The sequence below is a fragment of the Bacillus cereus genome (assembly GCF_002564555.1).
Taxonomy (GTDB): domain Bacteria; phylum Bacillota; class Bacilli; order Bacillales; family Bacillaceae_G; genus Bacillus_A; species Bacillus_A cereus_K.
In genome coordinates, this window is sequence record NZ_NUVD01000020.1 from 115,344 (window position 1) to 173,014 (window position 57,671).

The window sequence follows — 57,671 nt, forward strand, 5'->3', positions numbered from 1 at the left end:
TGTTGACCCAGAAGTGTTATCATTAATTTATCAAACAAAAATGCTTCCGGTATTAGGGATGCGCCCGTACTTTGATACATGTGCGATTTGTCATCAAGCAACAGATTTTGTCGCCTTCTCTGTCAGGGAAGGCGGTTTTCTGTGCTCGCGTGATGCGGAGCAAGATCCGTATCGTATACCGGTAGGAGAAGCTGTTCATAAATTGTTACGTCTTTTCTTCCACTTCGATTTACATAGACTTGGCAATGTATCGGTGAAGGATAACACAAAAAAACAAATGCGTTTAGTATTGAACACATATTATGATGAATATTGCGGGATTTATTTGAAATCAAGACGTTTTCTAGAACAACTTGATAAGTTTCAAATATAATTAGGGCCGTATACGGTCCATTTTTACATACTTTCTTTTTCAAATAGCGTATTTAGTATATAATATTTAAGAGATAGTATAACTTTTTTCGTTGTGCATTAAAGGTGGTGATTATCATAGAGCTGAATAAACGGCAAGAACATATCATTCAGATTGTAAAAGATCACGGTCCTATTACAGGGGAGTCAATTGCGGCGCAATTGGGTTTAACACGTGCAACGCTAAGACCAGACTTAGCAATTTTAACTATGGCTGGTTATCTAGAAGCGCGTCCACGCGTAGGTTATTTTTATACGGGTAAAACTGGGGGACAGCTATTATCTGAAGCTGTTAAGAAAATTAAAGTACAAGATTATCAATCTAGACCGGCTGTAATTGATAAAAATGTATCAGTATACGACGCGATTTGTACTATGTTTTTAGAGGACGTTGGTACATTGTTTATTGTAGATCAATCTACTTTATTAGTTGGTGTTGTGTCTCGTAAAGATTTATTAAGAGCTAGCTTAGGGAAGCAGGATTTAACCTCTCTTCCGGTTAATATTATCATGACAAGGATGCCAAACATTGCGATGTGTCGTAGAGAAGATTCTTTATATGATATTGCGATGGAATTAATAGAAAGACAGATTGATGCGATGCCGGTTGTAAAAGATACGAAGCAAGGTCTAGAAGTGATTGGACGAATTACAAAAACAAATATTACACGTGCGTTTGTAAATTTAGTAAATAATGAATAAGTGTAATTTGTTTAAAGTGAGGTAATGTAATGGATAATAAAATCGTATATGTCGTATCTGACTCTGTAGGAGAAACAGCTGATTTGGTTGTTCGAGCAGCAATGGGACAATTCCCATTTGCTCCTGATATTAGACGTGTACCGTATGTAGAAGATACAGGGACATTAAAAGAAGTGATTTCGATTGCTAAGAGTAATCAAGCACTTATTTGTTTTACGTTAGTAAAGCCTGATATGCGCCAGTATTTAGTGGAAGAGGCTGCAAAAGAAGGAGTAGAGGCATACGATATTATCGGACCTCTTATCGATCAAATTGAAACAATTACAGGGCAAGTGCCGAGATATGAACCTGGTGTTGTTCGTAGATTAGATGAAGAATACTTTAAAAAGATTGAAGCAATTGAGTTTGCTGTAAAGTATGATGATGGTAGAGATGCGCGCGGTATTTTAAAAGCTGATATCGTGTTGATTGGAATTTCGCGTACGTCGAAAACACCACTTTCACAATATTTAGCGCATAACAAACGTTTGAAAGTTGCCAATGTACCACTTGTACCAGAAGTGGATCCACCTGAGGAATTATATCAAGTGGCAAAAGAAAAATGCTTTGGTTTGAAAATTACGCCAGAGAAGTTGAATCATATTCGAAAAGAGCGATTGAAGTCACTTGGATTAAGTGATGGAGCAACATATGCAAACATTAATCGTATTAAAGAAGAAATTGATCACTTTGAGAATGTAGTTAGCAAAATAAATTGCCAAGTAATTGATGTATCGAATAAAGCAATTGAAGAAACAGCAAATATTATTGTGAATGCAGTGCAAAACCAAAAAATGTTTTAGCACATTTACCAAAGGTGAATGTGCTTTTTTAGCTCGTGAGAAACGCGATACTTGTTAGCCTCGTAATAGATTATAGCGGAGTGGTTATACTTATACTCTCTTCTGATTTTTATTATGTCAAAGATAGGGTTTCGTTATCCTGAGATATCAGATGAAAAAATAAAGGGATATGTAGCGTAGTTGAAGAAAATATATTATAATAAAAAATTGTGATAAAAACCTATATTTTACGTTTAGACTTTAATTTTTCAGAATAAACTAGGGATAGGATTTACGACAAAGACATGTAATTACGTTAAATCGACAAAATCTATACAAGAAAACGCACATTATGGAAGGATTCACAGAAGGGATGTAGAATACAGAAATATGCAAAACATCAATCAAGATGTTGGTTGATGCAGATGCATGTCCCGTGAAGGCTGAAATTGTGCAAGTTGGAACAAAATTTCATGTCGGAATTTTGTTTGTTACATCGTATGCTCATCGTTTAAGAAAACAGCAAGGCAATTTGATCTATGTAGATTCTGGACAAGATGAAGTTGATTTTTATATGTATCAACATGTAAAGGTAACAGATCTCGTGATCACGCAGGATATAGGGCTTGCTAGTCTTCTTGTGAAAAAAGGTGTATATGTGTTGTCTTTAGGATGTACATTTGTGACAGATGAGCATATGAATACAATTTTATATAGTAGTGTGTATCTGCGAAGTTACGCAGACAGAGGACCTATATGAAAGGTCCAAAGTCGTTTACACAACGTGATCGACAACACTTTCTAACAAGTTTAGAAAAAATATTGTCGAATTATAAAGGAATTTTTTAATTTATATCGAATACAAAATACGACACGGAGATGGAGTTATGGGGAACAGAATTCCCGAAGAAGTTGTTGAACAGATTCGGACATCATCCGATATTGTAGAAGTAATTGGTGAATACGTTCAACTTAGAAAGCAGGGGCGTAACTATTTCGGCCTTTGTCCATTTCATGGTGAGAATTCTCCTTCATTCTCTGTTTCATCTGATAAGCAAATTTTTCATTGCTTCGGATGTGGAGAAGGCGGAAATGTATTTTCCTTTCTAATGAAAATGGAAGGACTTGCTTTTACCGAGGCTGTTCAAAAGCTAGGTGAAAGAAATGGCATTGCAGTTGCAGAGTATACATCAGGGCAAGGACAACAAGAAGACATATCTGATGACACCGTCATCATGCAACAGGCTCATGAACTTTTGAAAAAATATTATCATCATTTGTTAGTAAACACGGAAGAAGGAAATGAAGCACTTTCGTATTTATTAAACCGTGGTATTACGAAAGAAATGATTGAGAAGTTTGAAATTGGTTATGCATCACTTACTTGGGATGCAGCAACGAAAATTTTACAAAAAAGAGGTTTATCACTGTCTAGTATGGAACAAGCTGGTCTTCTAATAAGAAGTGAGAAGGATGGCAGTCATTATGATCGCTTCCGTGGAAGAGTTATGTTTCCAATCCATACGTTACAAGGTAAGGTGATAGCGTTTAGTGGAAGGGCGTTAGGAGATGACACTCCGAAATATTTAAATAGCCCTGAAACGCCGATTTTTCACAAAAGTAAACTGTTGTATAACTTTCATCAAGCAAGGCCGTTTATTAGAAAGCGTGGGCAAGTGGTCCTTTTTGAAGGTTATGCCGATGTACTAGCTGCGGTAAAAAGTGGTGTGGAAGAAGCTGTTGCGACAATGGGAACAGCTTTAACTGAAGAACAAGCAAAACTTCTGCGACGTAACGTTGAAACTGTTGTTCTTTGCTATGATGGTGATAAAGCAGGGCGAGAAGCGACGATGAAAGCAGGGCAATTATTGCTAAAAGTTGGTTGCCAAGTGAAAGTCACATCCTTGCCAGATAAGCTTGATCCTGATGAATATGTGCAACAATATGGGACTACCGCTTTTGAAAATCTTGTGAAATCAAGTATAAGTTTTGTTGGTTTTAAAATAAATTATTTGCGTTTAGGGAAAAATTTGCAAGATGAGTCTGGCAAAGAAGAATATGTGAAAAGTGTTTTAAAAGAGTTATCGTTGTTACAAGATGCGATGCAGGCGGAATCATATTTGAAGTCATTATCGCAAGAATTTTCGTATTCAATGGAAACACTTTTGAATCAATTGCACCAATATCGCAAAGAACAAAAGGTACAGCAAAAACAAATAAAGCAGGTTTCTAAGCCGTCTCAAGTTGTTCAAACAAAACCGAAGTTAACAGGTTTTGAAAGGGCAGAAAGAGAAATTATTTACCATATGTTGCAAAGTGCAGAAGTAGCCGTTCGTATGGAATCCCATATAGAAGATTTTCATACAGAAGAACATAAAGGGATTTTATATGAACTATACGCATATTATGAAAAGGGAAATGAACCTTCAGTTGGAACATTTTTAAGTTGGCTCTCTGATGAAAATTTGAAAAACATTATCACTGATATTTCTACGGATGAATTTATTAATCCAGAATACACAGAAGAAGTGTTACAAGGCCATTTAGAGACGCTTAGACGTCATAAGGAAAAACTTGAAAAGATGGACATTATCTTTAAAGTAAAACAAATGGAAAAAACAGATCCTGTAGAGGCTGCTAAATATTATGTAGCATATTTACAAAATCAGAAAGCGAGAAAATAGCTTTTTTGATAAGTTTTTAGTATAATGAATGTTTGTATCTCGCGTAAGGAGGGGAACAGATGGCTGACAAACCAGCTCGTTCTAAACAAATTGAAACTGAAATGACCCTTGAGCAAGTGAAAGAACAACTCACTGAGCTCGGAAAAAAACGTGGCGTTCTTACATATGAAGAGATTGCAGAACGCATGAATGGATTTGAAATTGAATCCGATCAAATGGATGAATACTATGAATATTTAGGTGAACAAGGGATTGACTTAGTTGGCGATAATGACAACGACGAAGGCCCTAATAATCGCCAAATAGCAAAATCGGAAGAGGAATTCGACCTCAATGATTTAAGTGTACCACCTGGGGTTAAAATCAACGATCCTGTTCGTATGTACTTAAAAGAAATTGGTCGCGTAGACTTACTATCTGCAGAAGAAGAAATTCGACTTGCAACGCGTATTGAAGAAGGCGATGAAGAAGCGAAACGTCGTCTGGCAGAAGCAAACTTACGTCTTGTAGTAAGTATTGCAAAGCGCTACGTGGGCCGTGGTATGCTTTTCTTAGACTTAATCCAAGAAGGAAATATGGGTCTAATTAAAGCGGTTGAAAAGTTCGACTATCGTAAAGGTTTCAAATTTAGTACGTATGCAACTTGGTGGATTCGCCAAGCGATTACACGTGCGATTGCAGACCAAGCGCGAACAATTCGTATTCCAGTTCATATGGTTGAAACAATTAATAAGCTAATTCGTGTACAACGTCAATTATTACAAGATTTAGGACGCGAACCATCTCCTGAAGAGATTGGTGAAGAAATGGATCTTGCACCAGAAAAAGTACGTGAAATCTTAAAAATTGCACAGGAGCCAGTTTCTCTTGAAACACCAATTGGTGAAGAAGACGACTCCCATTTAGGTGACTTTATTGAAGACCAAGAAGCAACATCGCCTGCGGACCATGCAGCGTATGAGTTGCTAAAAGAACAATTAGAAGATGTGTTAGATACACTAACAGATCGTGAAGAAAATGTTCTACGTCTTCGTTTCGGTTTAGATGATGGACGAACTCGTACGCTTGAAGAAGTTGGGAAAGTATTCGGCGTAACGAGAGAACGTATCCGTCAGATTGAAGCAAAAGCACTTCGTAAATTAAGACATCCAAGCCGTAGTAAGCGTCTTAAGGATTTCTTAGAATAGGTTCTTTTTAAGTTTACTTCACCTTTGTGAAGTAAACTTTTTTATTTTGTTAATTTTTGTTAAAATTTAGCTATCGGCAACGATTACAATTTCTTGTAATTTATTTTACAGAATTGTCTTTTGATTTGCAAATGCTCATTTTTCGATTTTTCGATTAATTTTGTTTATTCTATACAAAAAAATATGTAGAAAAGCGAAAAATATGATGAGAAACGTTAATAATTATCGAAATAATAAGCGATATAGCAATAAAAAACAATAAACTGAATTTATGGAATATTTTTAACAAGTGCTAGTTTGCTCTTTTCTGATAGAGTGTTTTCAAGTACAATATAAATGACTGAATCATCTAACTATTTAGGGGTATAGAGGGGGGAGAAGAGATATGAAACGTAATCCGCTGATTCCGTTCGCTCTTATTGCAGCATTAGGTATTATCGTTATGTTTGTATTTTCATTTCAGGGGCTAAATAAATCTAAAGAGTTAGCTGATGCAAAAAATGGTGGGAAGCCAGCACAAACAGCATCAAAGCCAGAGGATATTGTGAAGCAAAGCTGTACGAGCTGTCATGGTGATCAGTTACAAGGGGCGGTAGGACCTAACTTACAAAAAATTGGTGGAAAACTTTCAAAGGATGAAATTAAAGAAATCCTTTCGAAAGGAAAAGGAAATATGCCACCGAATATAGTGCCAGCTGATCAAGCAGCTAAAGTGGCTGATTGGCTATCTAAGAAAAAATAAAGTTTCGTATGACAAGCTCTTTGCTTTTGCAAAGGGCTTGTTTTTCTATATTTTCTAAAATACGATGAGTAATAGAGAATTGAATTGTTGTTATAGGCTTGCAACAACTACTATAAATTCATTATCATGGAGACAGACTGACAAGAGAAGGAGTAATGGAAATACATGAATGAGGTAAAGCTTTCAAAACGATTAGAAGAAGTTGTGCGCGAGATTCCAGTAGGATCTACAATCGCTGATATTGGATCGGATCATGCGTATTTACCGTGTTATACAATTATAAATAATATTGCTACGAAAGCAGTTGCAGGAGAAGTTGTAGAGGGACCATTTCGCTCTGCGCAAGCAACTGTAGCTGAAAGTGGCTTACAAGATAAAGTAGATGTGCGTAAAGGGAATGGATTAGCTGTTATCACACCAGGAGAAGTAGATGTAATTACGGTTGCTGGAATGGGCGGAGCGTTAATTCGTGACATTTTAGAAAGTGGTAAAGAAAAATTAGAAGGTGTAACGCGTTTAATTTTACAGCCGAATATTGCAGCGCATCATATTCGGGAATGGTTTATTGAAAATGGATGGGAGCTTATCCATGAAAAAATCGTAAAAGAAGATGGGAAAATTTACGAGATTTTAGTAGGGGAGCGAGGAAACATCGCAGCGCCTTACTCTGAAAGTAAACAAGCGGAATTATTTATGGGACCATTTTTAATGAAAGAAAAAAGTGAAGCTTTTGTTGAAAAGTGGGAAGGGGAATTAAAAAACTTCCAAAATATCCTAAAACAATTAGAGCGTGCAGCTGATTCTGAAGAGACGAAAACGAAACGTGCAGAAATAGAAGTGAAAATGAAAATGATAGGAGAGGTTTTATCATGAGTAAAATTCCAAATGGTCATGAAATTATTTCTTTATTTGAAAGTATGTATCCAAAGCATTTGGCGATGGAAGGAGATAAGATTGGCTTGCAGATTGGAGCGCTTAATAAACCCGTGCAACATGTATTGATTGCTTTAGATGTAACGAAAGAAGTTGTGGACGAAGCGATTCAATTAGGAGCGAATGTTATTATTGCGCATCACCCTTTAATTTTTAATCCGTTAAAAGTCATTCATACAGATAAGGCGTACGGAAGAATTATTGAAACGTGTATTAAAAATGATATTGCAGTTTATGCAGCTCATACAAATGTGGATGTTGCGAAAGGTGGAGTAAACGATTTACTTGCTGAGGCGTTAGGGTTGCAAAATACAGAAGTTCTAGCACCAACATATGCAGAAGAAATGAAAAAGATTGTTGTATTTGTACCTGAAACTCATGCAGAAGAGGTGCGTAAAGCATTAGGAGACGCAGGTGCTGGTCATATCGGTAATTACAGCCACTGTACGTTCAGTAGTGAGGGAGCAGGCACGTTTGTACCTCAAGAAGGAACAAACCCTTATATCGGGGAAACTGGGCAGTTAGAACGTGTGGCAGAGATACGTATCGAAACGATAATTCCAGCTTCACTACAGCGGAACGTGATTAAAGCAATGTTAACGGCACATCCATATGAAGAAGTAGCGTACGATGTATATCCGCTTGATCATAAAGGTGAAACGTTAGGTCTAGGGAAAATAGGATATTTACAAGAAGAAATGACGCTTGGGCAGTTTGCTGAACATGTGAAACAATCATTAGACGTGAAGGGCGCAAGAGTTGTCGGCAAGTTAGATGATAAAGTGCGTAAAGTCGCTGTACTTGGTGGTGATGGTAATAAATACATCAATCAAGCTAAATTTAAAGGAGCAGATGTGTATGTAACAGGTGACATGTATTACCATGTTGCTCATGATGCGATGATGCTAGGTTTAAATATAGTTGACCCAGGACATAACGTTGAAAAAGTAATGAAGCAAGGTGTGCAAAAGCAACTACAAGAAAAAGTGGATGCAAAGAAATTCAATGTACAAATTCATGCTTCGCAGTTACATACAGATCCTTTTACATTTGTGTAAGAAAAGTAAAAACCGTTGCTCATATAGGCAACGGTTTTTATTATTGTTTTTTTTTCACTTTTACACGAGGTAAAATCTTTTGAAGTGGTACTTTTCGAATTCTCTCCCATGTTGTTGGGTTTGTTGGGTCATATTGTTCTAAGAAAGCGATAACCTCTTTTGTAATTGGTGTTGGAGTAGAAGCACCTGCTGTAACAGCAACGTTTTCTACACCTTGTAGCCACTCTAATTGAATTTCGCTGACATCTGCAACACGATACGCTGTCGTACCAGCAATCTCTTGTGATACTTGCGCTAAGCGATTTGAATTGTTACTTTTTGGATCACCAACAACGATTGTTAAATCTGCCACATCAGCTTGTTTAGCTACAGCTTCTTGGCGAACTTGAGTTGCTAAACAAATTTCCTTATGGAATTCTGCTGTTGGGAATTTTTTCTGAATGTCCTCCATTAAATGTTGAACATCCCATTGACTCATTGTTGTTTGGTTCGTAACTAAAATTTTATCCGTTGGAATTTCTAATGTTTCTAAATCATCAGCTCTTTCGATAAGATGAACGATATCAGGTGCAATACCAACCGCGCCTTCTGGTTCTGGATGGTTTTTTTTGCCGATATAAATGACATGGTACCCCTCAGCTTTCTTTGCTTCAATAAGGTCATGTGTTTTTGTAACATCTGGACAAGTTGCATCGATTGTCGTTAAGCCTTTTTCTTTTGCACGTTGTTTAACTTCAGGAGAAACACCGTGAGCAGTAAAAATAACAGTACCAGAATCGATTTGATCTAAAATATCTAAGCGACTTGGTCCGTCTAACGTAATGATTCCATCTTCTTCAAAAGCGTCTGTAACATGTTTATTGTGAACAATCATACCTAAAATATAAATAGGTCTCGGTAATGATTTATCTAATGCAGCGTTACGTGCAATTACCATTGCATCGACAACACCGTAGCAATAACCACGAGGGGAAATTTTAACAATTTTCATATGAGTAATCCTCTCCTTCTAAACAAGGGATACTTTTGTGCATAGTCTTTTACATTATAAAGGAGGAGTGGATAGAAAACAAAGGATTGTTACACATATAGTTTTGGTTTTGTTGCTGTTTGTTGAACAGGTTCCTCTGGTAATTCTTTTTCTATGACTGGCTCAATCACTATTTTTTTTCTTTTTCGTTTTCTTTTTGGTGGTGGAGGAGGGGTTGCTACCTCAATCTTTTCTGCTAGGTCTTCAGTTTGATCTTCGGTTTGATCTTCTTCCGTACTTTTTCCAGAGGTGAGGATTTTAACAATACTTGGTAGGTTACGCATAATGGGACCGTACTGTTCGACGACAGGGCTTACAGATTGAACGACTTGGGATACTTTTTCGATATTGTTTATCATATTAGTTGGATTCGAAATTAAATTCGAAAAAAAACTACCGATGCCGCTACTTGATGCCGCTGTAGTTGTTGCACTGCCGCGCGTTTCATTTGATTCATACATTTGAGGGGGAATCATTTGCTCAGGATGCTGCTGCATGTATGGTTGATATTGCTGTGAGTATTGCTGCGGGTATTGTTGTTGGTATTGCTGCTGGTATTGTTGTTGATATTGCTGTCGATATTGTGGCGGGGGTTGCTGCTGATGCATCATCGGCGGCCCTTCCATTTGTCGATAGGGCGGAACCATTTGCATGAAAGGTTCGGTCGGATCGTGTTTTTTAAAGAGTTTAGCAAGGAAACCTTTCTTCTTTTGTGCCATCGGTGGTAGTTGTGGAATCGGATATGGTGTGTAAGGTTGCTGTCCTTGATTCGGATACATTTGTCTTATAGGGGATTTCGGAAACATGTGAGAAATCCTCCTTTCTTCAGTTAGGTATATACACATACAATATGCAATGAAAGGGAAGAAGGTTAGTTTTTGAAGGAAAAACCTAAACTAAAGATGGATTTTACTTGTAGATTTCGATATAATGTAGACTTGACTGATTTGTGCGCGCAGTAGAAATTTAGAAAGAAGGTGTAACTTATGACACAACAAACTTTTACACAGTATGATTTTAAACCATTTTTAATAGATGCAGTTCGTGAACTACGCTTTACAGAGCCGACAGGAATTCAAAAGAAAATTTTCCCAGTCGTGAAAAAAGGTGTAAGTGTAATTGGACAATCTCAAACAGGTTCAGGGAAAACACATGCATATTTACTTCCTACACTGAACAGAATTGATGCAAGTCGCGAAGAAGTACAGCTTGTTATTACAGCGCCTACTCGTGAGTTAGCACAACAAATTTACGAAGAAATCGTGAAATTAACAAAGTTTTGTGCAGAAGATCAAATGATTACAGCACGTTGTTTAATTGGTGGAACTGATAAACAACGATCAATTGAAAAGTTGAAAAAACAACCTCATATTGTGGTTGGAACACCAGGACGTATTAAAGACTTAGTAGAAGAAAAGGCGCTATTTGTTTATAAAGCGAATACTATTATTGTCGATGAAGCTGATTTAATGCTTGATATGGGATTCATTCAAGATGTAGATAAAATTGCAGGACGTATGCCTAAAAACTTGCAAATGCTAGTTTTCTCTGCAACAATTCCTCAAAAATTAAAACCATTTTTGAAGAAATATATGGAGAATCCAGAACATATTCATATTAATCCGAAACAAGTTGCAGCAGGAAATATTGAGCATTATCTTGTGCCTTCAAGACACCGTAATAAAATTGAATTAGTGAAAAATATGCTACTTCAATTTAAACCGTATTTAGCAATTGTGTTTACAAACACAAAGAAGAAGGCTGACGAAGTAGCCGATGGATTAGCAGAACGTGGGTTAAAAGTAGGACGTATACACGGTGATTTATCACCACGTGATCGTAAAAAAATGATGAAACAAGTGCGTGATTTAGAGTTCCAATACATTGTTGCAACTGATTTAGCAGCACGTGGTATTGATATTGAAGGAATTAGTCATGTTATTAACTACGAACTTCCATCAGATTTAGATTTCTTCGTTCACCGCGTTGGAAGAACAGCACGTGCAGGTCATTCAGGTATTGCAGTGACGATTTATGATCCAGCGAACGAAGAAGCGTTAGATAGCTTAGAAAAACAACGTCATATCGAGTTCAAACATGTAGATTTACGCGGAGATGAGTGGGCGGATTTAGGTGACCGTCGTCGTCGTAAGAGTCGTAAAAAACCAAATGACGGACTAGATGTTATGGCAACGAAAGTTGTTAAAAAGCCGAAAAAAGTAAAACCAAACTATAAACGCAAACTTGCAACAGAACGTGAAAAAGTGAAGAGAAAATATAGTGATAAAAAAAGATAAGGGGCTTCCCTTATCTTTTTTTTAGCTATTTGTGGGAGTCGTAATCAATATGGATAGAAAAATAGTGATTAAAGTTTCACTTAATCCAGTTAATTTAAATGAAGAATATAGTCTGTTTAAATAGTCATATAAATTTGTGTAGTGCGTTTTTTGTGAACAAACAATTCACTACATATTTCTACAAATTATGCTATCATTATATCTATTGCATATTGAAGAGGTGATTGTATGTTAAAGATTGGATCTCATGTTTCAATGAGTGGTAAGAAGATGTTATTAGCAGCAAGTGAAGAGGCTGTTTCATACGGTGCAACAACGTTTATGATTTATACAGGTGCACCGCAAAATACACGAAGAAAACCAATTGAAGAATTAAATATAGAAGCAGGAAGAAAACATATGGAATTGAACGGTATTGAGGAAATTATCGTCCATGCTCCGTATATTATCAATGTTGGGAATACGACGAAACCAGAGACGTTCCAATTAGGTGTTGATTTCCTTCGTATGGAAATTGAAAGAACATCTGCGTTAGGTGTAGCGAAACAAATTGTTCTTCACCCAGGAGCTCACGTTGGTGCAGGAGCAGATGCTGGTATTCAACAAATTATTAAAGGGCTTAATGAAGTAATAACGCCAGAACAAACGGTTAATATTGCGCTAGAAACGATGGCAGGAAAAGGAACAGAATGCGGTCGTAGCTTTGAAGAAATTGCGAAAATTATTGATGGCGTAAAATATAATGAAAAGCTATCTGTATGTTTTGATACGTGTCATACGCACGATGCAGGTTATGACATTGTAAATGATTTTGACGGTGTGTTAAATGAATTTGATAAGATCGTTGGAATTGATCGTCTACAAGTACTTCATATTAATGATAGTAAAAATGTGTGCGGAGCAGGAAAAGACCGTCATGAAAACATCGGTTTCGGTCATATCGGTTATAAAGCATTGCATCATATTGTACATCATCCGCAGTTAATGAACGTGCCGAAAATTCTTGAAACGCCGTATGTAGGGGAAGATAAAAAAGATAAGAAGCCACCATATAAATTTGAAATCGAAATGCTGAAAAATGGCACTTTTGATGAGGGAATTCTTGAAAAAATTAAAGCGCAATAATAAGGAGGGGGATTTTTCCCCCTCCTTATTTTAGTAGTTGTTGAAATAAAGTATTTACTTGTTGGGCGGTAGCAGGAGAGGTTACTTTTGCGATTTGTTTTAAGAGCTCTAGTCGCTCGTTATTATCGTAAATGTTAATATTCTTGCCTTTCATAAGTGAAACGATTTGATCAGCTTGTGAGGTTGTAATGGGAACTTCATATTCTTTACTATATTTTAATAACTCTTTTGTAGAAATATGATTTAATTTTTTATTTACAATTTGTTTAATGAGGTTCATCGTGTTATCCTCCTTCACACGTTCTTCTATCGAAATATATGAGTACATAGCTTGTACATATTCGTATAGAGTTTCTTTTTTTTATGAGGAAAAGAAGCGTATGTTATAATATAGGGACAAAACTACAGAGAAAGAGTATAAGGAGGACTTATGGAGAAAAAGCAACATCGAAAAGAAAGTGTTATTCATCTCATCTATCGTTTAGTTATGATTGTTTTTGGGGCAGCATGTGCGGCGGTAGCAATTGAACTATTTTTAATGCCAAATAAAATTATTGATGGTGGAATTATTGGTATTTCTCTTATATTAGATTATCTTACTCCGAATATTTGGTGGTTAAGTTTCTCTACTTTGGTTGTTGTTCTCAATATTCCGTTTATGTACTCAGGTTATAAGCAAATCGGAAAAACATTTATGTTATCTTCGGCATTCGGTATTGTAGCTTTAGCATTTATTGAATCAACGCTACATGCTGTTCCGCCATTTACAACAGAGCCAATTTTAGCAACGGTGTTTGGTGGTCTTATTTTAGGTCTTGGTGTAGGGCTTGTTATTCGTCATGGTGGATCAATGGACGGAACAGAAATTATGGGGATTTTATTAACGAAGAAATTACCGTTTTCTGTTGGTGAATTCGTAATGTTTGTGAACTTATTTATTTTTGCATGGGCGGCATTTGTATTTGGCGTTGAACAAGCAATGTATTCTGTTATGACGTACTATATCGCATTCAAAACAATTGATACAGTAATTCAAGGATTAGATGAAACGAAAGCAGTTTTAATTGTATCAGACCAATATGAAGAAGTATCAAATGCGATTTTACATCGTCTTGGTCGTGGAACGACAAAGCTTGTAGCAAAAGGTGGTTACACAGATAAAGAAAAAGAAGTTATTTATGCAGTTGTAACCCGTCTGGAAGTGACGAAGTTAAAATCAATTGTGCATGAAATTGATGAAAATGCGTTTGTTACTATTATGAGTACGCAAGAGACAAATGGTGGTAAGTTTAAATCAGCTATTCACTAAAAAGTTAATCCAAATCGGTGTGGGCTAATAATCAGTGCGGGGTGGGACCACCCTGATTAAAGTTTCATTTTATAGGAATATTTTTTTGGTAGCAGAGAATTTTTCTCTGCTTTTTGTTATAATTGTAAGGTTTCTTGAAAAAATAGATATATTTTAGGCAGATTGGTTTACAACTATAATAAGCTGTACTATAATTCAAATAGATATAAATCGGAATCATTCTGAATTAAAATAGGTGAGATGCTATGAATAATATATTGGAAATAGAAGGATTAACGTTTCGATACGAAGATCGGAATGTGTTAGAGGATATTAATTTGCAAGTTCCGCAGGGAGCTTTTTTAGGTTTAGTCGGGCCGAATGGTTCAGGGAAATCAACTTTGCTTAAATGTTTATTAGGCGTTTTAAAGCCAAAACAAGGAAGCATTCGTTTGTTTGGTGTTGATAGTAAGAAGTTTAAAGAATGGAACAAAGTTGGCTATGTATCCCAAAAGGCAAATAGCTTCAACTCTGGTTTTCCAGCAACAGTTTTTGAAGTTGTGTCAATGGGACTTGTTTCGAAAAAAGGGCTTTTTCGTTTTTTCACAAAAGATGATAAGAAAAAGGTAGAAAAAGCGATTGCTGATGTAGGGATGAGTGAGTTTCAAGGCCGTAATATTGGAGAACTTTCTGGTGGACAACAACAGCGTGTATTTATTGCTCGCGCGCTCGTTAGTGATCCACAATTGCTTATTTTGGACGAGCCTACTGTTGGGATCGATGTAAAAAATGTAGAAAGCTTCTATGAAATATTAGAGGATTTAAACAAAAGGCTCGGGATCACATTAATTCTTGTTACTCATGATATGGGAGCTGTTACGGAAAAAGTAACACATGTTGCATGCCTAAACCAACATCTACATTTCCATGGAAATGTAGAGAAGTTCCGAGAGTTAGAAGATGCAGAAATGTCCGTCTTATATGGACATCATGTTCACCGCTTAGAACACGAGCATGAGCATCACGGGAGGATATAATGATACAAGATTTTTTACAATATGACTTTTTACGTAATTCTTTATACGCTGGTATTTTAATAGGACTTGTTGCACCGCTTATCGGTGTGTTCGTTGTAATTCGCCGCATGTCGCTTATTGCAGATGCATTAAGTCATGTGACGTTATCAGGTATTGCTGCAAGTTTATTACTTGAAAAAACAATTTTCACAGGGGGATTTTTAAATCCTCTATATATGGGGATGATTTTCTCGATAGGTGGAGCGCTACTAATTGAAAAATTACGAACTGTATATAAGCATTATCAAGAATTAGCAATTCCAATTATTCTTTCAGCGGGAATGGGTATCGGTGTTATTTTCATTTCGCTTGCAAATGGATTTAACACAGATTTATTTAGTTATTTATTTGGTAGTGTAAGTGCTGTTACAAGTGGGGATTTAGTTATTATTGGTATTGTAGCAATTGTTGTACTTGCAACGATTGGTTTACTATACAAAGAGTTGTTTTTACTATCATTTGATGAGGAATACGCTGTATCAACCGGTTTGAGTGCAAAGTGGATTCACTTTATTTTTATTATTTTAGTTGCGCTTGTTATTGCAGTATCCATGCGCGTTGTAGGTGTTCTTCTCGTATCATCTTTAATGACGTTACCAGTTGCCGCAAGTATTCGTATTGCTAAAGGATTTAAACAAACAATTTTCTTTTCCATTATATTTGGTGAAATTGCAGTAATTGGTGGAATGTTTGCTTCGTATCAACTTGATCTAGCACCAGGTGGTACAATTGTTGTGATAGCAGTTCTTATTTTGATCGGTGCAATTTTATGGAAGAAGAAAAAAACTGCATAAAGTAGGGATAGGTATGAATCTAACAGAAGCTTTACGCCTAATGAAAGACAAAGGATACAAACATACTGGAAAAAGGGAAGAAATGCTCAGATTATTTGCAGCGCATAATCGCTATTTAACTGCGAAAGACGTTTTAGAGCATATGAAGGATGATTATCCAGGGCTTAGTTTTGATACGATTTATCGTAACTTAACAGTTTTTGCTGAGATTGGTGTTTTAGAACAAACGGAATTAAATGGTGAAAAACATTTTCGTTTTACTTGTTCTATTATGGAACATCATCATCATTTTATTTGTTTAGATTGCGGGGGGACGAAAGAAATTACTTCCTGCCCAATGGATTTTATGAATAAAGATTTTAACGGTTATGAAGTAACAGGTCATAAGTTTGAAATATATGGTCGTTGTCCAAAATGTGCAAAATAAAAGCTCGTCGGTTATATAACTGACGAGCTTTTTTACGTAGAAAAGAAGGTTGCTCACAAATATTGTGGGCAACCTTCTTTTTATTGTTCTTGTGTTTCTTTTTCTTTTTCTCGTTCAGCAGCCATTTCAGCAGCAATTACATCGATTTCTTTTTTCAGTTCTTCTACCATTGTTTCTTCTGGTACTTTACGAACGACTTGCCCTTTACGGAATAATAGTCCTTCTCCGCGTGCACCGGCAATACCGATATCAGCTTCACGAGCTTCACCAGGACCGTTTACAGCGCAGCCAAGTACTGCAACTTTAATTGGTACTTGTAGTGTAGAGATGTATTCTTCCACTTCGTTAGCGATACTAATTAAATCAATTTCAATACGACCGCAAGTTGGACAAGAGATAAGTGTTGCTGCATTAGATGCAAGACCGAATGATTTTAATAGTTCACGCGCAACTTTTACTTCTTCAACTGGATCAGCACTTAAGGAAATACGTAGTGTATTTCCAATGCCTTTACTTAAGATTGCTCCAAGACCCGCGGCACTTTTTACAGTTCCAGCGAACAATGTTCCTGATTCTGTAATACCTAAATGTAATGGGTAATCAAAAGCACGAGCAGCTTTTTCATATGCTTCAATTGCTAAGTTAACATCAGAGGCTTTCATAGATACGATAATATCGTGGAAATCTAAGTCCTCTAAAATTTTAATGTGGTGTAGTGCACTCTCAACCATACCATCTGCAGTTGGGTATCCGTACTTTTCTAAAATGTGACGCTCTAATGAACCAGCGTTTACACCGATACGGATTGGAATACCACGCTCTTTTGCTGCATTTACAACAGCTTCTACTTTATGGCGACGACCAATGTTACCTGGGTTGATACGTACTTTATCGATGCCACCTTCAATTGCTTTTAAAGCAAGACGATAATCAAAATGAATATCAGCAACAAGTGGAATGTTGATTTGTTTTTTAATATCAGCAATAGCATCTGCTGCACGTTCATCTGGAACAGCAACACGAACGACTTGACAGCCAGCTTCTTCTAAACGTTTAATTTCAGCGACTGTTGCTTCAACATCATGTGTTTTTGTTGTTGTCATACTTTGTATAATTAATTCATTATTACCGCCAATTGTTAAATTACCGACTTTAACTGGACGTGTTTTTGTACGATGAGTCATTTCATTCACGAATAGATCGCTCTCCTTATAAAAGAAGTTTCTTTTTTTAGTCCCTTACATCAATGATAGTATGTGTGAGAAAGGGCTATAGAAACCGAAGTACTCGGTTTCACTTTTACTATTGTATCAGCGCCTTTATGTAATTGACAAGGATTAAGTGATTGCTCATGGATATAACGGGAATTTATAAGATTTCCCAATTTGTATTTTTGTAGCAGATGTATTTTTATTTAATTGTTTAAAATCATCAATTACTTTTTCGATAGAAGGGATTTTTTTCTTGTTAATCGCTTCTGTAATAGAAAGGACAGTATCACCAGTTTTTACTTCTATTGCTTTATAAGCTGTATCTGTTTCTTTATCTATCTCTTTATTTTGCTTTGTATCTGTATTTTCCTTTTTTATCGTTTGAGCCGCTGTTGTTTTTTTGTATGAACTCAACATCGGTAAAGTACCGATTTTTATGTCGTAATAAAATATATAACCGAGGACAAGCACGAATAAGAGTACACCTAATCTCTTCATATTCTTCACTCCTTTGCTAGGAATATATGCTTGTCCAAAAAAAAAATGCCTGCTTAGGCATTTTTTTGTTCTTATTTTTCTTTCGGTTTTGGAACTTCTTTAATCGTTAAGTATAGAACAATTAAAACAACTGCGATATAAATGAATGTTGCACCAGGTACGACGATTTTAAATAAATCCATAATCATAAAGAAGATTGTTGGAATTGTATAGCTGTACGCAGTTAGTGTCCAAACTTGTTTATAGGATAATTTACGTTGACCGCTCATAGCAGAACCGATGAACGCAAGTAAAGTCACACCTAAAAATGTGATGAATAATTGGAATAGGTACACTAAAAATCCGATAACAAATAATAAAATTGGATAAATATTATCGAATAAAGAAATAAATTCTTGCAAATCTTTTTTCTCAAGAGATGCACCCAATAAATCATTATAGGAATACGTTTGCGTTTGACCATTTCCCATAGAGACTACTTTATCTTTTAAAACAAATAAACCTGTTTTATTTTGATATTTTTCTAAATCTGTTGAATTTGGATCAAATACGAAAAGAGCATTTCCCTCTTCTTTTTCGATAGGCTGATCAATATCAGCTTTTAGTTCGCCATTTTCAATTTTAAAATCAGGTAAATCTTTATCGATGACTTGATTTACCATGCTCACACCATCTTGGATAAAGCTACCGTACAAGACCGTTCTTGGAATAGTAGTAATTAAGCAAAGGAGCATAATATACAAAATGGTTTTACCGATTTTTTGAAAACGGAATAACGCCATATCTTTAGGCGAGTATACACTTTTTGCGAATTGGGTAAATATGGACATAGATTCACTTCCTTTATGTATGTATAAAATCATTGTAACGTACGAATCTAGGGAATCACAAGTTATATTATATTTATATATAGTGGAGAGAACTGAATTTCTTTTTTATTAATTTTCTACTTTTAAAAGAGAAAAATACAATTGACACTTTTCTTTTTTATATGGTAAATTTATCTTACATTTCTTAAAGGATATATCCGATAGGAATTCAGTTATTTGATATGGTATTGTATACATAATTCTGGACCCTTAGCTCAGCTGGTTAGAGCAGACGGCTCATAACCGTCCGGTCGTAGGTTCGAGTCCTACAGGGTCCATATCCATTTCACAAGTTTATTACGTCAGCAGGAAGCTTCCTTGTAGAAGGGAGCTTTTTTTACGGAATATATGAGCATTTTAATTGAAAAGAAGTGGGAATTTTGCTACTTTAATGGTAGCAAGACAATGTGATTTATTTGTTTGCACCCTGTGGCAATTAGGGTAGAATGAAGTTGTATGTCACATATGAGTGGCAATACATAAACTGGGAGGAATATAACAATGGCAAAACACGAATTACCAAATTTACCTTATGCGTATGATGCATTAGAACCTCACTTTGACAAAGAAACAATGAACATCCATCATACAAAACATCACAACACATATATTACAAACTTAAACGCTGCTTTAGAAGGTCATGCAGAATTAGCTGACAAAAGCGTTGAAGAATTAATTGCAAACTTAAATGAAGTACCAGAAGCAATCCGTACAGCAGTACGTAACAATGGTGGCGGACATGCAAACCATACATTCTTCTGGACAATCCTATCTCCAAACGGTGGCGGACAACCAGTAGGCGAACTTGCAACTGCGATTGAAGCGAAATTCGGTAGCTTCGATGCATTCAAAGCAGAATTTGCAAAAGCTGGCGCAACTCGCTTCGGTTCTGGTTGGGCTTGGTTAGTAGTAAACAATGGTGAGTTAGAAGTAACAAGCACTCCAAACCAAGATTCTCCTTTAACTGAAGGTAAAACGCCAGTTATCGGTTTAGATGTTTGGGAGCATGCTTACTACTTAAATTACCAAAACCGTCGTCCTGACTACATCGGTGCATTCTGGAACGTTGTAGATTGGAACGTTGCTGAAAAACTTTATCAAGAAGCAAAATAATTGTATTAATTATAGAAAAAAGCTAGGGGAATGCTCCTAGCTTTTTTTCTATGCTTTCCTTTTACATAATTGGGCTTGTCTTTGGAAGACTAGAACATGAAGTAAAGGAGAGTTGTGTATGAAGTGGAAACATATAATTGGTGACGTTGAAGTGAATCGGGATTTAGTGTTATTGCTCCTCATTGGAGGTTTATACACGCTCGCAATTTCTTTATCGAATACGTTTGTTAACATTTACTTATGGAAACAAACACAAAATTATGTGAATCTTGGCTTATATAATTTGGCCAGCGTTGTATTACAGCCTCTCACATTTCTTGTAGGGGGGAAATTAGCGAAACGTATTGATCGCTCAATCTTGTTACGAATAGGTGTAGGCACGTTAGCTATTTTTTTTATCGTTGTTTTAGTAGCGGGAAAAAATGCTTCTCACTATATTTTATTAATGGGGGCTCTCTTAGGAGTCGGATATGGTTTTTACTGGCTTGCGTTTAATTTATTGACATTTGAGATTACAGAACCAGAAACAAGAGATTTCTTTAATGGATTTCTTGGACTTCTTACATCTTTCTCTGGAATGATTGGACCAATAGCAGCAGGATACACCATTTCACGTATGGAAAAATGGAGTGGTTATACGGTCATATTCTTTCTTTCATTAGTGCTATTCGCAATTGCTGTCGTCTTAAGCTTTTTTTTATCTAAGAGAGAATGTGAAGGTCGTTATGAAATCGTGCAAGTATTGAAAGAGAGACGGATTGATAAGAATTGGGGAAGAATTACACTTGCACATTTTTTTCAGGGATTGAGAGAAGGAACATTTATCTTTGTTATTTCAGTATATGTTTATTTAGCAACTGATAGTGAGCTCGCATTAGGGAAATATAGCTTAGTAAATTCGGCTGTATCATTCATATGTTATTACTTAGTCGCTCGTATGTTAAAGAAAGAGTGGCGAAAAAAAGCAATTTTACTTGGAGGCATTATTTTATATGCGGTCGTATTTTTAGTTATATTTAATGTTACATACGCAAAGTTACTTATTTATGCAGCATGTATCGCGATTGCATATCCTATTTTACTCGTTCCGTACGGGTCAATGACATATGACGTAATTGGTAGGGCGAAAAATGCGAGAGAATGGCGTGTAGAGTATATAGTTGTTCGGGAATTATGGTTAAATGCCGGAAGAATTTGTTCCATTTTAAGTTTTTTGTGTGCTGTGCTCTTCTTTCAGCCTGAAAAGAGTTTACCTTTCTTACTATGTATTTTAGGTGCTGGACATTTTCTTATATATTTTGCAGTTAAAAATGTCAAATATGATGAGGGAAATGTGGGTAAAACAAGTGTTGTAGCGCAAGGAAACACGCAAAATCAAACCGAACCAGAAGGTTAACTTCTCGTTTGTTTTATGCTAGAATAGAAAAAGATGTAAGACAGCAGTGAGGACACCTGTATGAAGGTGTCCCTTTCACATTACATAGCTGTTGGTAGAGGGGGTTTGTATGAGCAAGAAGCAGAAGCAAGCAAAGAAAAAGACCCACGTTCCTTTTCGATTAAACGTGTTGTTTTTTTGCGTATTTATAATGTTCTCCGCGGTTATTGTAAGGCTCGGATATGTACAAATTGTTCGCGGTGAGGAATATAAGAATGAAGTCGAGAAGAAAGAAAATTCAACGATAAGCAATCCTGTACCACGTGGGAAAATATTTGACCGTTATGGGCGACCGGTAGTGGATAATGCAGCTGTTCGTACCATTACATTTACGAAAATGAAAGGGTCGACTGCGGAAGATCGCCAAAAAACAGCGACAAAGTTAGCAGATTTGATTGAGGTACCAATAGATAAATTAACAGATCGTGATAAAAAGGACTATTGGCTTGCTCTGCATAAAGAGGAAGCTAAAGAAAAAATTACGAATAAAGATCGTCAAGAATTGAAAAATAACAAAATTGACGATAAAGAATTAGACGAGCGTCAACGAAGTCGTGTGACGGAAGAAGAGATTAATCAATTATCCGCAAAAGATTTAGAAATACTAGCGATTAGAAGTAAGATGGACGGCGGATATGCAATGACACCTCAAGTTATTAAAAAAGATGCTACAGAAGAAGAATATGCGATTATTAGTGAAAATCTAGCGACATTACCAGGTGTAGATACGAATGTTGATTGGGAACGAAAATATACGTATGATGATTTATTCCGAAGTGTACTTGGCGGGGTGTCAACGTCTGATGAAGGTTTACCGAGAGAAAGACTAGATTACTATCTTGTTCGTGATTATAACCGAAATGATAGAGTAGGAAAAAGTTATCTTGAACAGCAGTATGAAGATAGCCTGCACGGTACGAAAGCAGAAGTGAAAAATATTACAGATAAAAACGGTAATATTTTAGAAACGATTAATGTATCAGAAGGGCAACGAGGCAATGATCTGAACTTAACAATTGATATGGAATTACAAAAGCGTGTGGAAGATATTCTTGCGAAAAATTTAATGAGATTTAAAGGAGCGGAACCGCTTTTAGATCGCGCTTTCGTTGTTATGACGAATCCCAAAAACGGTGAAGTGTTATCGATGGCAGGGAAACAATTAGTGAATGAAAATGGCGAAACGAAAGTACAAGATTTCGCATTAGGTACGATGACAAGCTCGTATCCTGTAGGTTCAACAGTAAAGGGTGCAACGATACTGACAGGATATCAAACCGGTGCGATTCAACCGGGATCGGTACAGTTAGATGAACCGATTAAATTAAAAGGTACGCCAACGAAGTCATCTTGGAAGACAATGGGTTATATTAATGATCTTACAGCGTTAAAAATGTCTTCTAACGTTTATATGTTTAAAACAGCGATGAATATCGCTGGTGTTCAATATGTTAGAGGTGGTACGTTAGATATACCACAAAAAGCATTTGATACGATGCGTTATTATTTCGGGCAGTTTGGACTTGGTGTGAAAACAGGAATTGATTTACCAAATGAATCTGCTGGTCAGATGGGTAAAACAGACAATATCCCAGGTTTCTTACTTGATTATTCAATCGGTCAATATGATACGTATACACCACTTCAATTAGCTCAGTATATTTCAACAATTGCCAATGGTGGATATCGGATGCAGCCACAAGTTGTTAAAGAAATTATTCAACCGGCAGAGAAACCGGATGAAGTTGGGAAAGTTGTTCATTCGATGGAACCGAACGTGCTAAATCGTGTTGATATGCCTGAATCACAAATTAAACGTGTTCAAGAAGGATTTAGACAAGTATTTAACGAATCAGGCGGTACAGCTACGAAATACTTCGCAGGCGCACCATATAAAGCTGCTGGTAAAACGGGTACAGCTCAAACTGTGTATGGCGGAGATAAAGATATTGGTAAAAAGGCGAACGGTGAGCGTGTTCAAGTTTATAATTTAACAATGGTAGGTTACGCGCCACTTGAAGATCCGGAAGTAGCGTTCTCTGTTGTTGTTCCATGGGTACATGATGATAAAACTGGTATTAATGGATATATTAGCCGTGAAATTATGGACGCTTATTTTGATTTGAAAAAGCAAGAAAATGGTGAAGCTCCAAAAGATGAAAAAGACAATAAAAATGTAGAGCAAGATAATGAATAAAAAAGTTGTAAAAAAAGCACACTATCTAAAAAGATAGTGTGCTTTTTTTTATGGTTCATGCATACGTTTTAATAAATGTGGACAAGCATATCATGTGGAAAACACGCAGTTTCATAGCGGTGAGCTGTATATTTTTAGCTGTATTTTGCGTGATAGGAGGACAACCGTTTTATGGATTAAAATATAAAATGAAAAGAGAATGTGTAGTTATATTGTTTTTTGTGGAACTTTACAAAACTTTTACAAACAATTAAAACCGAATTAATAGTTTAGCAGTATTCTTATATCTGTAATCCTGTTATTTCCGGTGACTTCTAGGAGGAAGAACACGTGAAAAGGATGAGTACATCGATTAAAGTTTTAGTGTTATCGACATGTTTCCTTTGTTCTGGTATGTCTACTGTGTTTGCTACAAGTGAAATGGGAGAAGTGAGAGTTGATGGATCCTCAACGGTTTTTCCTATTATAGAAGCAGTGGCGGAGGAATATACAAAGGTGCATCCGAGCGTGAAAATTTCCATCAGTGTTTCTGGAACAGGAGGAGGGTTTAATCGTTTCAGTAAAGGCGAGGTAGATATAAATAATGCTTCGAGAGTAATGAAACAAGTGGAAGAAAATGAAATGAAGAAAAACTCCGTTCAGTTTACACCGTTTGAGGTCGCTTACGATGGTCTTACAATTGTTGTGAATCGTCAAAATACGTGGGTAGACAATATGACAGTAGACGAATTGCGTCTGTTATGGAGTGAAGATGGAAGAGAGAAGCGATGGTCACAAATTCATTCATCATGGCCACGTGCACAAGTGAAGTTTTATGCACCAGGTGTAGACTCTGGTACTTATGATTATTTTCAAAATGTCATCTTACAAAAAAGTCTCCTTGTAAAAAAAGTCTCTTTATCTGAAGATGATCAAGTTATTATGCAAGGGGTAATGAATGATAAACATGCCATTGCTTTTGTAGGATATGCTTATTATATGGCCAATCGAGATAAGGTGAAAGCGATAAAAGTAAATGGTGTATTTCCGACGAAAGAGACCATTCAATCAGGTGAGTATAAACCGTTATCTAGATCGCTCTTTACTTATGTGAATGATGCATCGATCCGAAAGAAAATGAATGTAGCAAATTATGTTGAGTTTATGATTAAGCATGTTGGAAACCTCGCTGAAGAGGTCGGATATGTAAAATTACCGAAAGAAAAATATAATGAACAGCTGCGGATGTTAACAGAAATAAAAAGGTAATGTCAGGGTGGAAAGGGGTTTTCATCTTTGGCTCATAATGACAAAAGTCAAATTACATTTTCTGTACAACATTTGATTGAAAGAAATACAAAACAAAGAAAAAAAACGCAGCGAATCAATCGAATAGTTCCGTTATTACTAAAAATAATTGCTAGCGTTTCTATTGTGACGACACTTGGAATTATTTTTACGCTAGCCAATGAAACAATCGTGTTTTTTCAAAAAATATCATTATACTCCTTTTTGACGGAGAAAGAATGGTTACCTTTTTTTGAAAATCCTAAATTCGGTATATTACCACTTATATGTGGAACAGTTCTTGTAACGGCGATTGCTATGTTCGTAGCAATTCCTATCGGTTTAGCTTGTGCCGTATTTTTAAGCGAATATGCTTCAAACGGTGCACGGAAAATATTAAAGCCGATGTTAGAACTATTAGCAGGCATTCCGACAATTGTATATGGTTTTTTTGCGCTAACAGTTGTCACGCCACTTTTACAACGAATTATACCAGATTTACAATTTTTTAATGCGATTAGCCCAGGCATTGTTATTGGATTGATGATGATACCTACAATTGCATCTTTGTCTGAAGACGCGATGAGAGCTGTAACAAAAGGCACGAAAGAAGCTTCGTTAGCACTTGGAGCAACTCGATTTGAGATGGTAAAACAAGTAGTGTTTCCCTCAGCTTTCACAGGGATTATGGCAGCAATTATATTAGCAGCTTCCAGGGCGATTGGGGAGACGATGATAGTTGTAATTGCAGCGGGATCCACACCGAATGTATCGCTCAATCCGACACACTCGATTCAAACGTTAACAGCTTATATTGTGCAAGTAAGTTTAGGTGATGCTCCGCATGGAACAATTACGTATTATAGCATGTACGCTGTGGGTGCAACGTTATTCCTATTTACTTTTATAATGAACATCATTTCGCAGTCTATTATGCGCCGTTTTAGGAGGGTGACATAATATGCGAATGTTGAATCATAAAAAAATACAAGAAAATATGGTATCTCGTTTTTTAAAAGATCGAATTTATAAATTGTTATTCTATATAGCAATTTTGTTTTCAATAGTAATACTGTTTGTTTTGCTTTTTCAAATTTTTGAAAAAGGTATAAGTTATCTTTCAATAGATTTTTTTACAAACTTCGCTTCACGTAATCCGACAGAAGCTGGGATTGCTGCAGCTTTGTCAGGGACAATATTATTTATGAGCATTGTTATACCCGTCTCATTTATAGTTGGAGTCGGAACTGCCCTTTATTTAGAGCAATATGCAAAGGAATCTATATTTAAAAAGATAATAGAAATTAATAATCAAACGTTAGCGGGAGTGCCTTCCGTTGTATATGGGTTACTCGGCTTAACTATTTTTGTATATGCTCTTCATTTAGGAGAGAGTATTGTTGCAGCTGCACTGACGATGAGTTTACTCGTCTTACCAACAGTTGTTGTAGCTAGTCAAGAAGCAATCCGATCTGTACCAAGTTCATTATTAGAGGCTTCTTACGGATTAGGCGCTACGAAGTGGCAAACGATGTATCAGGTTGTATTGCCAACTGCTTTTCCCGGAATTATAACGGGTTGTACGTTAGCCATATCAAGAGCAATTGGAGAAGCGGCACCGTTGTTAGTTATCGGGGCACTTGCATTTGCAAATTATGTTCCATTTAGTATGTTTGATAGATTTACAGTTTTACCAATTCAAATTTTTAATTGGATGAGTAGACCACAAGAAGAATTTCAGTACGTAGCAGCAGCTGGGATGATTGTGTTGTTAGGTTTGTTGCTCTTTATCAATATATTTGTCTTATGGTTACGAAATCGAAAATAAGTTGGAAGTGGATGAAAGGGGAATTCAAATGGTAGCAACAGTAGTAAATGTACAGGTTAAAAAAGAAGAGAAAATCGAGGCTGCACCAAAGAAAGTAGTATTTGATACGAAAAATTTAAATCTTTGGTATGGAGAAGACCATGCTTTAAAGGATATTAACTTAAGTATTCATGAGAATGAAGTTACAGCAATTATCGGCCCAAGTGGTTGTGGTAAATCAACATACTTAAAAACATTAAATCGTATGGTAGAGTTAGTACCTATCGTTCGAACTACAGGTGTAATTGAATATAGAGAACGCAATATATTTGATAAATCGTATCCAGTTGAAGAATTACGAACGCATGTAGGAATGGTATTCCAAAAGCCAAATCCATTTCCAAAATCTATTTATGAAAATGTAGCATACGGTCCGAAAATCCATGGTATTCGCGACAAAAAAACATTGGATGAAATTGTTGAAAAAAGTTTGCGCGGAGCAGCGATTTGGGATGAATTAAAAGATCGCTTGCACGATAATGCATATGGTTTATCTGGTGGGCAGCAACAACGTTTATGTATTGCACGTTGCTTAGCGATTGAGCCAGACGTTATTTTAATGGATGAGCCAACATCGGCGCTAGACCCAATTTCAACATCAAAAGTAGAAGAACTAATTCAAGAGTTAAAGAAAGATTTTAGTATTGTTATCGTAACGCATAACATGCAACAAGCAGCACGTATTTCAGACAAAACTGCTTTCTTCTTAAGTGGGGAAGTTGTGGAGTATACAGATACAAACAAATTATTTACGACACCTTCAGATAAACGAACAGAAGATTATATTACAGGCCGATTTGGTTGATATCGTTGCAAGGATAAGAGTAAATGCCCTCTTAATAGAGGGCGTTTCTTATTTTAATAGGGAATTAATACTTCTCCTATCTTAAAGCTTTACCATAGGCATAAGAGGCTAGGTAGGGGATTTATCCCGCATTAACGGGCAGTAAAACTCCCAACTCAAAACTCAAAACTCGGCTGGAACAAAGAAGTTAGTTGGGAGATCAACTGCCCATAAACGCCCGATTGGTTCAACTAATAATCAGTGGGGAATGAAAAATCCCCCCACCGATTAAAGTTTCACTTTATATATAATGGCACATAATATTGAGGGGGAAGCAACAATGGTAAGAGAACAATTTCAATGTGATTTAAAAACGTTGCAGCAAAAGGTAATTGAGCTTGGTGAACTAGCGAGGGAAGCTTTATTACTCGCTATGGAAGGTCTGCATACAAGAGATGTAGAGAAAGCGTTAGAGGTTATAGATGGTGATTACCGCATGGATAATTTAGAAGAGGAAATAAACGATCTTGCGCTTATGCTGATTACGAAGCAACAGCCTGTAGCAAGTGATTTACGAAGAATTTTTATTTCAATTAAAACAGCGACAGATTTAGAGCGTATTGCAGATCATGCTGTTAATATTGCAAAATCTACAATTCGTCTTGGGGAAAAAGAAGTGACAGTTAGTTTGCAAAATCTTGATGAAATGTTTGCGATTGCTCATAAGATGCTAAATTTAGCATTGGAAGCATACGAACAAGAAAATTTAACTCTTGCTAAACAAATTGCTGAAATGGATGATTCAGTTGATGAAATATATGGGAAGGCGATTCGTGAATTTATATCCTCAATCCCTGAACGACCAGAAGCTATTACACAAATTACACAATTATCCTTTGTGGCAAGATATATTGAGCGTGTAGCAGATCATATTACAAATATTGCTGAGAATGTATTTTATTTAGTAAAAGGAAAACATTATTTATTGAATGAATAGGGAGCAAAGCAGGTGATGAGAAATCATCTGCTTTTTTTAGTCAAAACATGACAAAAAAAGCTCGTTGTTTCCTTTAGTTTATGATGATAAGATGTATCATAATGTGATGGGAAAATTAGTATATATGTTGGTTGCTTTCGATGTTAATTTACTAAGTTAATGGTAAGCGCTTTCTTTTGGCGAGATTTGAAAGGTACATTTATCCCGCTATTTGCTGGGCGGTAAGACCCCACCTCAAAATTCGGCGAATGCGAGGAAGTTAGGGGGGAGATAACTGCTCGTAAAAGCCCGATTGATGTGGGCTAACAATCAGTGAGGATGGACAAAACCCCTACTGATTAAAGTTTCACTTTATGCTGCTAGTTCATGTGAGATAAAGAATATACATATGGTATACGGAGTGACTGAACATTATATAAGTGGAGGCTGAAGTATATGAAGGGGGTTATTTTAGCTGGAGGAAAAGGAAGACGCCTTAGACCATTAACGTGTAATACTCCAAAGCCGATGTTGCCATTATTAGAAAAACCAGTTTTAGAATACAATATTGAATTATTACGTCAGCATGGTATTCGTGAAATTGCAATTACCGTTCAATATATGAGTACAGCCATTAAGCGGTATTTTGGTGATGGTAGTAAATGGGGAGTTAACTTGTACTATTTTGAAGACTCTCCTCCGCTTGGAACCGCAGGGAGTATTAAACAAGCGGAAAATTTTCTAGATGAGACATTTGTTGTGATAAGTGGAGATGCATTAACTGATTTTCAATTATCAGAAGGAATTGTGTTTCATGAACAAAAGAAAAGAATGATAACAATGTTTGTAAAGGAAGTAGAAAACCCACTCTCATTTGGTTTAGTGGTAATGAACAAAGAACAAGAAGTTATACGGTATATAGAAAAACCAAGCTGGAATGAGGTAGTCTCTAATGTTGTAAATACAGGTATTTATATTATGGAGCCAGAGATTTTTTCTTACATACCGCCCAAAGAATTTTTTGATTTCAGTCAAGATGTGTTTCCGCTATTGGTAAATAAGAACGCCTTATCTGCATATTTGTCAGAAGGGTATTGGTTAGATATTGGTACATTTGATCAATATCGACAAGCACAATTTGATTTGTTAACGAAAAAACTGCAAGTACCTATTCCTTATACTGAAGTATTGCCGATGGTATGGATGGGAGAAGGTGTAACGATTGGGAAAGGAACGAAAATTCATGGTCCTTCTTTTATTGGAGAAGGAGCAAAGGTTGGTGCGGGGGCTGTAATTGAGCCGTACTCTATAATCGGGAAAAATAGTACTATTTCAAGTTATTCTCATCTTCAAAAAAGTATTGTTTTTGCGAATGCTCACATTGGGGAGTATTGCGAGCTATTAGAAACGACAATAGGAGGGCATACAATGGTTGAAGATGACGTTACACTGTTTCAAAAAAGCATTGTAGCGGATCATTGTCATATAGGGAAAAGTACGGTAATTAAGCAAAAAGGAAAACTATGGCCTTATAAGGAAATTGATAGTCACTCGGTAGTAGGATCGGCTGGTGTTCAAGAAAGTGAAAAGAGTACGGGATGGTTACAAAAAAGCCGTATTGTAGGGAGAGGGAATGTTGAGATTACCCCTCAATTTATTGTGAAAGTTGCGATGGCGTATGGATCTCTTTTTGCAAAAGGGGAAAGTATATTAATCGGGAGTCAAGAACAGATAGAAACAACTTCCTATAAAAATTTGTTCTTACATGCTATACACGGTATCGGGATTCATACGATGGAATGTAAAGAAATGAACGAGTCTCTTTTTCAGTATAATATTTATAATTTGCAATGTGTAGGTGGGGTTTTCGTTCAAGTGGAAAATGAAAAAGAGGTTGTTATAAAGTTGTATGGTAAGGATGGGATGCAGTTAACGTATAAGCAGCAAAAAGAGATAGAACAAGTATATATGTCCGAGTCGTTTTATTATGTATGTGAGAAAGAAATGGGACGAAATACGCCAGTTCACGTCTCTTTACATGATTATATAGAGGCTGTATTAGAGCGTATTGATATTGAGCAAATACAAAAGCAGAAGTTTCATCTTCTTATTAATAAGAGAAATGATATGTTACAACATTTACTTATGCTTTTTCTTCAAAGGCTTGGCTGCACGGTTACATGGATTTATGCGGGCGAACAAAAAGATCATGTGAAAGCTTTGATGAAATCAAGTAAAGCAAATATGGCACTTATGTTTTCTGAGAAAGGAAATTATTTCGAGTTATATGATAATCATAGTAATATTTACCAAGGTACAGATTTTGAAGAAATAGACCTTCCTGATTTATTACTGGAATCGAAAGGAAATATTTACCCGATGTCTTTGAAATTAGGAGAATGTTACCTCCTATTTTATACGCAAGATGAAAAGAAATCTTTTCAAGTAAGATGGAAGAGAGATATTTTATATCGAATTGGAAAATTATTCGAGCTAATAGCACTGCAAGGGAAAACGTTTCGAAGCATAGTAGAGCAATCACCACCGCTTTATTTACTTTATGATGAAGTTGTCTGTTCATGGAAAGAAAAAGGGAAAGTGATGAGGAAATTATTGGCTGATATGGAAAGGAAGGAAGAGGGTATATTTGAAGGAGTACAGTTCAAATATACCGAAAAAGAGTGGTCTTATATCGTTTCTGACACAAAACAACCAAAATTTTTGGTGTATTCACATGCTAGAAACCCAGTGATAGCAAGGGAAAACATGAAAAATCTTATAGAAAAAATTAGACAATATCAAAAGGTGTAGAATTTTTATTTTAAAAGTGGTATTATGGTATAGTCTGATTTAAGTTATTAGTACTGGAGGGAAATAAGAATGCGTGTAAATATTACTCTAGCATGTACAGAATGCGGAGATCGTAACTATATCTCAAAGAAAAATAAACGTAACAACGCTGAGCGTATCGAGCTTAAAAAGTATTGCAAGCGTGACAAGAAGTCTACGTTACACCGTGAAACAAAGTAAGCAGTAGGAATATTTTCCTACTGTTTCTTTTTTTATTCGATTCCTGTGCTAAAAGTGATACACTATCTTCGTAGAGTAAAGTGTCACTGCAAGGAGGGGAAATGTGTGAAAGAAGAGAAAGTACGTTTACGTAAACAAATAATAGAACACATGAATTCTTTATCGGAAGAACAGTATACAACTTTATCAGAGCAAATCGCAGCGTCGTTGTACGCGCAAAAAGAGTGGATTGAAGCTAAAACAATTGGAATCACTCTCTCGATGGAACGTGAAGTGAATACATATCCAATTATCGAAAAAGCTTGGAAAGAAGGAAAGCAAGTTGTTGTTCCAAAGTGTAATAAAGGGACACGGACAATGTCTTTCCGACAAATTAGTAATTTTGATCAATTAGAAACAGTATATATGAATTTACGTGAACCGATTCTGGAGCTAACGGAAGAAGTGAATGTAGATGAAATTGATCTTCTTGTCGTGCCAGGCGTAGCTTATACGCAGCGAGGAGAACGGATTGGATATGGTGGTGGCTATTATGATCGTTATCTCGTGCATTATAAAGGGAAAACGCTATCATTAGCCTATGATTTTCAAATGGTAAAATATATTCCGGTAGAGTCCTTTGATAAAAATGTAGAAAAAATTATTACAGAAAAAGGAACAATGGTTATAAATGGGCTTGTATAGACAAATAAAAATTGACGAGACTTTTTATTCTTGATTATAATAAAATATGTGAACGTTTTCTTATTATAATTTTTTATAGTAAGTGAGCATAGAGGGTGATGAAATGATATCCATTTATGATATTCAACAATTGCTAAAGAAATTTGGTACGATTATTTATACAGGTGATCGAATTGCAGATTTACAATTAATGCAAGATGAATTGCGTGAATTAAATCAATCACAGCTAATTGATCCACAAGACTATCAAACAGCTTTATTTTTATTGAAGCAAGAAATTCAAAAAGAGCTAAATAAGAATTAGATAAAGGTAGGTAAGCAACATGGAAGAGAAATGGTTAGTTGGTGTTGACCTTGGTGGTACAACGATTAAATTAGCGTTTATTAATGTCTATGGCGAAATTTTACATAAGTGGGAAATCCCTACAAATAAAAACGAGCAAGGAAAACATATTACACTTGATGTAGCGAAAGCTATTGATAAAAAGTTAGAAGAATTAGGGGAATTAAAAAGTAAATTAATCGGTATTGGTATGGGAGCTCCTGGTCCTGTACATGTGGCATCTGGAATGATTTATGAAGCGGTTAATTTAGGATGGAAGAACTATCCCTTAAAAGATTTATTAGAAGTAGAAACAGGATTACCTGTTGTGATTGATAATGATGCAAACTTAGCAGCGCTTGGTGAAATGTGGAAAGGTGCTGGTGAAGGAGCAAAAGATTTAATTTGTATGACACTTGGCACTGGTGTTGGTGGCGGTGTAATCACTAATGGTGAGATTGTACACGGTATAAGTGGTGCTGCTGGTGAGATTGGACATATTACGGTAGTTACAGAGAATGCTTTCCCGTGTAATTGCGGAAAGTCTGGTTGCTTAGAAACAGTAACATCTGCAACGGGTATTGTGCGCGTTGCTATGCAAAAAATACAAGAAACTAATACAGAGAGTCTTTTACGTTCTATGTTAGCAGAAGAAGGGCGTATTACATCAAAAGATGTATTTGAAGCGCATGGACAAGGTGATGAGCTAGCAGGTGAAGTAATAGAAAAAGTAGCTTCTTATTTAGGATTAGCTGTAGCGAACCTTTCTAGTACGTTGAACCCAGAGAAAATTGTTATTGGTGGTGGCGTGTCTAAAGCTGGAGATGCACTATTAGAACCAGTTCAACGTTATTTCGAGCAATATGCTTTCTCACGTGCTGTAAAGAGCACGAAGTTAGCCATTGCAACACTTGGTAACGATGCAGGTGTTATCGGGGCAGCGTGGCTTGTAAAAAAGCACAAATACGAAGCGAAGATGATATAAGTTGTGAAATATGAAAAGAGGAAGGGGAAACCCTTCCTCTTTTTGTGTGAAATCTCGATGAAGAATAACATGCAAATGAATTAAGCTGTTGGTGGGTACCCGTTATATAGAACAGTCATGATTGTAAACCATCCGAAAACGAGTACGGTTGCAATTGCAAAGCCGCCCGCGAAAAAGTTCTTCTCGCGAAGTGTTCTAAGCGTAGCAAATACAGCTAACAGAGTGACAAGCGTAAAAATAATAACAAGGCCCATACAATATCCTCCTCTGCCTACCCATTCCTTAATATGAGTTTTTAGAATATTCACTCCTTTATATTGTACATGTTTTAAAAATGATTGTCGAGATAGCATCCTTTCTTTTCCTAAGAGAAAGAAATGGTGTATCATAAAAAGTAAGTTTAATAACTGGAGGAGATTTTCATATGAAATGGACACAAATGCCGTTAGGCCCATTACAAACAAATGCTTATATTTTAACGAACGATCAAAATGAGTGTATTATTTTTGACCCTGGTCACGAAGGAGAAAAGCTCGTGACATATTTGCAAGAAGAACAATTAAAACCTCTTGCGGTTTTATTAACACATGCTCACTTTGATCATATTGGTGCTGTCGATGCGGTAAGAGACGCTTTCCATATTCCTGTATACGTACATAAAGAAGAAGCAGATTGGTTAGGAGATGCAACTGTAAATGGCTCTCAAATTTTTATGATGAACCGCAGTATTACAGCAAAACCAGCCGATCATATTATTGAGGCAGAGGGCCCATTAACTATCGGTTCATTTAGCTTTGAAATTTTTGAGACGCCAGGACATTCTCCAGGAAGTATTTCTTATTATTGTAAAGAGGCGAACGCGGTGTTCTCTGGAGATGTATTATTCCAAATGAGCATCGGCAGAACGGATTTACCTGGTGGGAGTTTTGCTGAATTAATTGGAAGTATTGAAGAGAAATTATTTGTATTACCAGATGAAACAGCGGTGCTATGTGGACATGGTCCAGAAACAAGCATCGGTTTTGAAAAAGAAAATAATCCATTTTTACAATAAGGAGTCATTATGGAGATGGAGCTCATTTTAAGAGAATGGATGGGGAAAGAGAAGGATTATTCAATTTCATATAGTACATATATGAACCTCGTATTGTATGCAGAAGGACATGGTTATTATATGAAAGAACGTGAAAAGATTGGGAGACAAGGGGATTTTTTTACAAGTAGCAATGTATCCTCTGTTTTTGCAAAAACGTTTGCTAAGTTTTTTATTCGTCTTGTTGAGAATGGTGAAGTTTCTCCAAATATTTGTGAGATTGGCGGAGGAACAGGAAAGTTTGCCTATGATGTTTTACAAGAATGGAAGCAATTATCTCCGGAAACCTTTATTGATTTAAACTATTCAATGATTGAAGTGAGCCCTTTTCATAGAAATTTACAACAGGAGAATCTATGCTCATTTTCTAATGTATCGTACTATACATCTTATAGTGAAATGGGAGAATCATTCGAAGGGATTCTTTTTTCGAATGAGTTATTTGATGCATTTCCTGTTGAAGTAATTGAGAAGAGAAATGGAATGCTATATGAAGTACGTATTACGTATACAGAGGAAGGGAACCTTGCTGAAGTATGTAGACCGTTAGATAAAAGAATCGGTCGGTACTTATTGAAATATAACATTCATATTGCGGAGGGACAGCGCTTTGAAGTGCCTATTGCAATGGAAGAATATATAGAAGAGATTGCGAAATGGTTTCAGAAAGGTATATGTATTACAGTTGATTATGGATATACAAAAGAAGAATGGATGCATCCTGCACATCATGAAGGAAGTTTAAGAGGATATTATAAGCATAAGCTAATACGTAATCCTCTAGCGTATCCAGGTGAAATGGATCTTACTACTCATATTCATTGGGATGAGCTGAAGGAGATGTTTAGCCTGCAAGGAATGAGTATAGTATGGCATAGGAAGCAATCAGAGTTTTTGTTAGCTGCAGGAATATTAGATCAGCTTAAGAGCCATCAGGATACGAATCCTTTTTCTGAAACTACAAAACTAAATAGAGCTATTCGCTCTATGATTTTGAACGGAGGATTAGGGAGTGCCTTTGATGTTGTTATACATACAAAAGGTATGCAGCATTTACAATTGGAGCGATATGTAACAATATAAAAAACAAGACACAGTATATTTCTGTGTCTTGTTTTTTAATACGACTTTTAGTATGTAGCATTGTATATTTTCTCTCATGATATATATTTATATTAAAGATATGAGATGAAAAATATAGAATACGCTCTGTTTCTCTGTCTATTAGTCCCTAACCTAATAATACGCGAACGAGTTGAATAATTGTTTCGTTTTCTACTTTGTAGTAAATTTCTAATCCTTTTCTTTCACTAGAAACGATTTTAGCACTTTTTAATTTTGCTAAATGCTGTGAAATTGTAGATTGTGGCATGTTTAAGCCTGTGTACATTGTAGAAACGTTGCTTGGGCCACGTTCAATTAATCCCTTTACAATACATAAGCGAACAGGATGAGCAAGCACTTTCAATAATTCTGCATTGCTTTCATATAGTTCTATTTCTTTTTGAAAGGTTTCTAACATGTTCTTTTCCACCTCCGTGTGAGCTGTTATACCATACTATACATACCAAAAAATTAAAGAAAAGAAAACAGTTGTTGCAGAAAAAAATTCCTAAAGTAAAGAAACTGTAAGAAAAGAGACTCTAATGTAAATAAAGTAGATAAAATTGCATGGTTTTGTAAAATGACATTTTTGGGTGAAAATTTTGATGCATTTTAAAAATTGAAAGATATAGATATATTTGTAACACAATCTTATCATGATTTTCTTATTCTTTCAAATGAATATACAAAATTTTTAAAATAATATGACAAAGGAATTGTAATAATATATATAGAATATAAAACAGGTTAAAATAAAAGAAGCTGAATGTAGTCAGCTTCTTTTTTTCTTATGCATTTATAGGCTCTTCTACATAAGAAAGGGCATTTTCGAAATCGGATATTAAATCGTTAACATTTTCAAGACCGACTGATAAGCGAAGTAATGAATTAGAGATCCCTCGTTCATCACGAGCTTCTTGTGACAGTGCTGCATGTGACATTTTAGCTGGATAGGAAAGAATCGACTCGACAGCTCCTAAACTAACTGCAAAAACAGGTAATTTTACTTTCGATAAAAATTGGCGGAGTGCATCTTCTGACTGCAGAGTAAAAGATAAGACAGCTCCAGCTGATGTCGCTTGAGATTGTTGAATATCATAGCCAAGATGTGTTTGTAATCCAGGATAATAGACATTTTGAACTTTAGCGTGCTCTTGTAAATAGTGTGCAATTTTATTGGCACTCGCAGCTGAGTGTTCGAGACGTACATGCAATGTTTTTAGACCGCGAAGCACGAGAGAACAGTCTTGTGGTCCTAAAATAGCACCAAAAGCATTTTGTAGAAAGCCAAGCTTTTGAGCGAGCTCTTCATCTTTTACGACAGCTAATCCGGCGGTGACATCGCTATGACCAGCAATAAATTTTGTGGCACTATGAAGTACGACATCGGCACCAAGATCAAGTGGCTTCTGGAATAGTGGTGTCAAAAATGTATTATCTACAAATGTAAGGGCGCCAATAGATTTTGCGAGTTTAGAAACCTCGCGAATATCTGTCACTTTTAAAAGCGGGTTAGAAGGTGTTTCTACATAAAAGAGCTTTGTATTTGGTTTAATGCTTTGCTTGATTTCCCCTACATTGGTCATATCAACAAATGTATGTGAAACACCATAACGAGAGAGTACTTCAGTTATAATTCGGTAAGTACCCCCATATACGTCTTCTGAAATGAGAACATGATCGCCTTGTGAAAGAAGGAGAAAAGCAGTAGAAATCGCTGCAATGCCGGATGCAAAAGCGAATCCTTTTGTTCCACCTTCTAATAAAGCGATAATATCTTCAAGTGCTTCCCGAGTTGGATTTCCCGATCGGCTATAGTCGTATTTTCCGAACGTATCTACATCAAACTGGTGAAAAGTTGATGTGTTATAGATGGGAACGTTAACAGCTCCTGTTTGCGAGTCATGTTTATATTGGTTGTGTAGTAAGAGTGTATCTATAGAATAACTCATATTTTTACACCTTCTTTTACAAATTTAATGGCTTGCTTTAAGTCTTGAATTAAATCGGTGCTGTTTTCAATGCCAACGGAGAATCGAAGAAGACGATTGCATACACCGTTTGCCGTTCTGATTTCTTTAGGAATATCAGCATGTGTTTGCGTTGCTGGATAAGTCATTAAACTTTCTACGCCACCAAGACTTTCAGCAAATGTAATTAAGGATAAAGATTGTAAGAATGGATTAACCCATGTTTCATCTTGCAGACGAAACGAAATCATACCGCCTCTTCCGGGATAAAATACATCTGTCACACCGTCTTCATCATTTAAATAAGCAACAACTGCTTTCGCATTTTCCTCATGTTGTTTCATGCGAAGCGCTAAAGTTTTCATACCACGAATTAATAGCCAGGAGTCAAATGGACTTAAGACAGCCCCTGAGGCATTGTGATAATGGGCGATTTCCTCACAAAGTGTTTTCCCTTTGGCAACGACCAATCCGCTTAGTACATCGTTATGACCACCTAAATATTTCGTTGCACTATGAAGTACGATATCGGCACCTTCTGTTAATGGTTGTTGTATATAAGGAGTATAGAATGTGTTGTCTACAATAAGGAGTAGTCCATGCCTTTTTGCTACACTTGAAACGGCAGCGATATCAGTAACTTGCATTAATGGATTAGTCGGAGTTTCTATGAAAATAGCTTTTGTTTCAGTTGTGATAGCTTGCTCAATTTGTTTAATAGATTGTGTATTTACGTATCTACATCGAACATTCCACTTGTTTTCGTGTTCAGAAAATAAGCGATACGTTCCTCCATATAAATCTTCAGATACAATAAGTTCATCTCCAGAACGGAATAATGAAAGGACGAGGAGAACAGCTGCCATTCCTGAACTACAGGCATAACCTTGTTCACCATTTTCTAAGTCTGCGATTGCCTGTTCTAAAAGACCGCGAGTTGGATTTCCAGTTCGTGAATAGTCAAAGCCAGTAGATTGACCAAGTCCTTCGTGACGATAAGCGGTTGAGAAATAAACAGGTGGATTAACAGTTCCTGTTGTAGTCTCACTACGGTTTCCGATTTGTGCTAGCTTTGTTTCAATCGTTGTCATGTGAAAATTCCTCCTTTTAAATTGAACAATGAATATAAAATAAAAAAAGCCTTCTAAGAAGAAGGCTTTCGGTTTGAATAGAGTCTTCTTCTCATCTGTCAAATCTTTCACAATTTGCTGGAATTAGCACCTTATTAACGAGTGAATGTTAATGGTTGCTGAGGCGTCACAGGGCCAGTCCCTCTACCTCTCTAGATAAGAATATTCGTATGAAATTTTATTATGTTTTTAACTTTACAACAAAAGATAATTGAATTGCAACTTTATTTTAAATAATTTTTATTTTTCCGCAAGTGTCATTGACTTTTATTTTTGTGCATGCTAAATTTATTAAAAAATTAACAAACATTGTTAAAAGGGGAACGTATTTCCTTTTAGCTACATAAATAAAATATATAGACAAACTCTTATTGAGAGCGGTGGAGGGAAAGGCCCTGTGAAACCCGGCAACCTTCAAACGAAATGTTTGAAACGGTGCTAATACCTGCAAAACGAATGTTTTGCATAATAAGAGGTGGAACAATTATGTCCCCCTCTTCAAAGTGAAGAGGGGGTTTTTATATTGATAGAAATGAGGGAGATTCGTGAAATTACTAGATTTATTATCAAAAGGAATTGTAATAGGTGATGGTGCGGTTGGAACGTTATTACATTCACATGGTTTGCAAAGTAGTTTTGAAGAGTTGAATATATCTGATCCAGACTTAATTATATCGATTCATAAACAATATATAGCTGCTGGAGCAGATGTGATTCAAACGAATACGTACGGAGCAAATGAAGCGAAATTACGTATGTATGGATTAGAGAATCAAGTTGTCCAAATAAATAAAGCAGCAGTGAAACTTGCAAAAGCATCTGTTACAGAAAGAAATGCGATTTTAGGGACAATTGGTGGTATGAAACATATCGGAGCTGTTACAACGACTGATATGGAGAGAGAATTTATGCTACTTGAGCAGGCAGGTGCTTTACTAGAAGAACAGGTTGATGGATTACTATTAGAAACTTTTTATGATGAATTTGAATTATTGCATGCCGTTAAAGTATTGCGTAAACAAACGAATATTCCGATTGTAGCTCAGTTAGCGTTACATGAGGCGGGTACGACTCAAAATGGAAATGATGTAAATGAAATATTAAAACAGCTTTTAGATTACGGTGCAAATGTTGTTGGATTGAATTGCCAACTAGGGCCACTTCATATGATAGAAGCTTTGAAAATGATATCGATTCCGCAAAACGGCTACTTGTCAGCATACCCGAATGCAGGTCTCCCGAATTATGTGGAAGGGCGTTACGTATATGAGGGAAGCCCAGCTTATTTCGAAGCGATGGCACCGAAATTTATTGAGCAAGGTGTTCGGTTATTGGGTGGTTGTTGTGGTACTACTCCAGAGCATATTGAAAGTATAAAGCGTGCTACTCTAAATGCTGCACCGGTAATAGAAAAGGACACGATTCAAAGACCGAAAGTAGTTCATACACACGAGAAACGTTCGAAAGCACATGTCACTCTTGCAGAGAAGGCAAAGAAACAAACGACAGTTGTAGTGGAATTAGATCCACCGAAAACACTAGATACGCAGCGGTTTTTTGAAGGAGCAAGAGTACTGAAAAGAGCTGGAGCGGACGCTATTACTCTAGCAGATAATTCATTAGCATCTCCTCGCGTTTCGAATATGGCTATGGGTGCGTTATTAACGAAGCACGATATTCCAGTATTGACACATTTAACGTGTAGAGATCATAACGTTATTGGACTGCAGTCTCATTTGCTTGGATTATCAGCATTAGGTATGGAAGAAGTGCTAGCTTTAACTGGTGATCCAGCGCGTGTTGGTGATTTTCCAGGTGCCACTTCTGTATATGATTTGTCATCTATCGAGCTCATTAAAATGATTAAAGAAATGAACGATGGACGTTCTATTTTAGGCAAATCAATTGGTCCGGCAACAAGATTCTCAGTCGGAGGTGCGTTTAATCCGCATGTAAAACATTTAAAAGCAGCGGTAAAGCGAATGGAACGAAAAATAGATGCTGGAGCAGAATACTTTTTAACACAGCCAATATATGATGTTGCTTTAATTAAAGAAGTATATGAAGCGACAAAACATTTGGAACAGCCTATCTTTATTGGAATTATGCCATTAGTAAGTAAGCGGAATGCAGATTTTCTTCATTTTGAGGTGCCGGGCATTACTCTTCCTGAAGAAATAAGAGAGAGAATGGATGGACACGAAACGAAAGAGACAGCTATTGAGGAAGGTATTCGTATTTCACAAGAATTAATTGATACGGCATTAAAATATTTTAACGGTATATACTTAATCACACCATTTTTAAAATATGAAATTACAGAGCATCTCGTTAAATATGTGAGAGAAAAGCAAGAAGTGAAAGAAGGTATTAATTGATGAAATGTATAGAAGAAAGATTACAAAATAGCATTTTAATATTAGATGGTGCAATGGGGACAATGATCCAGCAAGAGGACTTAATTGCGGAAGATTTCGGGGGAGAAGAGTATGAAGGCTGTAATGAATATTTAGTAGAAACAAGACCGGATGTCATCTTAAAGATTCATAAAGCTTATATTGAGGCCGGAGCTGACATTATTGAAACGAATACATTTGGTGCGACGAATATTGTATTAAGTGATTATGAGTTGTCTCATTTAGACGAAGAACTAAATGAGAAGGCAGCACTTTTGGCGAAGCAAGCTGTGACAGAAAGCGGGAAGGAAGTATATGTTGCAGGTGCGATGGGGCCGACAACGAAAGCAATTAGTGTTACAGGAGGAGTTACGTTTGAAGAACTAATTGAAGCTTATACAAGGCAGGCGAGAGGATTATTGAAGGGAGAAGTGGACGTATTACTCGTTGAGACGAGTCAAGATATGCGTAATGTGAAAGCTGCTTATATTGGAATTCAAGCAGCTTTTGAAGAAATAAAAAAAGTTGTGCCTATTATGATTTCAGGAACGATTGAGCCGATGGGGACGACTTTGGCAGGACAAACAATTGAGGCTTTTTATTTATCGGTAGAACATATGAAGCCATTATCTGTCGGATTAAACTGTGCGACTGGCCCGGAGTTTATGAGAGACCATATTCGGTCGCTATCTGATTTATCGGAGTGTTACATTTCTTGTTATCCAAATGCAGGTCTTCCAGATGAAGATGGACATTATCATGAGTCACCATCTTCGCTTGCTGAGAAAGTGAAACGATTTGCTGAAGAAGGATGGGTTAACATTATTGGTGGTTGTTGTGGTACAACACCAGAACATATAAGAGCAATGAAAGCCGCGCTAGCAACTCTTAATCCGCGTGAACATCATGAACGAGAAGGGCATGGAATTAGTGGATTAGAGGCGTTGCAATATGATGATTCTATGAGACCTTTATTTGTAGGTGAAAGAACGAATGTTATTGGATCGCGTAAATTTAAACGATTAGTAGCAGAAGGGAAATTTGAAGAGGCTGCTGAAGTGGCAAGAGCACAAGTGAAGAAAAATGCTCACATTATTGATATTTGTATGGCGGACCCTGATCGTGATGAAATAGAAGATATGGAAAATTTCTTGGCAGAAGTTACGAAAGTGTTAAAAGTACCGATTATGATTGATTCAACAGATGAAAATGTGATGGAGAGAGCTCTTACTTATATTCAAGGAAAAGCTGTTATCAACTCTATTAATTTAGAGGATGGAGAAGAGCGTTTTGAGAAAGTGACACCTCTTCTTCAGAAATACGGTGCTGCTATAGTTGTCGGAACAATTGATGAAGATGGTATGGCCGTTAGTGCAGAACGGAAGATAGAAATTGCGAAAAGAAGCTATGAATTACTTACAAAGAAGTATGGTATACGTCCGTCTGATATTATTTTTGATGCGCTCGTGTTTCCTGTAGGGACAGGCGATGAAGAATATATCGGTTCAGCAGCAGCGACGATAGAAGGAATTCGTCTTATAAAAGAAGCGTTACCAGAATGTTTAACGATTTTAGGTGTGAGTAATATATCGTTTGGTTTACCGCCAGCTGGACGTGAAGTATTAAATTCTGTCTTTTTATATCATGCAACGAAAGCAGGGTTAGATTACGCGATTGTTAATACGGAAAAATTAGAGCGCTATGCGTCAATTCCAGAGGAAGAAAAACGTCTTGCGGATGCGTTATTATTTGAAACGACGAAAGAGACGTTAGAAGAATTTACAAACTTTTATCGCGTGGCGAAAAAGAAAGATGTTATTGTACAAGAAACGCTTACGCTGGATGAACGACTAGCCAACTATATTGTAGAAGGTACGAAGCAAGGATTACACGAAGATTTAAGTCTCGCACTTGCAGAAGGAAGAAAACCTCTTGATATTATTAATGGTCCACTTATGACAGGAATGGATGAGGTGGGACGATTATTTAATAATAATGAGCTTATCGTTGCTGAAGTATTGCAAAGTGCTGAAAGTATGAAAGCTGCTGTAAGTTATTTAGAGCCACATATGGAATCTAGCGAAAGTGCGAAAAAAGGGAAAGTATTATTAGCGACCGTTAAAGGGGACGTACATGATATTGGGAAAAATCTTGTTGAAATTATTTTATCGAATAACGGATATGAAATTATTAATTTAGGAATTAATGTCCGATCGGATCGAATTGTTCAAGAAGTACAAGAAAAGAAGCCTGATATTATTGGTCTTTCTGGCCTGTTAGTAAAGTCGGCACAACAAATGGTAACAACTGCTGAAGATCTAAAAGCGGCGAATATTGATATTCCAATTGTTGTAGGTGGCGCAGCACTAACGAGAAAGTTCACAGATAATCGTATTTCTCCATCATATAAAGGGCTCGTATGTTATGCGAGTGATGCAATGACAGGTCTTGATATTATTAATAAGCTTCAAAAAGAAGAAGAGCGTGAGAAGATGAAACAGGATAAAAAAGAACGTCATCTTCATATCGTAACAAAAGAAGAGAAAAAAGTAGAAATTCCAGCAGTAATTGAGCCATTGCCAAAATCAGCGGTTATGGTGCCGGACTCAACAAAACGAATTGTATTACGCGATATTCCAGTTGCACATCTTGCTCCATTTCTAAATAGACAAATGCTACTTGGACATCACCTTGGATTAAAAGGAAATGTGAAGAAGCTTTTGAAAGAGGGAGACAAAAGAGCGCACGAATTAAATGATTTAATAGACGAATTATTGCGAGAAGGACAATCTTGGTTAAAACCGAAAGCCGTGTATCAATTTTTCCCAGCGCAAAGCGACGGACAAAACATTGTAATATATGACCCAGAAGATCATACGCGTATTATAGAGCGTTTCACATTCCCAAGACAAGGAAAAGCACCATATCGTACTTTAGGTGATTATTTACGCCCTATTGGAGATGAGATGGACTATGTGGCTTTCTTATCTGTTACTGTTGGGGAAGGAGTTCGGGATATTGCTGAAGAGTGGAAGGCGAAAGGTGATTATTTGCGCAGTCATGCAATTCAATCGTTAGCACTTGAATTAGCAGAAGGACTTGCTGAAAAAACACATATGCTCATTCGTGATCGCTGGGGAATTCCAGACCCACCTGAACTGACGATGGAAGAACGTTTCCGCACGAAATATAGAGGAATACGAGTGTCATTTGGTTATCCAGCCTGTCCAGAACTTGCAGATCAAGAAAAGCTATTTCGCTTAATTCATCCGGAAGAAATAGGTATTTCATTAACGGAAGGATTCATGATGGAGCCAGAAGCGTCTGTAACGGCTATGGTATTTTCTCACCCTGAGGCAAGATATTTTAGTGTATTATAGTCTAGAAGGGGGAGACGTATGAAAAAAATAGTCTTTACAGGTGGCGGTTCGGCAGGACATGTAACACCTAATTTAGCCATTATTCCATATTTACAAGAACAGAATTGGGACATTTCTTATATTGGTTCTCATCAAGGGATTGAGAAAACGATTATAGAAAAGGAAGGCATTCCGTATTATAGTATTGCGAGCGGGAAGTTACGCCGTTATTTTGATTTAAAAAATATAAAAGATCCTTTTCTTGTAATGAAGGGTGTTATGGATGCGTATGTAAGGATTCGAAAATTAAAACCAGATGTGATTTTTTCAAAAGGTGGTTTCGTATCTGTACCAGTCGTAATTGGAGGGTGGCTAAATAGAGTACCAGTTTTATTACATGAATCTGATATGACGCCAGGACTAGCAAATAAAATTGCCCTCCGTTTCGCTTCGAAAATATTTGTTACGTTTGAAGAAGCAGCGAAACATTTACCGAAAGAAAAAGTAATATATACGGGATCTCCTGTACGTGAAGAAGTGTTAAAGGGAAATCGTGAAAAAGGTGTAGCGTTTTTAGGTTTTTCACGTAAAAAGCCAGTTATTACAATTATGGGAGGAAGTTTGGGCGCAAAGAAAATTAATGAAACGGTTCGAGAAGCGTTACCAGAACTTCTTAAAAAGTATCAAATTGTTCATCTTTGCGGAAAAGGTAATCTTGATGAAAGTTTACAAAATAAAGAAGGATATAAACAATTTGAATATGTACATGGGGAGTTACCAGATGTATTAGCGGCAACAGATTTTGTTATCTCACGTGCGGGCTCCAATGCGATTTTTGAGTTTTTAACATTGCAAAAGCCGATGGTTTTAATTCCGTTATCAAAATTTGCAAGTCGTGGAGATCAAATTTTAAATGCAGAGTCCTTCGAAAAGCAAGGATATGCCTCCGTATTGTATGAAGAAGATGTAACTGTGAAATCTCTTATAAAGCATGTCGAAGAGTTGCATCAAAATAATGAGGCGTATAAAACAGCATTAAAAAAATATAATGGAAAAGAAGCGATTAAAACAATCATTCACCATATTTCAGAGGCATGATGAAACAATCATGCCTCTTTTAGTAGGCTGAAAGATTCCAAGAATTGATATTTTTATGTTACAATAACAAATGGTTAATAGGGAAATTCCAATTAATGAAGCGTGAAAATACGAATGGATTAGGAGTGACTGTGTTGGAGCTAAGTCTCTATGAAAATACTGCACTTATTATATGCTTTGTGTTGTACGTTGGTAGTGTTATTGTATATATTTCAAGGAAATTTTCGCAAGAGCGAGAACTTGAAAAGTCAGAAATAACGGCTGAACTAGAAATGTTAGCTGATGAAAGTTATAAAAAGAAAAAAATAAAAGAAGACCTTGAAGCATCCCATCATTTAAACGCAAATAAGTTCTAAAGATGGGGATTTTTTTTTTGAGGTTGTTTCCTATTGTAACTATAACGATTAACACGAAAGCGGAGTTTGCATCTTATGTTATGAATCATATAGAACAATAGTAATTACCTAAAAGGTTATAAAAGTAATCTTTTGGGTACAGTGATGATAAGGAAAGTACATAAAGGAGCTATATAATATGAAATTAGAAAATGGATGGGAAACAAGTTTTTTAGAAGTGGTACAAAAGAGTGAATTTAAGAAAGATGCGCTGCTTAGTCAATTGCTTTTTACAGATAGTGAAGAAGTAGAAGAGCTTGCTGATGATTACGGATATGGAGAAATTATTGAGCGCGAACATGATGATGAATTAGCGGAAGTTCTAGGTGAAGAACTGTTCAGTGAGATGGAACGATATGTATTCTTATCTTCACAACCAGAAGAGAAACTGATTTCATTTGTAAATGGATTAGGTTTTCATGTGTTAGACTGGATCGTGCTTCTTGAAACGGAATTTGGCATTGATAGTGCAAACTTTACATCGGATGCAGTGAAAATGTTAGAAAAGCGTTTCAGACAGTTTCCATACATAGAAGAGAAGACAATTTTTGATATGACGTTTGGAGAAGCGATGGATACATTAGAATCTGTTACAGGATTACCACTGAAGGAAAAAATGAACGTATAATGTAAAAAAAGAACGNNCGTTCTTTTTTTACATTATAATAATTTTGTCATCTATTTTTGTTTGTCCGCTAAGAAGTGCGTTTAAATATTCCACTTTTCTTATACAAGCTTGTATATGTCTTTCAACCTCTTGTAACTCTGCTTGGTGATGCGTTTCAATAGGATGAATTTGTACGTTAAATTTTTCAAATTGACTATTATATGTGATTTTTGCATAGCCGCTCATAATATCAGTTTCGTTATGAAATAAAAATTGATTCGTTTTGTCACAGAATGATACATCCTGAAAGCCATATACTTTTAATGCCTCAATTACTTTTTTAATAATTTTTGTATTCATTTTTTAACCCTCTTTACGAAGTTCTACTTATACATTATAACATAAAAAATTACATAGAAAGCGCTTCCAAGTGTATTTTATTATAAACTTTACGTTTCAATCATAAAAATGAAACAAAGAAAAAATAATTGTAAAGAAGAGAGGACTCTTTTATTGTTTCGTCATATATATAGAGAAATAGTGCAATGAAAGGAAATTTTCCGAGGTGGAGATCGTATTTCCAATTTGAGCGCAGTAAAAGAGGTGAGAATCTTGAACTTTGATATTGTAGGACAAAAAGCATATATAAAAGATGGACCGTATCGGAACCGAATTGGAATTGTAAAGAAAAACGAAGAACAAGAAAACCCGCACTTTGCTATTGTAATTGGAGAGCAAAGTGTTGAGGTCGAGTTAAAGGATATCGTGTTAGTTGGAGTGGACGTAGGACAATTTCATAAATGGTGTGAGCAAAATGGTTATTTGTAAAAGGGACGGGCTGTGAGAGAATGAAATATATTGGAGGAAAGAGAATACTAAATTGTGTTCTCTTTTTCCATGATTAAGGAGGCGGAAATGAAGTATAAAGAACAAGATTTTACATTGGAGTTGAAAGAGAAAATTCAGTGTGTGGAGAAGGAAATAGAGCGAATATCGCTTAAACTTTATAAAGAGTACTCACAATTATACATAGAAAAAAAACATGGAACTATCTATGGAACTTGTTAGAGATAAAGAGCATCCTTTTGAGGTGGGGTATTATTCATCAGTTGCGATAGCTATATTAGATGAAGAACAAGAGATGATTGGATTTTATAATATTCCAATTTGGAAATGTGAAAATGTTTTTTTAGGAATGCCAACTCAATCAAGAATTTGGGGGAGTAAGAAAATAGGGAGATCTGTTGATGAATCTTGTTATGAGATTGAGGAAGAGTTAAAAGAGAAACTAAACGAATACATGGATTGATAGTTTTCAAGATAAAATATATCGAGATGGAACATAATAAAAAGACGCTAACAGTATAAATTGTTAGCGTCTTTTTTTACTACGAAGCAATTTCACCAGTTTTTGTATCATCTTGATTGTACGTATCTTGATCTAATTCACCAAGCCATTTACTAGAAATAAGACCTGCTGTCATAGAGCCACTTACGTTAAGAGCTGTACGACCCATATCGATTAATGGCTCAACTGAGATAACAAGAGCAACAATGCCGATTGGTAAGTTCATTGTAGATAGTACGATTAACGCTGCGAATGTTGCACCGCCACCAACACCGGCAACACCGAATGAGCTAATAGCAACGACAGCGATTAAAGTTAAAATAAATTGAGGTTGTAATGGATCAATTCCTACAGTTGGAGCGACCATCATTGCAAGCATTGCTGGATAAATACCTGCGCAACCATTTTGCCCGATAGATACCCCGAATGAAGCTGCGAAGTTGGCGATTCCTTCAGAAATACCAAGCTTTTCTTTTTGGGCTTCAATATTTAATGGCATTGCACCAGCACTAGAACGAGAGGTGAATGCAAATGTTAATACAGGGAACACCTTTTTCAAATATTGAATTGGATTTAAACCAGATAGTGCGATTAATAATAAGTGAATAATAAACATTACGATAAGTGCTACGTAAGACGCTAACACGAAGTTACCAAGTTTTAAAATAGCGTTAATATCGCTACCAGCAACTGTTTTTGCCATAAGAGCTAATACACCGTATGGAGTAAGGCGTAAAATTAATGTAACCATACGCATTACGATTGCATATACAGCATCGAGCATCTTTTTAAATAGCTCTGCTTGTTCTGGATATTTTCGTTTTACGCCTATAAAGGCAATACCGATAAAAGCTGCAAATATTACAACAGAAATTGTTGATGTTGGACGAGCACCTGTTAGATCAAGAAATGGATTTGTAGGCAATAGTTCTAATAATTTGTCTGGAATTGTTGTCTTTTCAATAGAAGTAAATCTTTCTTCAACTAGTTTCAGACGGGCAGTTTCAGCATCACCTTGTTGTAATCCTGTTGCTGATACATCAAATCCTGCACTTGCAGCGATACCGACAGCTGCAGCAATTCCTGTAGTAAGAATTAAAATACCGATAATAAGACCACTAATCTTTCCAAGATTTTTCGTTAATTTTAATTTTGTAAATGCCGAAATGATAGATACTAAAATAAGCGGCATAACGATCATTTGAAGCAATTTCACATAACCGTTACCGATTAAGCCAAACCAAGTATTTGATTCAATAATTACTTTAGAAGTAGGCTCATAAATAAATTGTAATATAAGACCAAAGATAATTCCGACTCCTAAAGCAGTAAATACACGTTTATTAAAAGATACATGCTTACGTTGCATATAATATAATATGCCAACTAAAATGAGCATGACTGCAACGTTAATTCCGACAAGCAGTGTATTCATGTTAATTCCCCCTAATTCCAATCTGTTATATAGAATATAAGGTAATAAAACCTATAAGTCAACTAGGAAATTGCGGAATTAAAAAAAAGATGGCAAAGTGCCATCTTTTAATGTCCAGCTCCAGGGACAAGTAAAAACGTCGTGTAGTATGTAAATCCAATGAAGAAAACGGTTAAATATGCCCCGAATACGTATATATACATACGCTCTGTTAATTTTAAATAACTTAAAAGTACGAAGAAACCTGTTTGTCCTAAAAATAGTAGTGCGGCCTGTTGCATATCCCCTACGTAAAACATAACCGAGAAAATTCCAGTCCAAAAGCCAAGAACGCGAAACATGCGCTCCATGCAATCTCCCTCCTTTTCTAAAAAAAGTAAAACCTCTCTTCATTATAGTTTATTTTTCTTACTATTGTAAATATTCGTTCATATAAAAAAGAAGCCAATTTCACTGGCTTCTTTTTTATATGAAATTTAAATGGACATTTTATAATTACAAGATTTACATCCATCTAGTAAACTATCGTGCCGAGTTAATTCCATGTTAGGGAATAGGATTTCAAAAATTCCTTTCATCATATCTCCATGCATATTACAAATTTCAGTTGGGTGATGAACAGCAACTTCTTTAAATGGACAATTGTGTACATCATAGAAAATTTTTGTTCCATCTGCACTTAATTCAAATGCAGGTGATAAGCCAGCTGTTGAGAATGCTTCTTTTGCAATTTGAACTTTTTGTTCTACTGTTAAATCATCTTCCCTTACATTTAAGCGCTGCATATGTTGTTGCATTAATTCCGTTCCAAATTGTTTTCCTGTTTCGTATAGCGCTTTTTCACCAGCAGCCCCAAGGCTAAGGAGAGAATTAAACGCTATTTTTGCTAATAATTGATAATCACGGAATGGGAATTGCAATTGGATCACATCTTCAGATAATACATATAATCTGCTTGGTCTTCCACCTTTTCCAGTTTTCTTTGTTTCTGATTTTAGCATATGAACATCTTCTAATTTAGATAAATGTAAACGTGCTACGTTTGGATGAATGTCAAACTCATCTGCAATTTCTTGTACAGTCACGTAACTATGTTTTTGAGAAATATATTTATAAATGTAATAACGAGTTGGATCAGATAATACGCCTGTAATTTTTAAAGCTTGTTCCATGAGGATCTCCACCTTTATCACTTTATCCAAGATAATAACATTATAATACAGATAAACATGAGTATAGGTAATTTCAGACGATAATTCAGAAATTGTTCATAATTTCACAAACATATTTTCCCTTTTTTCTCTATTGAAAATACAAAAGTTCTAATTTTTCTTGCGTGTTTTTTCATGCTATATACATAGTAAGGAGGGGAAAAGTGATGAATGGAATCGAAAGCTTTGCGAATAGGATCTTGAAAGAAGCGTGTAGGGTGCAAGCATCGGACCTACATATTGTGCCCCGGAAGAAGGATGTAGCGGTTCAACTACGCATAGGAAAAGATTTAATTACAAAACAGCGCATTGAAAAGGAATTTGGAGAAAAGCTTGTTTCGCACTTTAAATTTTTAGCTTCAATGGATATAGGTGAGAGACGGAAGCCACAAAATGGTTCATTGTATTTACAAATTGATGGACAAGAAGTGTATTTACGCCTTTCAACACTTCCAACAGTATATCAAGAAAGTCTCGTGATTCGCCTTCATTTACAAGCATCTGTGCAGCCACTATCTCATCTCTCGTTGTTTCCAAGTACGGCGGAAAAGCTACTCTCTTTTTTACGTTATTCACATGGGTTACTCGTATTTACTGGACCGACAGGATCTGGAAAGACAACGACAATGTATGCATTATTAGAGGTAATGAGAAAAAGGAAAACACGTCGCATTGTGACACTTGAAGATCCAGTTGAAAAAAGAAAGGATGGCTTATTACAAATTCAAATAAATGAAAAAGCAGGTATCACATATGAGACTGGATTAAAGGCTATTTTACGCCATGACCCAGATATTATATTAGTTGGTGAAATCCGAGATGAAGAAACAGCAAAAATAGCAGTAAGAGCAAGTTTGACTGGACATTTAGTAATGACGACGTTGCATACTAATGATGCGAAAGGAGCGATACTACGATTTATGGATTATGGCATAACGAGGCAAGAAATTGAACAATCTTTATTGGCAGTAGCTGCACAACGACTTGTTGAATTGAAGTGTCCTTTTTGTAGAGGAAAGTGCTCAACTTTATGTAAATCAATGAGGCAAGTAAGACAAGCGAGCGTGTATGAGTTGTTAGATGGACATGAGTTAAAACAAGCGATTAAAGAGGCGAACGGAGAATGTGTTACGTATAAACATGAAACATTAGAATCTTCGATACGAAAAGGATACGTTTTAGGATTTTTAGAAGAAGATGTTTATGTTTAAGAAAACATGGCGTTTAAGTGATCAAGTAGTATTGTTGAAACGGTTAGGAGAACTATTAGAAAAAGGTTACTCCCTTTTACAAGCATTAGAATTTTTGCGCTTTCAATTACCTTTAGGAAAGAGGGTACAATTACAGCGCATGATTGATGGGTTAAAAGATGGGAAAAGTCTACACGATTCTTTTCATCAATTAATGTTTCATCAGGAGATGTTAAGTTATTTATTTTATGCCGAGCAACATGGTGATATTTCATTTGCATTGCAACAAGGGAGTGCACTTCTTTATAAGAAAGCTAAGTATAGGAAAGATATGATGAAAATAATGCAGTATCCTATATTTTTGGCATTCTTTTTAATGATTATGCTTGCTGTTTTCAACCTCATCTTATTACCACAGGTTGAAATGGTGTATAGTTCGTTCGGTTCTACAGCACCGCTACTTACAGAACAAATTTTAAGTGCAATTAAACTTATACCTTATATTATGTTTAGCATTATTCTTATCATTATTATTGGGTATAGTTTATACATGTTTTATTTTCGGAAACTCCCACATATTCAACAGATAAAAATCATGCTTCGTATTCCCCTCTTAAAAACATTTCTTATTTTAAAGTATTCGCATTATTTCGCCACTCAATTGAGCGGCCTATTATACGGCGGACTATCAGTGCTTGAAGCGTTAACAATAATGATGGAACAAAAATATCATCCGTTCTTTCAGTATGAAGCGGGCCGGATTGAACGACAATTAATTGCAGGAGAGTCCTTACAATCTATCATTGCTAAAAGTGCTTATTATGAGAAAGAACTTTCTTATATTATTACGCATGGACAAGCAAACGGTAATTTAGCCATTGAATTAGGTGACTATAGCAATCTTGTTATGGAAAAGCTGGAACAAAAAATGAAACATATGTTAGTTATCATTCAACCAATTTTATTTACATGTATTGGAGGGATAATCATTCTGATGTATTTAGCGATGGTTATGCCGATGTTTCAAATGATGAATTCCATTTAGGAGGCATTTACATGCAGAATGAGGAAGGATTTACTCTTTTAGAAATGTTATTAGTTATGGTTGTCATAACTGTATTATTACTATTAATTATTCCAAATGTAGTTACACAGCGCTCATCTGTCCAAGGAAAAGGGTGTGCAGCATATGTGAAATCTGTAGAAACGCAAATACAAGTGTACCAATTACAATACAATAAAATTCCATCGTTAAAAGAACTAACAGAAGGAAAATATATTACAGCTGATAAGTGTCCGAATGGTGAAGCAATTTATATTTCAGATAATGGTACAGTATCTGTCGGGGCATTGTGAAACAAAAAGGATTTACTCTTTTAGAAATGTTGCTCGTTCTATTTATAATTTCTGTATTGAGCATGGTTACGTATTTTAACGTTCATTCATTATATGAAAAACAAAAAGTTGAACAATTTTTGAAACAGTTTTCAAATGATATTTTGTATATGCAGCAATTAGCGATAAACCGTCAAAAGTATTATACGTTACGATGGTATAAGGAGAAGAACGTGTACTACATTGGGGAATCAGGTACGGAGCATTTTATTGTGAAGAGAGACTATGATAACGATATACAAATTGATTTGCATACTTTTCCAAATCCGATGACATATAATCCGAGCGGAAATATTAATAAGGGTGGTACGATTTTACTTTCATATCGAAGTTATAAATATGAGATTGTATTTCAGCTTGGAAGAGGGAGATTTACGTATCGTGAAATGTCAAAAAGGATCAGTGATGGCTGAAATGCTTGTATCGTTAAGCTTACTAATGATGGCGGTATCGTTATTACTGCCGCAAACAGTATTGGTTATGCAAGAAAGAAAAAATATACAAATCCGCTATAAGGCATTTGCATTATTAAAAAAAGAAGCAGCTTTATATATGTATGAGAATGAGGAAAGGCGAGTAAAAGAAAAAGCGATTAACGAAATTGTATATTACACATATTGGGGAGGAAATGAAGTTTGTGTTATGTGGAAGGATGTGAAAGGAAGAATGATGGAACAATGCTTTTATGCGGGAGAAAAAATAAATTAGAAATTGGATTTACATTAATAGAAATGATCGTATGTCTGTTTTTGTTATCACTGTTCTTTTTACTCTTACCAAGTTTTCATTTTATCGGAATGGAAAATAAACAGTTAAAAGGATTAAATGAGTGGGAGTGGGATGTGTTTTTAGGGCAAGTACAATTAGAGTTTCGTGAAGTATCATCTGGAGAAAATATAAGGGTACTTGAAGAGAAAGATAGTATTTTGCGCTTCCGTCTACGCAATGGGGATGAAGTGATGTATGAAAAAGTGAATAATTACCTTATAAGAAAAGTGAATATGCGTGGAAGGGAAGTTTTATTACAAAAGGTTGGAATGGTTTCGTACAAACTAACTCCTCACTTGCTCTTTATAAATGTGAAAGATACTAACGGGAAAATATATGAAGGTGTAGCTGTACGATATAGCGAAATGGAAATAAGGGAATGAGAAAACAAGGTGGATTTACAATGCCAGCAACAATCATTTTTCTTGTTTTATTAACTTCTTTTTTTGTATACGAAACGAATATGTTGCTTTCTGATAAGAAATTTTATATTGAAATAGAGAAAAAATTTTTAGTGGAGGAGTTGCTTAATCGAGCAATTACAGATATAAAAGTAGACTTACAGAAAACAGAAATAGATGGTACATTTTTCTTTCAATATGAAAAAGGACAGGCGAGTGGAAAGTATGTCCTTGGAAACGATTCTATTTTCGTTTCGTTGCAGTGCAAAATAAAACCAGAAGTTTTCTATACGGTAAGCTTTCGGTATAGAAAAAAAGATGAGAAAATATTCGATTGGATAGAAGGATAGTATGTAAAATATACGGATAAAAACCATAATTTCTCATTTTAAAATGGGTTGTTTTTTAAAAGGAAATGGATAAATAAAACAATTGAAAGTTTAAATTTTCTCAAAAAAGAGAAAGGTAGAAAGAATATGATATATTCATGCTATCCAATCATTTTTTTTTAGGAGAATAGGGAAATGACAAATAACAATCAAATAGGCGAAAATAAGGAACAAACTATTTTTGATCATACAGGAAATAAGATTATGACGGAAGATAGGGAAATACACATTATTTCAAAATTCGAAGAACCTCTTATTGTCGTGTTAGGAAATGTATTAAGTGATGAAGAGTGCGATAAATTGATCGAATTGTCTAAAAATAAGTTGGCGCGTTCTAAAGTTGGTTCATCACGTGATGTAAATGATATTCGAACGAGTAAAGGTGCATTTTTGGATGATAATGAACTTACTGCGAAGATTGAAAAACGAATTTCATCTATCATGAATGTTCCTGCGTCGCATGGAGAAGGATTGCACATTTTAAATTATGAAGTGGATCAACAATATAAAGCACATTATGATTATTTTGCAGAACATAGTAGATCAGCTGCTAATAATCGTATCAGTACTCTTGTGATGTACTTAAATGATGTAGAAGAAGGCGGAGAAACATACTTTCCAAAATTAAATCTTTCTGTGCACCCTAGAAAGGGAATGGCAGTATACTTTGAGTATTTCTATCAAGACCAATCACTAAATGAGCTTACGTTACATGGAGGAGCCCCTGTAACGAAAGGTGAGAAATGGATTGCAACGCAGTGGGTGAGAAGAGGTACTTATAAGTAAAAGCGAGTATATTACGTTTTGTTCTCCATTGGATAAGGAGAACGAAACGTTTTTTTATTAAATAGTGTAATCTTTCGTTATAATAACAAATAACAAAGGATGATTGAGAGGAACGAAAATGAAATCTATATACATAACGGGCTATATGGGAGCTGGGAAAACAACAATTGGAAAAGCGTTAAGTAAAGAACTTCATATGGAAGTTGTAGATACAGATCAAAAAATCGAAGAAGAGCAAGAAAAGTCGATTCGACATATTTTTGCCGAAGAAGGAGAAATCGCTTTTCGGGAATATGAAAGTGAAATGCTACGTTCACTACCGGTTCATAATGTCATTATTACAACTGGTGGAGGAATTATTGAACGAGCGGAAAATCGAAAGTGGATGAAAGAGAACGGAACTGTCGTGTATTTATATTGCGATCCGTATGTAATTGCAGAGAGACTTCGTGAAGATACGACACGTCCATTATTTCAGAAGAAAGATATCGAGGCATTTGTAACGAAATTTGAATCGCGCCGAGCTTATTATGAGGAGGCAGAGATTTATATTGATACGACAAATAAGTCGATAGAACAAATTATGAATGAATTAAAGGCGAAGATTAATGTATAAAAAAGTGGACATACTAATCAAGTAGAGGTGATGATAATATGTCTACTAATGATTATGTACGCTTTGTGACGCAGCAGTTTGTGTCGTATATGGATGCTCCAAAAGAAGATCGTAAGCAAAAGAAAGACCAACGCCGTGCTGAAAAAGAGCCATTTTTGAATAAGTGGTTTGGTGTTATGCCACTTAGTGCTGCTTTGTTTTATCGAAACGTAAAAAGTAAGAGAAAAAAATCAAGTTAACTTTTAGTCATATGTCTAGCAAAAAGAAAATCCCCTAGTAGCATCATATACTAGGGGATTTTCTTTTACTGCACGGATTCTTTTTCCTCAGTAACTGCATGTATTTTATTGTTCACCCATACGAATCCTATTCCGATACAAATAGAAATACCCCATCCGACAGCAGTCATAATTGCTCTCATTTCGCCGTAGCCATCTACCCCGAAAACTGAGATGAAATAAATTTTTAAGAAGCTTTTTAATATAAATTGCAGCCCGAAAAATAGTGTTAAATATTGCAGTGCTGGATATATACGACTATCGCGATAAAGCTCTCGACTTTTATCGCGGTCATGGCCTTGCAGTGCTGCGATGTCTGCAGCAAAATATAACATAAGTGGCTTTTTTATAAAAATTGAACATATGACGATAATGCCAAGCACGATATGATAATAGGCATCGTTCCACAACATTCGTTCAGCCGATCCAGATAATAGATCTACCGTCGTATTAGCAATGAGTGTAACTAAAATAAAAAATCCTGTTACGTTAAACTGCTTTTCCTTTTTAAACGTATACAGTGTATAAATAATCCCAGGAACAGATGAGATTAACATTGCGTAATAAGGATCGATATAGGGCTTTGCAAATTTCCAAATAAGGAATGGGAATACGAGATAAAAGATGAGATCTAATATAGCTTTTTTATTTTGATTCATATAGAACCTCCTTAAGTCATACATATATTTTATAATATAATTTCTGGAAATTGTATAAGGTTTAATCGGAAAAACGAAAGTATATTAATTTTTTGGAATTAATAGATTGAAAAATTGCCCCTAGCGTAGTAAGTTTTTTTAGTATATAATAAAGGAAACGCTTTCATTTTTTCGGATTGTTCACAAAACGGACGAAAAATAATATATTTACTATCGATATGTTGCTTTATA

The 57,671-nt window shown here is 35.9% G+C and carries 62 protein-coding genes, 1 tRNA gene, 2 pseudogenes and 2 riboswitches (2 of these 67 cut by a window edge); of the genes and pseudogenes, 49 read left to right on the top strand and 16 right to left on the bottom strand.

The genetic code is table 11. From position 1 onward, the window contains the following. The 10 genes from recO to COI75_RS10975 all read left to right on the top strand — a co-directional run. Positions 1-373, top strand: partial view of a DNA repair protein RecO gene (gene recO, locus COI75_RS10925; RefSeq protein ID WP_000487008.1) — the 3' end only. Its footprint begins 374 nt before the window's first position; the window shows 373 of its 747 coding nt (coding positions 375-747); its start codon lies beyond the left edge, outside the window; it ends in the stop codon at positions 371-373. 107 nt (positions 374-480) lie between these two features. After that, positions 481-1,113, top strand: coding sequence for a helix-turn-helix transcriptional regulator (locus COI75_RS10930; protein WP_080013325.1), 633 nt, complete (start codon positions 481-483; stop codon positions 1,111-1,113). A 29-nt stretch (positions 1,114-1,142) separates the two neighbouring features. Further along, the gene (locus tag COI75_RS10935) at positions 1,143-1,955 is read left to right on the top strand and encodes a pyruvate, water dikinase regulatory protein (protein ID WP_000368938.1); all 813 of its coding nucleotides are present in this window, start codon (positions 1,143-1,145) and stop codon (positions 1,953-1,955) included. 415 nt (positions 1,956-2,370) lie between these two features. Then, the gene (locus COI75_RS10945) at positions 2,371-2,694 is read left to right on the top strand and encodes a DUF188 domain-containing protein (RefSeq protein WP_255265675.1); all 324 of its coding nucleotides are present in this window, start codon (positions 2,371-2,373) and stop codon (positions 2,692-2,694) included. Further along, positions 2,691-2,783: a hypothetical protein gene (locus COI75_RS27270; protein WP_002095287.1), complete on the top strand. Its 93-nt coding sequence runs from the start codon at positions 2,691-2,693 to the stop codon at positions 2,781-2,783. The genes COI75_RS10945 and COI75_RS27270 overlap by 4 nt, the downstream gene beginning before the upstream one ends. Positions 2,784-2,821: 38 nt before the next feature. Next, entirely contained in the window at positions 2,822-4,618 is a 1,797-nt protein-coding gene (gene dnaG / locus COI75_RS10955) for a DNA primase (RefSeq protein ID WP_000528219.1), read from the top strand. A gap of 59 nt (positions 4,619-4,677) precedes the next feature. After that, the gene (gene rpoD, locus COI75_RS10960) at positions 4,678-5,805 is read left to right on the top strand and encodes an RNA polymerase sigma factor RpoD (RefSeq protein ID WP_000764060.1); all 1,128 of its coding nucleotides are present in this window, start codon (positions 4,678-4,680) and stop codon (positions 5,803-5,805) included. A 385-nt stretch (positions 5,806-6,190) separates the two neighbouring features. Further along, on the top strand, positions 6,191-6,547 hold the full coding sequence (gene cccA / locus COI75_RS10965) for a cytochrome c550 (RefSeq protein WP_000828145.1): 357 nt from the start codon (positions 6,191-6,193) through the stop codon (positions 6,545-6,547). A 165-nt stretch (positions 6,548-6,712) separates the two neighbouring features. Continuing rightward, on the top strand, positions 6,713-7,420 hold the full coding sequence (locus COI75_RS10970; RefSeq protein WP_001006532.1) for a tRNA (adenine(22)-N(1))-methyltransferase: 708 nt from the start codon (positions 6,713-6,715) through the stop codon (positions 7,418-7,420). Next, on the top strand, positions 7,417-8,538 hold the full coding sequence (locus COI75_RS10975; protein WP_000036239.1) for a Nif3-like dinuclear metal center hexameric protein: 1,122 nt from the start codon (positions 7,417-7,419) through the stop codon (positions 8,536-8,538). Before COI75_RS10970 ends, COI75_RS10975 begins: the two co-directional genes overlap by 4 nt. Before the next feature lie 40 nt (positions 8,539-8,578). Here the strand turns inward: COI75_RS10975 and COI75_RS10980 are convergent, their stop codons facing one another. Together COI75_RS10980 and vrrA are read right to left on the bottom strand one after the other, a co-directional pair. Next, positions 8,579-9,529 (bottom strand): 4-hydroxy-3-methylbut-2-enyl diphosphate reductase, encoded by a 951-nt coding sequence (locus COI75_RS10980; RefSeq protein ID WP_000706654.1) that lies wholly within the window; start codon positions 9,527-9,529, stop codon positions 8,579-8,581. An 89-nt stretch (positions 9,530-9,618) separates the two neighbouring features. Continuing rightward, the gene (vrrA, locus tag COI75_RS10985) at positions 9,619-10,374 is read right to left on the bottom strand and encodes a VrrA/YqfQ family protein (protein ID WP_000484134.1); all 756 of its coding nucleotides are present in this window, start codon (positions 10,372-10,374) and stop codon (positions 9,619-9,621) included. Between the two features lie 180 nt (positions 10,375-10,554). On the opposite strand from vrrA, the gene COI75_RS10990 reads away from it, so the two are divergent. After that, the gene (locus COI75_RS10990; protein WP_000194011.1) at positions 10,555-11,865 is read left to right on the top strand and encodes a DEAD/DEAH box helicase; all 1,311 of its coding nucleotides are present in this window, start codon (positions 10,555-10,557) and stop codon (positions 11,863-11,865) included. A gap of 228 nt (positions 11,866-12,093) precedes the next feature. Then, a complete protein-coding gene (locus COI75_RS10995; protein ID WP_000912451.1) occupies positions 12,094-12,990 on the top strand; it encodes a deoxyribonuclease IV in 897 nt (298 codons plus the stop codon). Positions 12,991-13,015: 25 nt separating this feature from the next. Here the strand turns inward: COI75_RS10995 and COI75_RS11000 are convergent, their stop codons facing one another. Next, on the bottom strand, positions 13,016-13,270 hold the full coding sequence (locus COI75_RS11000) for a DUF2624 domain-containing protein (protein WP_001048957.1): 255 nt from the start codon (positions 13,268-13,270) through the stop codon (positions 13,016-13,018). Positions 13,271-13,420: 150 nt separating this feature from the next. Here COI75_RS11000 and COI75_RS11005 point away from each other — a divergent pair, with 150 nt between their 5' ends. The 4 genes from COI75_RS11005 to COI75_RS11020 all read left to right on the top strand — a co-directional run bounded on the left by COI75_RS11005 (position 13,421) and on the right by COI75_RS11020 (position 16,575). Then, positions 13,421-14,299, top strand: coding sequence for a YitT family protein (locus COI75_RS11005; RefSeq protein ID WP_000412585.1), 879 nt, complete (start codon positions 13,421-13,423; stop codon positions 14,297-14,299). 245 nt (positions 14,300-14,544) lie between these two features. Beyond that, the gene (locus tag COI75_RS11010; RefSeq protein WP_001059660.1) at positions 14,545-15,315 is read left to right on the top strand and encodes a metal ABC transporter ATP-binding protein; all 771 of its coding nucleotides are present in this window, start codon (positions 14,545-14,547) and stop codon (positions 15,313-15,315) included. Continuing rightward, positions 15,315-16,148, top strand: a complete 834-nt coding sequence (locus COI75_RS11015) for a metal ABC transporter permease (protein ID WP_000613820.1) — start codon at positions 15,315-15,317, stop codon at positions 16,146-16,148. The genes COI75_RS11010 and COI75_RS11015 overlap by 1 nt, the downstream gene beginning before the upstream one ends. A gap of 13 nt (positions 16,149-16,161) precedes the next feature. Continuing rightward, positions 16,162-16,575, top strand: a complete 414-nt coding sequence (locus COI75_RS11020; protein WP_001054512.1) for a Fur family transcriptional regulator — start codon at positions 16,162-16,164, stop codon at positions 16,573-16,575. An 80-nt stretch (positions 16,576-16,655) separates the two neighbouring features. Here the strand turns inward: COI75_RS11020 and ispG are convergent, their stop codons facing one another. From ispG to yqgB, 3 genes are all read right to left on the bottom strand, one after another. Further along, positions 16,656-17,759 (bottom strand): flavodoxin-dependent (E)-4-hydroxy-3-methylbut-2-enyl-diphosphate synthase, encoded by a 1,104-nt coding sequence (gene ispG / locus COI75_RS11025; protein WP_153578351.1) that lies wholly within the window; start codon positions 17,757-17,759, stop codon positions 16,656-16,658. 165 nt (positions 17,760-17,924) lie between these two features. Further along, positions 17,925-18,284 (bottom strand): hypothetical protein, encoded by a 360-nt coding sequence (locus tag COI75_RS11030; protein ID WP_000825426.1) that lies wholly within the window; start codon positions 18,282-18,284, stop codon positions 17,925-17,927. 71 nt (positions 18,285-18,355) lie between these two features. After that, complete coding sequence (yqgB, locus tag COI75_RS11035) at positions 18,356-19,114, bottom strand: protein YqgB (RefSeq protein ID WP_000021891.1); 759 nt, start codon at positions 19,112-19,114, stop codon at positions 18,356-18,358. Between the two features lie 243 nt (positions 19,115-19,357). On the opposite strand from yqgB, the gene COI75_RS11040 reads away from it, so the two are divergent. From COI75_RS11040 to glcK, 14 genes are all read left to right on the top strand, one after another. Further along, positions 19,358-19,431: transfer RNA gene (locus COI75_RS11040), tRNA-Ile, on the top strand. A gap of 223 nt (positions 19,432-19,654) precedes the next feature. Then, the gene (sodA, locus tag COI75_RS11045; RefSeq protein WP_001052027.1) at positions 19,655-20,266 is read left to right on the top strand and encodes a superoxide dismutase [Mn]; all 612 of its coding nucleotides are present in this window, start codon (positions 19,655-19,657) and stop codon (positions 20,264-20,266) included. A 118-nt stretch (positions 20,267-20,384) separates the two neighbouring features. Continuing rightward, positions 20,385-21,662 (top strand): MFS transporter, encoded by a 1,278-nt coding sequence (locus COI75_RS11050; RefSeq protein ID WP_000871381.1) that lies wholly within the window; start codon positions 20,385-20,387, stop codon positions 21,660-21,662. Between the two features lie 109 nt (positions 21,663-21,771). Further along, positions 21,772-23,898 (top strand): peptidoglycan D,D-transpeptidase FtsI family protein, encoded by a 2,127-nt coding sequence (locus tag COI75_RS11055; protein WP_000038973.1) that lies wholly within the window; start codon positions 21,772-21,774, stop codon positions 23,896-23,898. Between the two features lie 330 nt (positions 23,899-24,228). Then, positions 24,229-25,146 carry a PstS family phosphate ABC transporter substrate-binding protein gene (locus tag COI75_RS11060; protein WP_000827654.1) on the top strand — a complete coding sequence of 306 codons (918 nt, stop codon included), beginning with the start codon at positions 24,229-24,231 and terminating at the stop codon, positions 25,144-25,146. Between the two features lie 27 nt (positions 25,147-25,173). After that, positions 25,174-26,124, top strand: coding sequence for a phosphate ABC transporter permease subunit PstC (pstC, locus tag COI75_RS11065; protein WP_000940906.1), 951 nt, complete (start codon positions 25,174-25,176; stop codon positions 26,122-26,124). Position 26,125: 1 nt separating this feature from the next. Continuing rightward, complete coding sequence (gene pstA, locus COI75_RS11070) at positions 26,126-26,992, top strand: phosphate ABC transporter permease PstA (RefSeq protein WP_001242553.1); 867 nt, start codon at positions 26,126-26,128, stop codon at positions 26,990-26,992. 28 nt (positions 26,993-27,020) lie between these two features. After that, entirely contained in the window at positions 27,021-27,836 is an 816-nt protein-coding gene (gene pstB / locus COI75_RS11075; protein WP_000226677.1) for a phosphate ABC transporter ATP-binding protein, read from the top strand. A gap of 319 nt (positions 27,837-28,155) precedes the next feature. Continuing rightward, the gene (phoU, locus tag COI75_RS11080) at positions 28,156-28,812 is read left to right on the top strand and encodes a phosphate signaling complex protein PhoU (protein ID WP_033657126.1); all 657 of its coding nucleotides are present in this window, start codon (positions 28,156-28,158) and stop codon (positions 28,810-28,812) included. Between the two features lie 435 nt (positions 28,813-29,247). Beyond that, positions 29,248-31,602 carry a sugar phosphate nucleotidyltransferase gene (locus COI75_RS11085; RefSeq protein ID WP_098448355.1) on the top strand — a complete coding sequence of 785 codons (2,355 nt, stop codon included), beginning with the start codon at positions 29,248-29,250 and terminating at the stop codon, positions 31,600-31,602. A 69-nt stretch (positions 31,603-31,671) separates the two neighbouring features. Continuing rightward, positions 31,672-31,821, top strand: a complete 150-nt coding sequence (gene rpmG / locus COI75_RS11090) for a 50S ribosomal protein L33 (RefSeq protein ID WP_001265616.1) — start codon at positions 31,672-31,674, stop codon at positions 31,819-31,821. A gap of 105 nt (positions 31,822-31,926) precedes the next feature. Next, positions 31,927-32,505, top strand: coding sequence for a 5-formyltetrahydrofolate cyclo-ligase (locus tag COI75_RS11095; protein WP_000656857.1), 579 nt, complete (start codon positions 31,927-31,929; stop codon positions 32,503-32,505). A 103-nt stretch (positions 32,506-32,608) separates the two neighbouring features. Then, a complete protein-coding gene (locus COI75_RS11100; protein WP_000623706.1) occupies positions 32,609-32,809 on the top strand; it encodes a YqgQ family protein in 201 nt (66 codons plus the stop codon). Positions 32,810-32,828: 19 nt separating this feature from the next. After that, positions 32,829-33,812 carry a glucokinase gene (glcK, locus tag COI75_RS11105; protein WP_000391700.1) on the top strand — a complete coding sequence of 328 codons (984 nt, stop codon included), beginning with the start codon at positions 32,829-32,831 and terminating at the stop codon, positions 33,810-33,812. Positions 33,813-33,892: 80 nt separating this feature from the next. Here glcK and COI75_RS11110 read toward each other — a convergent pair whose 3' ends face one another. Next, positions 33,893-34,066, bottom strand: a complete 174-nt coding sequence (locus COI75_RS11110; protein WP_000524851.1) for a DUF2759 domain-containing protein — start codon at positions 34,064-34,066, stop codon at positions 33,893-33,895. Positions 34,067-34,236: 170 nt separating this feature from the next. Here COI75_RS11110 and COI75_RS11115 point away from each other — a divergent pair, with 170 nt between their 5' ends. Then, entirely contained in the window at positions 34,237-34,866 is a 630-nt protein-coding gene (locus tag COI75_RS11115) for an MBL fold metallo-hydrolase (RefSeq protein WP_000872318.1), read from the top strand. Between the two features lie 9 nt (positions 34,867-34,875). After that, entirely contained in the window at positions 34,876-35,988 is a 1,113-nt protein-coding gene (locus tag COI75_RS11120) for a class I SAM-dependent methyltransferase (protein WP_000425118.1), read from the top strand. Positions 35,989-36,136: 148 nt separating this feature from the next. Here the strand turns inward: COI75_RS11120 and COI75_RS11125 are convergent, their stop codons facing one another. The 3 genes from COI75_RS11125 to metI all read right to left on the bottom strand — a co-directional run bounded on the left by COI75_RS11125 (position 36,137) and on the right by metI (position 39,070). After that, positions 36,137-36,427 (bottom strand): ArsR/SmtB family transcription factor, encoded by a 291-nt coding sequence (locus COI75_RS11125; protein ID WP_000894375.1) that lies wholly within the window; start codon positions 36,425-36,427, stop codon positions 36,137-36,139. 370 nt (positions 36,428-36,797) lie between these two features. Then, positions 36,798-37,961 (bottom strand): cystathionine beta-lyase, encoded by a 1,164-nt coding sequence (gene metC / locus COI75_RS11130; protein WP_000122288.1) that lies wholly within the window; start codon positions 37,959-37,961, stop codon positions 36,798-36,800. Beyond that, a complete protein-coding gene (gene metI / locus COI75_RS11135) occupies positions 37,958-39,070 on the bottom strand; it encodes a cystathionine gamma-synthase/O-acetylhomoserine thiolyase (RefSeq protein ID WP_000207429.1) in 1,113 nt (370 codons plus the stop codon). Before metI ends, metC begins: the two co-directional genes overlap by 4 nt. Before the next feature lie 88 nt (positions 39,071-39,158). Continuing rightward, positions 39,159-39,272: riboswitch (SAM riboswitch) on the bottom strand. A gap of 202 nt (positions 39,273-39,474) precedes the next feature. Beyond that, positions 39,475-39,584, top strand: a riboswitch (SAM riboswitch). A 70-nt stretch (positions 39,585-39,654) separates the two neighbouring features. Between metI and COI75_RS11140 the strand changes: the two genes are divergently transcribed. The 5 genes from COI75_RS11140 to COI75_RS11160 all read left to right on the top strand — a co-directional run bounded on the left by COI75_RS11140 (position 39,655) and on the right by COI75_RS11160 (position 46,985). Beyond that, positions 39,655-41,487 (top strand): bifunctional homocysteine S-methyltransferase/methylenetetrahydrofolate reductase, encoded by a 1,833-nt coding sequence (locus tag COI75_RS11140; RefSeq protein ID WP_000770324.1) that lies wholly within the window; start codon positions 39,655-39,657, stop codon positions 41,485-41,487. Next, entirely contained in the window at positions 41,487-44,885 is a 3,399-nt protein-coding gene (metH, locus tag COI75_RS11145) for a methionine synthase (RefSeq protein ID WP_000649733.1), read from the top strand. Before COI75_RS11140 ends, metH begins: the two co-directional genes overlap by 1 nt. Positions 44,886-44,903: 18 nt before the next feature. Further along, positions 44,904-45,962 (top strand): undecaprenyldiphospho-muramoylpentapeptide beta-N-acetylglucosaminyltransferase, encoded by a 1,059-nt coding sequence (murG, locus tag COI75_RS11150; RefSeq protein ID WP_000724786.1) that lies wholly within the window; start codon positions 44,904-44,906, stop codon positions 45,960-45,962. A gap of 95 nt (positions 45,963-46,057) precedes the next feature. Then, the gene (locus COI75_RS11155) at positions 46,058-46,318 is read left to right on the top strand and encodes a DUF3966 domain-containing protein (protein ID WP_000817962.1); all 261 of its coding nucleotides are present in this window, start codon (positions 46,058-46,060) and stop codon (positions 46,316-46,318) included. Positions 46,319-46,496: 178 nt separating this feature from the next. Next, positions 46,497-46,985 carry a hypothetical protein gene (locus COI75_RS11160; protein ID WP_000764245.1) on the top strand — a complete coding sequence of 163 codons (489 nt, stop codon included), beginning with the start codon at positions 46,497-46,499 and terminating at the stop codon, positions 46,983-46,985. 27 nt (positions 46,986-47,012) lie between these two features. On the opposite strand, the gene COI75_RS11165 is transcribed toward COI75_RS11160, so the two are convergent. Then, the gene (locus COI75_RS11165) at positions 47,013-47,324 is read right to left on the bottom strand and encodes a hypothetical protein (RefSeq protein WP_001092836.1); all 312 of its coding nucleotides are present in this window, start codon (positions 47,322-47,324) and stop codon (positions 47,013-47,015) included. 252 nt (positions 47,325-47,576) lie between these two features. On the opposite strand from COI75_RS11165, the gene COI75_RS11170 reads away from it, so the two are divergent. Together COI75_RS11170 and COI75_RS27275 are read left to right on the top strand one after the other, a co-directional pair. After that, the gene (locus tag COI75_RS11170; RefSeq protein ID WP_001008336.1) at positions 47,577-47,792 is read left to right on the top strand and encodes a DUF3912 family protein; all 216 of its coding nucleotides are present in this window, start codon (positions 47,577-47,579) and stop codon (positions 47,790-47,792) included. Between the two features lie 87 nt (positions 47,793-47,879). Further along, positions 47,880-48,273 (top strand): annotated as a pseudogene (locus tag COI75_RS27275) (hypothetical protein). Between the two features lie 79 nt (positions 48,274-48,352). Here the strand turns inward: COI75_RS27275 and COI75_RS11180 are convergent. The 3 genes from COI75_RS11180 to COI75_RS11190 form a co-directional block, all read right to left on the bottom strand. Next, positions 48,353-49,747, bottom strand: coding sequence for an L-cystine transporter (locus COI75_RS11180; protein WP_001094326.1), 1,395 nt, complete (start codon positions 49,745-49,747; stop codon positions 48,353-48,355). A gap of 107 nt (positions 49,748-49,854) precedes the next feature. Next, positions 49,855-50,097 (bottom strand): DUF2626 domain-containing protein, encoded by a 243-nt coding sequence (locus COI75_RS11185; protein WP_000440717.1) that lies wholly within the window; start codon positions 50,095-50,097, stop codon positions 49,855-49,857. A gap of 126 nt (positions 50,098-50,223) precedes the next feature. After that, positions 50,224-50,919, bottom strand: coding sequence for a helix-turn-helix transcriptional regulator (locus COI75_RS11190; RefSeq protein WP_000434121.1), 696 nt, complete (start codon positions 50,917-50,919; stop codon positions 50,224-50,226). Between the two features lie 206 nt (positions 50,920-51,125). Between COI75_RS11190 and comGA the strand changes: the two genes are divergently transcribed. The 10 genes from comGA (at position 51,126) to COI75_RS11240 (ending at position 56,742) form a co-directional block, all read left to right on the top strand. Continuing rightward, entirely contained in the window at positions 51,126-52,169 is a 1,044-nt protein-coding gene (comGA, locus tag COI75_RS11195) for a competence type IV pilus ATPase ComGA (protein ID WP_001013205.1), read from the top strand. Beyond that, positions 52,162-53,193, top strand: coding sequence for a competence type IV pilus assembly protein ComGB (gene comGB, locus COI75_RS11200; RefSeq protein WP_000475175.1), 1,032 nt, complete (start codon positions 52,162-52,164; stop codon positions 53,191-53,193). Before comGA ends, comGB begins: the two co-directional genes overlap by 8 nt. Positions 53,194-53,204: 11 nt before the next feature. Further along, positions 53,205-53,504, top strand: coding sequence for a competence type IV pilus major pilin ComGC (comGC, locus tag COI75_RS11205; RefSeq protein WP_001178699.1), 300 nt, complete (start codon positions 53,205-53,207; stop codon positions 53,502-53,504). Beyond that, positions 53,501-53,956, top strand: coding sequence for a competence type IV pilus minor pilin ComGD (comGD, locus tag COI75_RS11210; RefSeq protein ID WP_000810400.1), 456 nt, complete (start codon positions 53,501-53,503; stop codon positions 53,954-53,956). Before comGC ends, comGD begins: the two co-directional genes overlap by 4 nt. Beyond that, positions 53,949-54,251: a hypothetical protein gene (locus COI75_RS11215; RefSeq protein ID WP_000829528.1), complete on the top strand. Its 303-nt coding sequence runs from the start codon at positions 53,949-53,951 to the stop codon at positions 54,249-54,251. The genes comGD and COI75_RS11215 overlap by 8 nt, the downstream gene beginning before the upstream one ends. Continuing rightward, the gene (comGF, locus tag COI75_RS11220; protein WP_000923059.1) at positions 54,221-54,694 is read left to right on the top strand and encodes a competence type IV pilus minor pilin ComGF; all 474 of its coding nucleotides are present in this window, start codon (positions 54,221-54,223) and stop codon (positions 54,692-54,694) included. The genes COI75_RS11215 and comGF overlap by 31 nt, the downstream gene beginning before the upstream one ends. Next, on the top strand, positions 54,691-55,062 hold the full coding sequence (gene comGG / locus COI75_RS11225; RefSeq protein ID WP_033657927.1) for a competence type IV pilus minor pilin ComGG: 372 nt from the start codon (positions 54,691-54,693) through the stop codon (positions 55,060-55,062). Before comGF ends, comGG begins: the two co-directional genes overlap by 4 nt. A 174-nt stretch (positions 55,063-55,236) precedes the next feature. Beyond that, positions 55,237-55,887 (top strand): 2OG-Fe(II) oxygenase, encoded by a 651-nt coding sequence (locus COI75_RS11230; RefSeq protein ID WP_000183883.1) that lies wholly within the window; start codon positions 55,237-55,239, stop codon positions 55,885-55,887. Between the two features lie 118 nt (positions 55,888-56,005). Then, positions 56,006-56,503, top strand: a complete 498-nt coding sequence (locus COI75_RS11235) for a shikimate kinase (RefSeq protein WP_000836645.1) — start codon at positions 56,006-56,008, stop codon at positions 56,501-56,503. 38 nt (positions 56,504-56,541) lie between these two features. Continuing rightward, positions 56,542-56,742 carry a YqzE family protein gene (locus COI75_RS11240; protein ID WP_000106077.1) on the top strand — a complete coding sequence of 67 codons (201 nt, stop codon included), beginning with the start codon at positions 56,542-56,544 and terminating at the stop codon, positions 56,740-56,742. Between the two features lie 65 nt (positions 56,743-56,807). Here the strand turns inward: COI75_RS11240 and COI75_RS11245 are convergent, their stop codons facing one another. Next, positions 56,808-57,440: a VC0807 family protein gene (locus tag COI75_RS11245; RefSeq protein WP_001073097.1), complete on the bottom strand. Its 633-nt coding sequence runs from the start codon at positions 57,438-57,440 to the stop codon at positions 56,808-56,810. Positions 57,441-57,578: 138 nt separating this feature from the next. Then, positions 57,579-57,671: pseudogene (locus COI75_RS11250) on the bottom strand (GTP pyrophosphokinase); it runs 26 nt beyond the window's last position.

Bases quoted from the DNA above. Each gene is read 5' to 3' on its own strand.
- COI75_RS11240 (WP_000106077.1), top strand. From the start codon at position 56,542: ATGTCTACTAATGATTATGTACGCTTTGTGACGCAGCAGTTTGTGTCG.
- dnaG (WP_000528219.1), top strand. From the start codon at position 2,822: ATGGGGAACAGAATTCCCGAAGAAGTTGTTGAACAGATTCGGACATCA.
- murG (WP_000724786.1), top strand. From the start codon at position 44,904: ATGAAAAAAATAGTCTTTACAGGTGGCGGTTCGGCAGGACATGTAACA.
- COI75_RS11030 (WP_000825426.1), bottom strand. From the start codon at position 18,284: ATGAAGAGATTAGGTGTACTCTTATTCGTGCTTGTCCTCGGTTATATA.
- rpoD (WP_000764060.1), top strand. From the start codon at position 4,678: ATGGCTGACAAACCAGCTCGTTCTAAACAAATTGAAACTGAAATGACC.
- COI75_RS11235 (WP_000836645.1), top strand. From the start codon at position 56,006: ATGAAATCTATATACATAACGGGCTATATGGGAGCTGGGAAAACAACA.
- COI75_RS11125 (WP_000894375.1), bottom strand. From the start codon at position 36,427: ATGTTAGAAACCTTTCAAAAAGAAATAGAACTATATGAAAGCAATGCA.
- COI75_RS11160 (WP_000764245.1), top strand. From the start codon at position 46,497: ATGAAATTAGAAAATGGATGGGAAACAAGTTTTTTAGAAGTGGTACAA.
- comGC (WP_001178699.1), top strand. From the start codon at position 53,205: ATGCAGAATGAGGAAGGATTTACTCTTTTAGAAATGTTATTAGTTATG.
- COI75_RS10935 (WP_000368938.1), top strand. From the start codon at position 1,143: ATGGATAATAAAATCGTATATGTCGTATCTGACTCTGTAGGAGAAACA.
- comGF (WP_000923059.1), top strand. From the start codon at position 54,221: ATGCTTTTATGCGGGAGAAAAAATAAATTAGAAATTGGATTTACATTA.
- cccA (WP_000828145.1), top strand. From the start codon at position 6,191: ATGAAACGTAATCCGCTGATTCCGTTCGCTCTTATTGCAGCATTAGGT.
- ispG (WP_153578351.1), bottom strand. From the start codon at position 17,759: ATGACTCATCGTACAAAAACACGTCCAGTTAAAGTCGGTAATTTAACA.
- comGB (WP_000475175.1), top strand. From the start codon at position 52,162: ATGTTTAAGAAAACATGGCGTTTAAGTGATCAAGTAGTATTGTTGAAA.
- metC (WP_000122288.1), bottom strand. From the start codon at position 37,961: ATGAGTTATTCTATAGATACACTCTTACTACACAACCAATATAAACAT.
- COI75_RS11180 (WP_001094326.1), bottom strand. From the start codon at position 49,747: ATGAATACACTGCTTGTCGGAATTAACGTTGCAGTCATGCTCATTTTA.
- metI (WP_000207429.1), bottom strand. From the start codon at position 39,070: ATGACAACGATTGAAACAAAGCTAGCACAAATCGGAAACCGTAGTGAG.
- COI75_RS11230 (WP_000183883.1), top strand. From the start codon at position 55,237: ATGACAAATAACAATCAAATAGGCGAAAATAAGGAACAAACTATTTTT.
- COI75_RS11185 (WP_000440717.1), bottom strand. From the start codon at position 50,097: ATGGAGCGCATGTTTCGCGTTCTTGGCTTTTGGACTGGAATTTTCTCG.
- comGG (WP_033657927.1), top strand. From the start codon at position 54,691: ATGAGAAAACAAGGTGGATTTACAATGCCAGCAACAATCATTTTTCTT.
- glcK (WP_000391700.1), top strand. From the start codon at position 32,829: ATGGAAGAGAAATGGTTAGTTGGTGTTGACCTTGGTGGTACAACGATT.
- COI75_RS11215 (WP_000829528.1), top strand. From the start codon at position 53,949: ATGGCTGAAATGCTTGTATCGTTAAGCTTACTAATGATGGCGGTATCG.
- COI75_RS11245 (WP_001073097.1), bottom strand. From the start codon at position 57,440: ATGAATCAAAATAAAAAAGCTATATTAGATCTCATCTTTTATCTCGTA.
- COI75_RS11015 (WP_000613820.1), top strand. From the start codon at position 15,315: ATGATACAAGATTTTTTACAATATGACTTTTTACGTAATTCTTTATAC.
- pstA (WP_001242553.1), top strand. From the start codon at position 26,126: ATGCGAATGTTGAATCATAAAAAAATACAAGAAAATATGGTATCTCGT.
- metH (WP_000649733.1), top strand. From the start codon at position 41,487: ATGAAATGTATAGAAGAAAGATTACAAAATAGCATTTTAATATTAGAT.
- COI75_RS11115 (WP_000872318.1), top strand. From the start codon at position 34,237: ATGAAATGGACACAAATGCCGTTAGGCCCATTACAAACAAATGCTTAT.
- COI75_RS11155 (WP_000817962.1), top strand. From the start codon at position 46,058: ATGAAGCGTGAAAATACGAATGGATTAGGAGTGACTGTGTTGGAGCTA.
- vrrA (WP_000484134.1), bottom strand. From the start codon at position 10,374: ATGTTTCCGAAATCCCCTATAAGACAAATGTATCCGAATCAAGGACAG.
- rpmG (WP_001265616.1), top strand. From the start codon at position 31,672: ATGCGTGTAAATATTACTCTAGCATGTACAGAATGCGGAGATCGTAAC.
- COI75_RS11110 (WP_000524851.1), bottom strand. From the start codon at position 34,066: ATGGGCCTTGTTATTATTTTTACGCTTGTCACTCTGTTAGCTGTATTT.
- COI75_RS10970 (WP_001006532.1), top strand. From the start codon at position 6,713: ATGAATGAGGTAAAGCTTTCAAAACGATTAGAAGAAGTTGTGCGCGAG.
- COI75_RS11055 (WP_000038973.1), top strand. From the start codon at position 21,772: ATGAGCAAGAAGCAGAAGCAAGCAAAGAAAAAGACCCACGTTCCTTTT.
- COI75_RS10975 (WP_000036239.1), top strand. From the start codon at position 7,417: ATGAGTAAAATTCCAAATGGTCATGAAATTATTTCTTTATTTGAAAGT.
- COI75_RS11165 (WP_001092836.1), bottom strand. From the start codon at position 47,324: ATGAATACAAAAATTATTAAAAAAGTAATTGAGGCATTAAAAGTATAT.
- COI75_RS10990 (WP_000194011.1), top strand. From the start codon at position 10,555: ATGACACAACAAACTTTTACACAGTATGATTTTAAACCATTTTTAATA.
- COI75_RS10980 (WP_000706654.1), bottom strand. From the start codon at position 9,529: ATGAAAATTGTTAAAATTTCCCCTCGTGGTTATTGCTACGGTGTTGTC.
- COI75_RS10995 (WP_000912451.1), top strand. From the start codon at position 12,094: ATGTTAAAGATTGGATCTCATGTTTCAATGAGTGGTAAGAAGATGTTA.
- COI75_RS11190 (WP_000434121.1), bottom strand. From the start codon at position 50,919: ATGGAACAAGCTTTAAAAATTACAGGCGTATTATCTGATCCAACTCGT.
- COI75_RS11085 (WP_098448355.1), top strand. From the start codon at position 29,248: ATGAAGGGGGTTATTTTAGCTGGAGGAAAAGGAAGACGCCTTAGACCA.
- COI75_RS11005 (WP_000412585.1), top strand. From the start codon at position 13,421: ATGGAGAAAAAGCAACATCGAAAAGAAAGTGTTATTCATCTCATCTAT.
- COI75_RS11100 (WP_000623706.1), top strand. From the start codon at position 32,609: ATGATATCCATTTATGATATTCAACAATTGCTAAAGAAATTTGGTACG.
- yqgB (WP_000021891.1), bottom strand. From the start codon at position 19,114: ATGTCCATATTTACCCAATTCGCAAAAAGTGTATACTCGCCTAAAGAT.
- phoU (WP_033657126.1), top strand. From the start codon at position 28,156: ATGGTAAGAGAACAATTTCAATGTGATTTAAAAACGTTGCAGCAAAAG.
- COI75_RS11010 (WP_001059660.1), top strand. From the start codon at position 14,545: ATGAATAATATATTGGAAATAGAAGGATTAACGTTTCGATACGAAGAT.
- COI75_RS11050 (WP_000871381.1), top strand. From the start codon at position 20,385: ATGAAGTGGAAACATATAATTGGTGACGTTGAAGTGAATCGGGATTTA.
- COI75_RS11000 (WP_001048957.1), bottom strand. From the start codon at position 13,270: ATGAACCTCATTAAACAAATTGTAAATAAAAAATTAAATCATATTTCT.
- COI75_RS11020 (WP_001054512.1), top strand. From the start codon at position 16,162: ATGAATCTAACAGAAGCTTTACGCCTAATGAAAGACAAAGGATACAAA.
- comGA (WP_001013205.1), top strand. From the start codon at position 51,126: ATGAATGGAATCGAAAGCTTTGCGAATAGGATCTTGAAAGAAGCGTGT.
- COI75_RS27270 (WP_002095287.1), top strand. From the start codon at position 2,691: ATGAAAGGTCCAAAGTCGTTTACACAACGTGATCGACAACACTTTCTA.
- COI75_RS11120 (WP_000425118.1), top strand. From the start codon at position 34,876: ATGGAGATGGAGCTCATTTTAAGAGAATGGATGGGGAAAGAGAAGGAT.
- sodA (WP_001052027.1), top strand. From the start codon at position 19,655: ATGGCAAAACACGAATTACCAAATTTACCTTATGCGTATGATGCATTA.
- pstB (WP_000226677.1), top strand. From the start codon at position 27,021: ATGGTAGCAACAGTAGTAAATGTACAGGTTAAAAAAGAAGAGAAAATC.